The organism is Loigolactobacillus zhaoyuanensis (assembly GCF_003946385.1).
Classification (GTDB): domain Bacteria; phylum Bacillota; class Bacilli; order Lactobacillales; family Lactobacillaceae; genus Loigolactobacillus; species Loigolactobacillus zhaoyuanensis.
Genome location: NZ_RHOE01000002.1, coordinates 1 through 57,671 on the forward strand (window position 1 = coordinate 1; position 57,671 = coordinate 57,671).

Consider the following 57,671-nt stretch of genomic DNA (forward strand, 5'->3'; position numbering starts at 1 on the left):
CAATATTTTCTGGCCAGCTCGGCACCGCCGATATCATGGTCTAGATGTTCACTGATAATTTGCGCTTTTAAAACTGGGCTATATTTAACCATGAAAAAAGTACCTCACAATCATTAGACTCTTTGTCTAACAATTATGAGGCACTTCAACTAGTGGACAGGCTTGTTTTTAAAGTGTAGCTAGGCAGAGCTGTTAGCTTCCATTCCGTCGCCAGTGGACGGAACGAGTGGGCGCGTTGGTGAGCTAATTTTTCCTAGATAACCCCAAAAGCGGACGGAAAAATGGATCTCGCCAGCCACGCATAGTTCTAAATGGCGTAGACCACCATTAAGAACTATCGACACATCTGGTCCACTGGCGACTCCATTTCAGCAGGCAACGGTTGAACGTTCAACTGTTAATTGTTTAGGTGACAAAGTTGGTCGTAATTAGAACGTAAAACGCCGGCAAAACAGTCAGAAAAACTGTTTTGCCGGCGTTTTTATGCGCATGTAATCTGCTTTAAAACTATGAGTATCTAGCAACTGTCGGTTAATCCTAATTGAATTAACTAAGACGACTAACCAAATCAATTAAATAGTGATCTAGTACTGCCAAGGTGAAATGGAGGCGCTGGCGTATCACTGTCGCTCGTTCTTAACAACTAAGTTCGATAAGTATCAGATACTAGCACTTATTTGCTAAACAGGGACCTGCTTCCCGTTGCCGATTGAACTAAGGCGAAAACCGCCAAGTTCAAGTCGCACGCGTTCCATACGCCAGCGCCGGAATGGAACCCAACGAAATCCGCCTAGCTAAACTTTAGAAAGAACCACAAATTAGAAATTTTTTAAATAGGTTTAGTGTTTGCGATTGGCTGCGGCGATAAACCCTTGGGCTGCTAGTTTTTCGCGTAGTTGCAAAACTGCTGTGTAAGTAGCGAGAACATAAACTTGTTGGGTCGGCAAAGTTTTGATTTTTTCAGCAACTTGGTCCAGGTCCTTGATCTGCTGCAATTTATCTGCCGCTACGCCAGCAACTTGCCAACGAAAGGCGATATCGGCGACTCGTTCACCACCAGCAATGAAGCTAGGGATCGGCTGGGCCGCCATTTTTTCAAAATTACCATCCCAGATCCAGCTGGTGTCGATACCATCGGCGTAATTGGCGTTTAGCAAAGTGACTAGCGAAAATGGTTTTTGATTCAATAAGATGAGATCGAAAACTTGATTTAAACCAACTGGATTTTTAACTAAAATTAAAGTGACTGCTTTGTCACCAACTTGGATAACTTCTTGGCGGCCAAATATTTTTTCGTCGGCGTCTAAGGCTTGGGCAATTTCAGTTGGCTCGATCCCGAAGTAACGGCCAACACTGTAGGCAGCTAAAGCGTTATAAATATTGTAGGTACCACCAATATTAAGCTTGATCGGCTGACCATCGATCACAAAATTAGAACTGATCGGCGTTAATTCAGTTAGTTCAGTGACGTGATGCTGTAATTCAGGCCGCGCAAAGCCGCAGTGTGGGCAATAATATTTACCTAAGTTACTATAGACATTGAATTTGTAATGCAGAATATGTTGGCAAACAGGGCACAAAACGCCGTCAGTATTGTATTCAGCTTTTAATTCACCGTCAGCTTGATGATCAAAGCCATAATAGATGAACGGATTAGGTAATTTTCGCGAATGAAAAATTGGTGCATCACCATTGGCAATGATCGTGGCTTCTGGCGCATTGGCCACGCCATCGAGAATTTTTTGGTAGGTGGTGTACAGTTCGCCATAACGATCCATTTGGTCACGGAAAATATTGGTGAAAACAAACGCCGTCGGTTTAATATATTTGGTGACTTCGATCACATTGGCTTCATCAACTTCCAAAACGGCGATCTGCTTACCGGAGCGACCGCGTTTATGGGTCAAAAAGGCGGTGATGATGCCTTGCTTCATATTAGAGCCCGTTGGATTGGTTAAAATATCGCTGTACTTGGCCCGCAAAACTTTAACGGTCAAAGCAGTGGTCAACGTTTTACCGTTAGTGCCCGTAATGACGACGACTTCGTAATCGCGGCCTAAAGTAGCCAAAATATCGGAATCAATGCGGTTAGTGATTTTACCAGGTAGTGAGCTGCCGCCTTTCATGAAGGTGTGCAGGAACCAATAAGCTGAACGACCAGCAGTCGCAGCGAGTGAACTTTTTAATGACATAATCTGCTCCTTTAATTCAAATAAATATAACTAGTTTGAGCTTAACACAACTTGGTGTTTAGCTTCCTAAACGTACTATCTAACTAATTTATCATAGATCCGTCAAAAAAGGGCAACGCTTTTTTGAAGCTGCGACGATTTTGCAGATGAATTTTTCACTAAAATCGATTATACTGAATAAGAATGTTTATGAAAAGGGGTAAGAACAAGGATGGCCCAGTTGTTTTTTCATTATGGCGCAATGAATAGCGGTAAAACGATCGATATTTTAAAAGTTGCCCATAATTATGAGGAGCAAAATAAATCAGTGCTGATCATGACGTCAGGGCTGGACGACCGCGATGAAATCGGGTATGTGTCCAGTCGCATTGGCTTACGCCGCCAAGCACTGCCAATTTTTGCCGAAACCGATATTTGCACGCTAGTCAAGCAGGAAAATCCTAACGCTGCGTGTATTTTAATTGATGAAGCTCAGTTTTTGCAGAAACACCATGTGCTCGAATTAGCTAAAATCGTCGATGACTTAAATATTCCAGTCATGACGTACGGTTTAAAAAATGATTTTCGCAACGAGTTATTTGAAGGCTCCAAGTATTTACTATTATACGCCGATAAAATTGTCGAAATTAAAACAATTTGCTGGTTCTGTAATAAAAAAGCGCTAATGAATATGCGGGTAGCCAACGGGCAGCCGGTGTATGAAGGCGAACAGATCGAGATCGGTGGCAACGAAGCGTACTATCCCGTTTGCCGGAAACACTATTTTCACCCAATTTTAAACCAACTTAAAGAATAAGGTATGGTTAAAAGTAGACTGTATTTTTGTACGTTTTATACTAATAATTTGCGTCGTTGTCATATATTTATGTGGTGAAAATCACTTAAATCTGCAATAAGTTACTGGCTAGCTCGTAGTTTTTCACATAAGAATTGATGAAACTAATGATTGATCGGCGAAATGGAGGTGTTGGCGTATCAGATGTGTCGATGGTTCTTGGCGGCGAGTTTAGCCGCTTAGAACCATGAGCGTTCGGCGAGATCCACTTTTTCTTCTGGGGTTTGATTTAATCAAGAAAAAGTTAGCTCGCCGACGCACCACTCGTTCCATACGCCAACACCGGAATGTAGTGAAACTAAACTAACTACCTAAATTGTGAAATAGAGCCATGTTTCAACTAGGCGAATTTTGCCGTAGTTGAATGGACATCGACTGAAACAACAAAGTTTGTTAGCGATTTTTGCTAACTAACTACCCTGATTGTGAAATAGAGCCATGTTTCAACTAGGCGAATTTTGCCGTAGTTGAATGGACATCGACTGAAACAACAAAGTTTGTTAGCGATTTTTGCTAATTAACTACCCTGATTGTGAAATAGAAAGGAAATCTAGTCATGGACGAAATGTTTGAGCAGTTACAAACCGTGGTTGATCGGCATGAAGAATTGGAAGGTTTGCTTTCCGATCCTGAAGTGATCAGTGACACCCAGCGCTTTATGAAGCTTTCAAAAGAAGAGGGCGAGATCCGCGAAACAACAGAAAAATATAATCATTACAAAGAAGTTCTTGAACAGATCGCCGAAAATGATGCCTTATTGCGTGAAAAACTTGATTCAGAAATGGACGCAATGGTCAAACAAGATCTGGCTGAATTAAATGAAGAAAAAGCAAAATTAGAACAAGAAATGACCTTATTAATGTTACCAACTGACCCGAATGATGATAAAAATATTATCATGGAAATTCGTGGTGCCGCTGGTGGCGATGAGGCCAGCTTGTTTGCTGGTGATCTGCTTGATATGTACATGCGTTACGCCGAAAAACAAGGTTGGACCGTGGAAACAGTCGACGAGACACCAACTGAAGTAGGTGGATTCAAAAACGTGGTGATCATGATTTCCGGCGATAGTGTCTATTCAAAGCTGAAATTTGAAAATGGCGCCCACCGTGTCCAGCGGGTACCACAGACTGAGTCACAAGGCCGTGTGCATACATCAACCGCGACTGTCGCAGTCATGCCAGAATATGATGCCGTCGACCTAGATCTTGAGGCCAAAGATATTCGGACCGACGTTTATCGGTCATCTGGTGCTGGTGGTCAGCATATCAACAAAACATCTTCAGCAGTGCGGATGACCCATTTACCAACTGGGATCGTTGTTGCAATGCAGGATCAGCGGTCACAGCAGCAAAACCGTGAAAAAGCCATGCAGATTTTACGGACGCGGGTATACGACTATTACGAAAGTCAAAATCAAAATGAATATGATGAAAATCGTAAGCAGTCAGTGGGGACCGGTGATCGTTCTGAACGTATCCGGACTTACAATTATCCACAGAATCGTGTAACCGATCATCGCATCGGCTTGACGCTGAATAAGCTTGATCGAATTATGAATGGGGAGTTAGAAGACATTATTGATGCTTTGATCCTCCATGAACAAACGGCTAAATTGGAGCAGCTCCAAAATGGCTGATCCGACGTTTTTTGAGGCCTTGCGTTGGGCCTCTATTTTTTTAGAAAAACAACAGCATGAAGATGCTGGCCGTTTTCTATTATTAGAACGGCAAAATTGGACGACAACGCAATTATTAACGCATTATCGGCAAGTGATGCCAGCGGCGACTTGGCAGCAATTTCAAGCTGATGTCCGTCGCTTTGCTCAAGATGAGCCAGCGCAATATATTGTTGGTCAGGCGCCGTTTTATGGCCATGAATTTAAAGTGACGCCGGCAACGTTGATTCCGCGGGCAGAAACGGAAGAATTGGTGGAGTGGGCATTGGCTGAATTTCCAGCACAACAACCATTGCGCGTCTTAGATCTTGGTACTGGCAGTGGCGCGATCGCAGTGAGTTTAAAATTAGCGCGCCCCAAGTGGCAGGTTTGTGCTAGTGATATTTCAACGGCAGCATTGGCAGTCGCTACGGCTAATGCCCAGCACCTAGGGGCAGCAGTTGAATTTAAACATAGCGATGTTTTCGCGGCAATGGATCAAATGCAATTTGACCTGATCATTAGCAATCCGCCATACATTGCCACTAGTGAACGCGAAGTAATGGATGCCAGTGTTTTAGCCCATGAACCAGCGACGGCTTTATTTGCTGCCGAATCAGGCTTAGCCATTTATCGGCAGATCTTCAGTGGTTTACCACAACATTTGGTAGCCAATGGCCATTTTTTTGGCGAGTTTGGTTATCAACAACGGCCTGCGTTAACGCGGTTAGTGGCAGCGTTGTTACCGGCTAGTCAGGTAACTTTCCGCCGCGATATTGCCGGTCATGAACGAATGCTACACATTATAAATTGAAAGAAGGACGTACGTTGCAAACAAAAGTTTTTAAACCAGATCAACTGGCGGCTGCCGCTGCTGAATTAGCGGCAGGTGAATTGGTGGCTTTTCCGACCGAAACGGTTTACGGCTTAGGCGCCGATGCAACGAATGAAGCTGCAGTTAAAAAAGTTTACCAAGCCAAGGGGCGACCTAGCGACAATCCATTGATCGTTCACGTCGCTGATGTGGCAACGGTTAAACAATATGTCGCTACTTTTCCTACAACTGCTGAAAAATTAGTTCAAGCTTTTTGGCCGGGCTCGTTGACGATTATTTTGCCACTAAAGCCAGGGGCATTTTCAAAAACAGTTACCGGTGGCTTAGCAACAGCAGCTTTCCGCAATCCACGTAATCAGGTCACTTTAGATTTAATTAAGCAATTGGGCCGGCCAATCGTCGGACCATCAGCCAACACTTCCGGTAAACCAAGCCCCACGCTTGCGGCGCACGTTTTACATGATCTAGCTGGAAAAATCGCTGGCGTGGTCGATGATGGTCCCACAGGTGTTGGCTTGGAATCGACGGTGATTGATCTCAGTACGGCAACGCCGACTATTTTGCGGCCAGGGGCAGTGACTCAAGCTGATATTGAGGCGGTGATCGGTTCAATTACAGCTGATCATCATCAGGTTAAAGCCGATGAAGTTCCTAAGGCGCCGGGGATGAAATATAAGCATTACGCGCCTAACGCACAGGTCTATTTAACAGCAGCGGCAGATTTTAAGGCGGCGGCTAGTTGGGCGCGGTCGCAAAGTGTGCCTTTTGGATTAATGGCCACGGATCAAGTTTTAAGTCAATTTTCCGCGTTAGCGCCAGCGTATCGTTTCTCCCTTGGTGATTCGATCACGACGGCCAGTCAGCGCTTATTTGATGGTTTACGGCACTACGATCAATTACCGGAAGTTAAATTGATCTTAGCTGAGGAGTTCCCCGCCCAAGGCTTAGGCGCGGCGTATATGAATCGTTTGGCGAAAGCAGCTGGACAAAAGCGTTTTGAAAAAACGAATGATAATTGATTATACTATGGTATAATCTGCTTATTTGGTAGCTTTAGGTGCTACTGACTGAATTAGGTTTGTGTTAAGCGTGAATATAAGTTTTGGAGGATGAGGTACATGGATTTTAACGTTGGTGATCAGGAAGTTTGGCAAGCCATTCGGCAAGAAGAGCAACGACAAGAACATAATATTGAGCTAATTGCATCGGAGAATATTGTTTCCGACGCGGTTCGGGCGGCTCAGGGTAGTGTTCTGACCAATAAATATGCAGAAGGCTATCCCAAGCATCGTTTCTATGGTGGTTGTGAGTATATCGATGTGATCGAGCAATTAGCGATCGATCGGGCTAAAACTTTATTTGGCGCTGAATATGCTAACGTGCAACCACATTCTGGCTCAGGGGCTAACATGGCTGCGTATTCTGCTTTGCTGGAACCCGGTGATCGGGTGATCGGGATGAGCTTGGCCGAAGGCGGTCATTTGACGCACGGCGCACCGATGAGTTTCAGTGGCCAGACTTACGATTTTAAAAGTTACGGCGTTGATGCAGTGACTGGTCAAATTGATTTTGCTGCTGTGCGCAAGTTGGCCCATGAATTTCAGCCTAAACTAATTGTCGCCGGCGCTTCTGCTTACAGTCGGACCATTGATTTTAAACAATTCCGAGCAATTGCGGACGAAGTCGATGCTTACTTAATGGTCGATATGGCGCATATTGCTGGTTTAGTGGCGGCTGGGCTACATCCAAGTCCTGTTCCGTATGCCGATATTGTAACGACCACCACGCATAAAACTTTACGTGGACCACGTGGCGGGCTTATTTTGGCCAAAGAACAATACGCCAAGGCGATCAACTCAGCCGTTTTCCCTGGTATCCAGGGTGGACCATTGGAGCATGTGATCGCAGGTAAAGCAATTGCATTGAAGGAAGCAATGCAGCCGGCGTTTAAAGTCTACGCCCAACAAATCTTGGACAATGCCCAAGCGATGGCGACTGTTTTCAATGCTGACCCGCGTGTGAAAGTTGTTTCCGGTGGCACAGACAATCATTTAATGTTACTGGATGTGACGCCATTTGGCTTAACTGGCCGTGAGGTGCAAGATTTATTGGACACCGTCAGCATTACCGTCAATAAAAACACGATCCCTAACGAGCAAAATGGCCCATTTCGGACTAGCGGCATTCGCATTGGGACACCTGCCATCACAACACGCGGTATGCAAGTAGCCGAAGCCAAACAAGTGGCGCAGTTGATTTTAAAGGCGATCGAACAACGTGAAGACCCCAACGCTTTAGCTGCAGTCAAGCGTGAAGTCTTTGCTTTAACTGAACAATTTCCAATCAATGCAACAAAATTTGAATTTTAGCTAGCTATAGTGACTATAATCCGCTAGAATATAAGTAATCAAATTGGGAAAACGGGGCACGCTATGTTGATAGTGTGTGCCGTTTTCTGCAGTCTGCAACTATTTCTATTGTGCCAGGTTTTTACTGTGGACGTGCGCGGCAGCCCAAGCGTACAGTCAGTCACAGCAAAGATTTTTGGTACAAAAATTATCCACTATTGTGGAGTAGAGGAGCGTATCATGGGAGAATTACATGTCATTGACCATCCATTAGTCCAGCACAAATTAACGATTATTCGCGACAAGCAGGTAGGTACGCAACAGTTCCGCCAAGTTGTCAATGAAATCGCGACTTTAATGGCCTATGAGGTCACTCGTAATATGGCAACTGAAGACGTTGTCGTTGAAACGCCGATCACCAAAACAACTCAGAAATCATTAACTGGTAAAAAAGTAGCGATCATACCGATTTTGCGTGCTGGATTAGGTATGGTCGATGGTTTCTTGGAATTAATTCCGGCAGCTAAGATTGGTCATATCGGGATGTACCGTGATCATGAAACGTTAAAACCTGTCGAATATTTTGTTAAAATGCCTAGCGATATTGACCAACGCGAATTATTTGTCGTTGATCCAATGTTGGCTACTGGTGGTTCAGCAATCATGGCCATCGATGCTTTAAAGAAGCGCGGGGCTAAACAAATTAAATTTGTTGGTTTAGTCGCAGCACCAGAAGGCGTCAAAGCTTTGCAAGAAGCACATCCAGATGTTGACATTTATGTTGCTGGCTTGGATGATCATTTAAACGAAGATGGCTATATTGTGCCAGGTCTCGGCGATGCCGGTGACCGCCTTTTCGGTACTAAGTAACCCTAATTAAGCTCGACTGAAGTGGTAAGCAACTTACCCTTTCAGTCGAGCTTAGTTTGTTTTTGTGCTGGAAATATCATGGATATCAAACATAAAAAATAAATTCTTTTTTATTTTTAATCGACAAAGTTGTGATTTCATGCGACCTTACGGATTATAAAACGTTTGCGTATAGTCCTGATGAGTTTTGTATTTTTATTCTATTGGTGGTATTATAACTTTTGTATTTTAGACGGGTATTGTGTAGATATTCGGTCTGAAGTCTTTTCTGCAAATGGGCTTTAATGCGGTCTAGTTCTATGCTACACTCAGGTCACGGTGTCTCTGTGTACATATGTTTTAATCGTGCCACACTGTAGAAGCAAATTGGTTGTGAAAAGAGGTGAGATTCTGTGGATGAAGAGAGTTACGTTGTAAAGTTTTTGGGTATTCCCTTCAACATTACTAACGTTGTCTCGGGATTATTAGCAATGGTCCTCGTGTTCTGCTTGGTCTGGTTTTTGTCACGTAATTTAACGTTACGACCAAAAGGTAAGCAAAATGTGCTGGAGTGGTTGATCGATTTTACTAATGGTATCGTCTCGACCAACATTCCCGGCGAGCAGGGGAAACGGTTCAATTTATTAGCTTTTGTACTGTTTCTGTTTATCTTTGTTGCCAACCAAATGGGCTTGTTGATCCAGGTGATCATTGGCGGTAAAACGCTGATCAAGTCACCAACATCTGATCCAATGGTCACGATGGCCTTAGCTCTGATAGTCTTGTTAGTATCACATTATTTTGGTGTTATGATCTTTGGTGTTAAAGGGTATTTGGTCAATTCCTATATGCGCCCTGTAAGTTTTATGTTACCAATTAATATACTAGAAGAGTTTACTAATTTCCTGACACTGGCTTTCCGTCTATACGGGAACATTTTTGCCGGTGAAGTACTGTTAACTCTAATTGGCAGCGTCGCAAAGTCTCACGGTCTCGTGACAACAGTTGTTGCGTTGCCGCTAGAGATGATTTGGCAAGGATTCTCGATTTTCATTGGTAGTATCCAAGCTTATGTATTCGTCACCTTGTCCATGGTTTATATTTCGAAAAAAGTTGAAGTCGAAGAATAGACCCAACAAACCTTAGGGAGGAAAGTTAATTATGAATTTTATTGCAGCAGCTATTACAGCCGCAGGTGCCGCTATTGCCGCAGGTTATGGTAATGGTAAAGTTATTTCTAAAACAATCGAAAGTATGGCTCGCCAACCAGAATTATCCGGTCAATTACGTAGTACTATGTTTATCGGTGTTGGTTTGATCGAAGCCCTTCCGATTATCGCCATCGTCATTTCATTTATGTTGATGTCTCGTTAATCGCTGTAGGCAGCATTAAGTCTGCCTTTTTTGATTGAATAGAAAATTTTGAAACGTTTCACAGGTTAGGCGGTGTCCACGCCGCAGAACACATTCTTACAAAGGAGGTGTCAATAGATGCTTTCACATTTCGTTATTGGTGCAACCAGTGGTTTGTATATCGGCGATCTGCTATTTTACGCGATTTCATTTATTATCTTAATTGCGCTAGTTAAACATTTTGCTTGGGGTCCCGTCACTAAAATGATGGACGAACGAGCTAACAAAATCTCTGGTGATTTAGATTATGCTGAAAAGTCACGTAATGAAGCAACTGATTTGGCGGCAAAACGTCAAGCAGAGCTGAATAAATCGCAAACTGAAGCGACTAATATTGTGACCACTGCTCGCCAAAATGGTGAAAAACAACGGCAGACGATCGTTGATCAAGCACAATCTGACGTAACGACTTTAAAGGCCAACGCCCAAAAAGATATCGTTCAAGAACGTGCTGATGCACTGAAGAGTGCACAAGATGACGTTGCTGCCTTATCTATTGAGATTGCTTCTAAAATCATTCAAAAAGAACTGAATGCCACTGACCAAAAGGCACTGATTGATTCTTATATCGAAGGGTTGGGGAAGCAAAATGGCGCTAGATAAGTATACAATTGGGCAACGTTACGGCACAGCCTTATTTGATCTAGCGACAGAACAAGGAACGATCGATACCGTTTATGCGGATGTCGTTGCGTTACAGCAAGTCTTTGCTGACGCACCAACATTGGCTGACGTATTGACCAACGCAACGTTGACCTTAGAACAGAAGCAGCCAATTTTGGCTAACCTACAACAGGACGCATCGGCTAGCGTTAAAAACCTGATCCAAATGGTTTTTGACTATGGTCGGATGAATGACATGCCGTTCATCTTGGCTGCATTTGTGCAACACTATGACCAAGTCAATGGCATCGTTCACGCTAAAGTAACGTCGGCTGTCCCATTGACGGCGGAACAACAGCAAGCACTAGCAACCAAGTTAACGGCTCGACTTGGTGCTAAACAAGTTGAGATCCAGAATACGGTTGACGCTGCTGTTATTGGCGGTGTGATCGTTGAAGCTAATAATTTAGTGATCGACGGTAGTATTCGTAGAAAAGTCGCACAAGTTCGCCAATTATTACTAGGCTAGACTGTGTTACGAAATTAATTGAGTGAATAAAGGCTTTATTTTAAAAGAGGTGAACCCTATGAGCATCAAGGCTGAGGAAATCAGTTCTTTGATCAAGCAGCAATTAGCCAACTATTCGGCTGATCTAGCTGTTGAAGAAGTTGGTACCGTAACCTACGTCGGTGATGGTATTGCAAGAGCACATGGCCTCGACAATGCAATGGCCAATGAATTGTTGGAATTCCAAAACGGTTCATATGGTATGGCGCAAAATTTGGAAACAAACGATGTCGGGATCATTATTATGGGTTCATATGACGATATTCGTGAAGGCGATACCGTAAAACGTACTGGCCGGATCATGGAAGTGCCTGTTGGCGACAACATGATTGGTCGTGTGATTAATGCATTAGGACAACCAATTGATGGTCAAGGTGAAATCAAGACTGATCAAACACGTCCCATTGAATTTAAAGCACCAGGCGTTATGGATCGTCAATCCGTCAGTGAACCATTACAAACAGGTTTGAAAGCAATCGATTCTTTGGTTCCGATTGGCCGTGGCCAGCGTGAATTAATTATCGGTGACCGTAAGACTGGTAAGACATCAATTGCCATTGATACGATCATTAACCAAAAAGATCAAGATATGATCTGTATCTATGTTGCAATTGGACAAAAGGAATCAACAGTCCGGGCACAGGTTGAAGCTTTACGGCGTTATGGCGCAATGGATTATACGATCGTCGTCACTGCCGGCCCATCCGAACCCGCACCAATGCTTTATTTGTCACCATATGCTGGTGCAGCTATTGGTGAATATTTCATGTATAACGGCAAGCATGTTTTGATCATTTATGATGATTTATCAAAACAGGCAGCGGCTTATCGTGAAATTTCCTTGCTGTTACGGCGTCCGCCAGGTCGTGAAGCTTATCCTGGGGATATTTTCTACACCCATTCACGTTTGCTAGAACGTGCGGCTAAATTGAGTGATAAATTAGGTGGCGGCTCAATGACCGCTTTACCAGTTATTGAAACTCAGGCTGGCGACGTTTCAGCTTATATTCCAACTAACGTTATTTCCATTACTGATGGCCAGATTTTCTTGGATAGTGATCTATTCTATTCTGGGACACGGCCAGCAATCGATGCTGGGACTTCAGTTTCCCGTGTCGGTGGTGATGCGCAAATCAAAGCGATGAAGAAGGTTGCCGGTACATTACGTGTTGACTTGGCTTCATATCGTGAATTGGAAAGTTTCGCCCAATTCGGTTCTGATTTGGATGCGGCAACGCAATCTAAGTTAAATCGTGGTCGGCGGACAGTTGAAATATTGAAACAACCCGTGCATAAACCATTATCTGTTGACAAGCAAGTCTTGATTCTTTATGCACTACGTGAAGGCTATTTGGATAGTGTACCAGTAGATGACTTAGGTCGTTACGAAGCAGAATTATTTAACTTCTTTGCTGGTAGTCACGCTGATGTTTTGGCCGCTATCGTTAAAACTGGTAAGTTGCCCGATAATGATTCATTAGATGCAGGTATCAAAGCTTTTGCAGCTACCTTTAAAACGAGTGTAACTGCACCAGCAGCGAACTAGAAGGAGATGAGATTATGGCTGAATCACTAACTGAGATCAAACGCCGGATCGCATCGACTAAAAGTACCGAAAAGATTACCCAAGCCATGCAAATGGTTTCGGCATCTAAGTTGAATCAGATCGAAAAAAAATCGACCGCTTATCAGCTATATTCTTCTAAAATTCGTGAAATCGTGACGCATATGGCAGCCGCACAATTATTAGCAATTAGTAATTCTAATGATCTACGCGAAAAAAGCGATGCGCCCAAAGCAGCTGCAGATCAACTTAAGGTCAGCAGCATGTTGCAGCAACGCCCAATCAAGAAGACTGGCTATTTAGTCGTTACTTCTGACCGTGGTTTAGTTGGTAGCTACAACAGCGGCGTGATCAAGGCGGTAACTGACATGATCACTAATGATCATAAAACAGCTGATGAGTACGTCTTTATGGCAGTGGGTGGTACTGGTGCTGATTTCTTCAAGAATCGGGGCATGAATATTGCCTACGAATATCGTGGTGTCAGTGATGTACCTACTTTTAACGAAGTTCGTGAAATCGTCACGACTGCCGTTTCAATGTATGATTCAGGTGTGTTTGATGAGTTGTACGTTTGTTACAATCATCATGTCAACACGTTACGCTCTGAATTCCGTGCTGAAAAGATGCTACCAATTACTGACTTAGATGTTGCTGAAGTTGAAGATCAGCATATCGAGTACATTGCGGATCCTTCGCAAGAAGAGGCGTTGGATGCAATTTTGCCGCAATATGCCGCTAGTTTGATTTTCGGCGCACTGATGGACGCTAAAGCAGCAGAACATTCTGCTGGTATGAACGCCATGCGTAGTGCAACTGACAATGCCAATGATTTGATCGATAAGTTGACGCTGACCTATAACCGGGCTCGTCAAGGTGCGATCACACAAGAATTAACAGAAATTACTGCTGGGGCTAGTGCATTAGAATAGTCTTAGTAATTAAAATGACGGGAGGAACAAAGCAATATGAGTGCTGGTAAAATTGTCCAAGTTATGGGCCCAGTTGTCGATGTTTCGTTTCCTTTAGATGGTTCACTCCCTGATATCAATAATGCGCTGCTCGTTCAGAAAAGTAAGGACGAAACAGTGACGTTAGAAGTTGCTTTGGAATTAGGCGATGGCGTTATGCGCACGATCGCTATGGAATCTACTGATGGTCTGCAACGGGGTATGATCGTTGACGATACCGGTAGTTCAATTTCCGTGCCAGTAGGTAAGGCAACATTAGGGCGTGTATTTAATGTTTTAGGTGAAACGATCGATTTTGGTGATAAGTTCCCAGCGGATGCTGAACGTAGTAGTATCCATAAACCATCACCAAATTTTGAAGATTTAAGTACATCTTCAGAAATTCTAGAAACTGGGATCAAAGTTATTGATCTTCTAGAACCCTACCTTCGTGGTGGGAAAATTGGCTTGTTCGGTGGCGCCGGTGTCGGTAAAACCGTCTTGATCCAAGAATTGATCCATAATATTGCCGAAGAACATGGTGGTATTTCTGTCTTTACTGGTGTCGGTGAACGGACACGTGAAGGTAATGACTTGTATTATGAAATGAAAGAAACCGGCGTTATCGACAATACAGCGATGGTGTTTGGTCAGATGAATGAACCACCTGGTGCCCGGATGCGGGTTGCCTTAACTGGGGTTACGTTAGCGGAATACTTCCGTGACGTTGCTGGCCAGGATGTGTTGTTGTTTATTGACAACATTTTCCGGTTCACCCAGGCCGGCTCAGAAGTTTCTGCCTTACTTGGCCGTTTGCCGTCAGCCGTTGGTTATCAGCCAACCTTGGCGACTGAAATGGGTCAGTTGCAGGAACGGATCACGTCGACTAAAAAAGGATCGATCACGTCAATTCAGGCCGTTTATGTGCCTGCCGATGACTATACCGATCCTGCACCGGCAACTGAATTCGCCCATTTGGATGCAACGACTAACTTGGAGCGTTCTTTAACGCAACAAGGGATCTATCCAGCCGTTGATCCATTGGCTTCTTCTTCTAGTGCTTTGGATCCAGAAATTGTTGGTGAAGAACATTACCAAGTTGCAACTGAAGTGCAGCAAATTTTACAACGTTATCGTGAATTGCAAGACATTATTTCGATCTTAGGGATGGATGAATTGTCTGATGAAGAAAAAATCATTGTTGCGCGTGCGCGGCGGATCCAATTCTTCTTATCACAGAACTTTAGCGTTGCCGAGAAATTTACTGGCCAACCAGGTTCTTATGTGCCAGTTGCCGAAACAGTCAAAGGGTTCAAAGGAATCTTAGCTGGTAAATACGATGATCTTCCCGAAGATGCCTTTCGTGGCGTTGGTCCAATCGAAGAAGCTGTCGAAAAAGCTAAAAAGATGGGTTACGGTCAAGATAGTTCAGCTACTGAGCCCAAAAAAGCTGCGGCTAACTAGGAGGTGCACAAATGGCTGACAAACCAGTTTTGACAGTTAACATTGTCACTCCTGATGGGATCATTTATAACCATCACGCAACAATGGTGGTGGTTAAAGCTTTGGATGGTCAATTAGGGATCATGCCTAATCATGAACCGATCATTGCGCCACTGCAGATCGATGAAGTACGTGTTAAGCGTGCGGATGATCCTAAGCGTGAAGATGCGATTGCCGTTAATGGTGGTTTCATGGAAATGTCGAACAATGTTGCATCAATCGTTGCGGATTCCGCAGAACGTGAAAGTAACATTGATGTTTCCCGTGCGCAGTTAGCAGAACAGCGTGCTGAGGAGCGTATCAAAGCAGCCACAGAAAAGCATGATGAGGATGAGTTGGCTCGTGCACAGATTAAGTTGCGGCGGGCTTTAAACCGAATCAATGTGGCAAAACATTAACAAAATTTTAAATAAGTTAGTTGTAAATTCAATTTTACGACTAGCTTATTTTTTTATTTCAATTTAGCAGTGCCGTTGTAAAGGGAATCTAAATTTATATTTTTGATCGATTTTAGCCCATGTATCAACAGACTTATCGGTAAAATCCTGACAATTTGATTGGTCTATGGTAAAATGATGACTAGGAAAGACAGTAGGGTGCAATGTTGTTTTTGGATTGCATCCGTTTTTTAGCGACCAAGTTAATTTGGTTAAGGCTAAATCGAGGGGGATATGACTTGCAAAACATCGGTATTCAAGCAATAATTACATTAGCAGCGTACTTTATTTTTACCGGTGTTGCTTTTTGGGCCTTGCAGGCAGTGCGCTTCGATCATTTATTGCGCCCTGGCCATGTGCCACAAGCGCAGGCCCTATTTATTATTTTAGCGGCTGTTCTAGGCTATCTTTGCACCAGCTTTTTCTTAAACTTTATCGATAATACCCGTAACTTGATCTTTTTGTTACGTTAATCAAGTCAGTTTGACGGAGGGAAATTCCATGGAAAAATTGATCGTACACGGTGGTCAAACATTGAACGGAACGGTTGAAATCGAAGGAGCCAAAAATGCAGTATTACCAATTTTGGCGGCTAGTATTTTAGCTTCTAGTGGTCAGATGACCTTAGATAATGTGCCGATCTTATCTGATGTTTTCACGATGAACGAAGTGCTGAACGTGCTGCATTTGAATCTAGAGTTTGATCAAACGCGCAAAACAATCGTGTTAGATGCTACCGGCGATCTATCCTTTGAAGCTCCGTTAGAGTATGTGTCAAAAATGCGCGCGTCAATTGTTGTTTTAGGGCCACTTTTAGCACGTTTAGGTCACGCACGCGTTGCGATGCCTGGTGGCTGTGCAATCGGCACACGACCAATTGATTTGCATTTGAAGGGCTTTGAAGCACTGGGTGCAACGATCGAGCAGCATGCAGGCTATATTGAAGCCCGCGCAGAAAAATTAGTTGGTAGTAATATTTATTTAGATTTTCCAAGCGTTGGTGCAACGCAAAACATTATGATGGCGGCAACCTTAGCTGAAGGAACCACCGTCATCGAAAACGTTGCCCGCGAACCAGAGATCGTTGATTTAGCAAACGTACTTAATAAAATGGGCGCTAAAGTGGTTGGTGCCGGTACGGATACATTGCGGATCGAAGGAGTGACAGCTTTACATGGCTGCAACCACAGTATTATCCAGGATCGTATTGAAGCCGGCACTTTTATGGTGGCAGCGGCGATGACTGGTGGCAATGTGTTGATCAAAGATGCTATCAAGGAACATAATAAGCCATTGATCTCCAAGCTAGAAGAGATGGGCGTGACGGTAGTTGAAAGCGATGCAGGCGTGCAGATCATTGGCAACCAGCAATTACGGCCAACTAGCGTTAAGACCTTACCCCATCCAGGGTTCCCGACTGATATGCAGGCACAAATGACCGTTCTGCAATTAGCAGCTAACGGAACTAGCTTAATGACTGAAACGGTTTTTGAGAATCGCTTTATGCATTTAGAAGAATTACGGCGGATGAATGCTGATTTTAGAATTGAAGGTAACTCAGTCTTATTGTATGGCCCCACTGAATTCAATGGCGCCGAAGTAGCAGCTTCCGATTTACGGGCTGCGGCTGCGTTAGCGATCGCTGGGCTAGTAGCAAAAGGCTACACGCGGGTCACTAATTTAAAATACTTAGACCGCGGCTATTATCATTTTCAACAAAAATTACGTGCCCTAGGCGCTGAGATCGTGCGGGTCACTGAACCAGCGAATCAAGAGAGCTTCAATGCAACCACGTTCGCTAAGGAATTAGCTTATCAACGAACTCAAGATCAAGCGCAGCGTTTAGCGACGATGGTCAAGTAATTAATGAGCAATTATTCTAACAGCTATTCACCTGTTATTGTGGGAATAGCTGTTTTTTGATAAAAACTTTACTTTTAAACCGAGCATAGCGCACCGGAGATAGTTTTCGTCCCTAGGAAGTTATGCTATAATTCAATATTGATTGGGCCAGTAAACTGGCTCGCAACCAGAGTATATTTTAGATACCTGGTGATGTGAGAGGAGACATATAAATATGGCGAAAGATATCGGCATTGACCTAGGCACCGCTAATGTTTTGATTCACGTCGAAGGCAAGGGAATCGTTTTAAATGAGCCTTCTGTCGTGGCTATCGACACAAAAAGCGGTAAGGTACTTGCCGTGGGCGCAGAAGCATATAAAATGGTGGGGCGGACTCCTGGTAACATTCGGGCGATTCGACCACTTAAAGACGGCGTCATTGCGGATTTTGACATCACAGAAGCAATGCTGTCTTACTTTATTGATAAATTAAATGTTAAAGGTGTACTTTCCAAGCCCAATATTTTAATTTGTTGTCCAACTAATATTACCTCAATTGAACAAAAAGCCATTATTGAAGCGGCAGAGAAATCTGGCGGTCGTAATGTTTATTTAGAAGAAGAACCAAAAGTTGCTGCAATCGGCGCCGGCATGGATATTTTCCAACCACAAGGTAATATGGTGATCGATATCGGCGGCGGGACTAGCGATATTGCCGTTTTATCGATGGGTGATATTGTTACCAGCCAGTCATTACGCTTAGCTGGTGACAAAATGGACGCCGAGATCGCCGCATTTGTCAAAAAAGAACACAGTCTGCTGATCGGTGAACATACAGCAGAAAAAATTAAGATCGAAATTGGCGAAGTTTATGGTCAAGATGCTGGCAAATCTCTGGATGTGCGGGGCCGCGATATGGTGACTGGTTTACCACGTACGGTAACGATCACGTCAAAAGAAGTTGAATCAGCGTTGCATGACACAATGATGGTGATCGTCCAGGCGGCTAAAGATGTTTTAAATCAGACACCGCCAGAATTATCAGCAGATATTATTGATCATGGCATCATGTTAACCGGTGGTGGCGCATTATTACACGGTATCGCGCAGTTATTTACCGATAATTTGAAAGTGCCAGTGATCGTGGCTGAACGACCATTAGATGCGGTTGCTTTGGGTACTGGGGTGTTACTTGGGAACATCAATAAAAAACGGTAGACTGAGGTGTTATCATGAATAATAATCCAAATCGATTTGATGTTTTTGTTAAGCCGGTGTTAATTCGGATTTTATTAGTGGCAATTGCCATGACGATTGCGATCATTATTGGTGCAATGGCGGGTTATGCTATTGGCGGCGGTAATCCGTTTCGTGTATTCTTGCCCAGTACTTGGGGGCATTTGTTAGATTTCGTGCGTTGATCGATCAGAGGCTAAGCAACAGCTTGGCTTCTTTTTGCCGATTTGGCTAAGCCGAAGTATGGCAAGTCGCAGTCACGTGATCAAGGATAGCGTCTGAAAGTGAGGGCTTTTGATGCAAAGTGTGATCATTAAATTAATTACTTGGTATCAGCACTTTTCAAAACAGACGCCAAGTCATTGTCGCTACTACCCAACCTGTTCCCACTATACGCAAACGGCAGTTACACGCTTTGGTGTGGTGCGTGGTGTATTAATGGGGTTAAGTCGGATTCTACGGTGTCAACCCTTTATCAAAGGCGGTATCGACCCAGTTCCGCAAAAATTTACCTTATTTCGAAATAGAAATTCAGCAGAGATAGCGAAAGCGAGTGAAAATTATTATGGCGAAACAGCCCAGCAAAATCGAACTTAGTATTGAAGAGGAAACGCAAGCTGGTGAAACGATCAGTGTCGTTTATGATGGAAAACAGCGAATTGGTAGCATCCAACCAGATGCCGCGCAATTTATGATCGAGTTAGCAAATGGCGAGACTTACCACGCTAAAACCTACGATGAAGGTTTAAATACGTTGATCATGCAATATCATTTACACAAATAGCTTAAGTCAGGATTGAAGTGAACTATTTTGTGAAGTAGCGCCATGTTTCAACTTGGCGGCCCACGCCAAAGTTGAATGGACATCGCCTGGAACATCAGAGTTTATCGACGAACTTAGTCAATAAACAACCATTTGTGAAGTAGAGCCATGTTTCCTGCGGCACGGTTTTTGCCACAAGAATGGACATCGCCCGAAACATCAGAGTTTATTGACGGACTTAGTCAATAAACAACCATTTTGTGAAGTAGAGCCATGTTTCTTGCGGTATGGTTTTTGCCACAAGAATGTCATCGCCCGGAACATCAAAGTTTATTAGTGTATTTACACTAATAAACAACCATTTGTGAAGTAGAGGAAAGGTGAGTTGATGAATCGACAGACAGCACGCGAAGAACGTGATAACTCACGAATTGATTACGGTATTATATTTCCAATTATGATGCTGGCTTTAGTTGGGCTGGCTTCAATTTACGTTGCTGCTAGCAATGATACTAAAAGTGTTAACGTCACTAAAATGGTGGTTACACAATTGATTTGGTATGTGATCGGTATCGGTATTGTCGCGATCATGATGCAATTTGATTCCGAGCAATTGTGGAAAATTGCGCCATATGCCTATGGCTTCGGTATTTTCTTAATGGCGATCATTTTAATTTTCTATAGTCGCGCCTACTATGTGCAAACTGGGGCCAAAAGCTGGTTTGCGCTGGGACCGCTGACGTTTCAGCCATCTGAAGTGATGAAGCCCGCGTTTATATTGATGGCGGCGCGGGCAGTTCGTGGGCATAATAATAAATATGCGCAACATACGGTACAAACTGATGCCTTGCTGCTGGGAAAATTAATTTTGTGGACGTTACCGATCTTGCTATCGCTACACTTCCAAAACGATTTAGGTACGACCTTAGTTTTCTTAGCCATTTTAGGCGGGGTTATTTTAGTTTCTGGGGTGACTTGGAAAATTTTGGTGCCATTGATCTCAGCGGTGACCGTTATTGGTGGAACGGCGCTGACATTTGTGACCACAACTTGGGGTCGTAATATCTTGACCAGTCTAGGCTTTAAAGCTTACCAATTTGCGCGGATCGATACTTGGCTGAACCCATCAAATGATACCAGTAGTTCGAGTTATCAATTGTGGCGCAGTATGAAAGCAATCGGTTCAGGCCAAATTTTTGGTAAAGGCTTTAATCACGTCGAAGTATACGTTCCAGTGCGTGAATCAGATATGATTTTTTCAGTGATTGGCGAGAATTTTGGTTTTATTGGGTCAACATTACTGATTCTATTGTATTTTCTATTGATCTACCAAATGATCCGCGTAACGTTTGATACTAAAAATGAATTCTATGCCTATATTTCAACGGGCGTTATTATGATGATTTTATTTCATACCTTCGAAAATATTGGTATGAACATTGGGCTGTTACCCTTAACTGGGATTCCGCTACCATTTATTTCACAAGGTGGTTCAGCACTGATCGGTAATTTGATTGGTATTGGGATGATCATGTCGATGCGCTTCCATTACCATAGTTACATGTTTAGTGCTGATAGTGAGAAATTCAATTAATTTTGAGTCGTTACCAGAAATAATTATTAAAAATCAGCGATAGCTTGACACTGATTTATAATCTGTTTATAATGGGAAACAATTCAATAAGACACGTTGATAGAAAGATACTGAGATCACATTTAGAAGTGAGCTGTTGGTTAGTGCAAAACAGTAATGTCCTCAGTTGAATGGTTCTGGAGTGTAGCTAGGTGAAATAACCAGTAACTTAGCTCGGTAGTGGCGGCCGTTATCCGTTGAGTCTATGACTCATTAAGGTTGATAGAGTGATCTATCAATAAATTAAGGTGGTAACGCGTAAAGTAAAGCTTTTCGTCCTTTGGCAACAGTTCTTGCCGGGATGAAAAGCTTTTTTCTATTCCAGAATAGTTATCACTGGATGATAGAGTTAAATTATGAAGAGAAAGAGATGATTAACGCGTGATTGAAATCAAAAATGTCAGCAAGTTGTATCGTGGCAAACAAAAAACAATCACTGCCGTAAAGGATGTGAGTTTAACCATTAAGGATGGTGAAATTTACGGTATTGTTGGTTACTCAGGTGCCGGCAAAAGTACGTTGGTCCGAATGTTAAATGGATTAGAAACACCCACAAGTGGTGTGGTTACGATTAATGATACTGTCATGAGTGAGTTGAAGGGCAAACCATTACGGGAAGCTCGACAAAAGATGGGCATGATTTTTCAATATTTTAACCTGCTATGGTCGCGAACGGTTTTGGAAAATATCACGTTCCCATTAGAGCTGATCGGGATGAATAAGGCTGAACGTGAGGCGAAGGCAACTAAGCTGATCGCAACAGTCGGGTTACAAGGTCGAGAAAATGCCTACCCCAGTGAATTATCTGGCGGTCAGCAGCAGCGCGTAGCCATTGCCCGTGCCTTGGCTAATGATCCACAAATCCTGTTATCCGATGAAGCAACTAGTGGGTTAGATCCTAAAACCACCGATGAAGTCTTAGATCTGTTGTTGAAGATCAAACGTGAGTTAAAAATCACGATCGTTGTGATCACCCATGAAATGCACGTTATTCGTAAAATCTGTGATCGAATGGCAGTGATGGATGCAGGGGCTGTAGTCGAGGATGGTGATGTGTTCGATGTTTTCCGGAATCCAAAAATGGAGATCACGCGCCAATTTGTTTCTGAAGAAGAAACGCCGCAGTTAACTGATACTACTGTAGTGATCAATGAATTGTTGGCACAAGTGCCGACAGGTAAAATCGTTAAATTGACTTTCCATGGTGATCAAGCAAAGTTACCGATCATCTCGGAAATGCTACGCCAATTTCCTAATGTTGATTTAAACATTGTCGATGGTAGTATTCACCAAACGCAAGCAGGGTCGATTGGGACGCTTTATCTGCAATTGTTAGGTGACGACGATGAGGTTGCCGGCGCCACTGATTATTTGCATAAAATGCGTGTGGGAACGGAGGTGATTCGTGGTGAGTAGTACAACAGGATTTTCCTCATATTTCCATTTTTCCCAAGTTGATTGGCCTAGCATGTGGTCGGCCACCGGTGAAACGATTTGGATGACAATTTTTTCGTTGGTCGTCGTTGCTATTTTAGGTATTCTATTGGGCTTGCTATTATTTGAAACTGCAGGCAGTTCTAATTTTTGGGCCCGTTTAGTGCATGGTCTAACGGCATTGTTCGTTAACGTTTTTCGTTCAGTCCCATTTATTATCTTGATCGTGTTGTTACTGCCTTTGACAAAAGGGCTGGTGGGAACGATCATCGGGCCCAAAGCTGCCTTGCCATCGTTAATTATTTCCGCCGCACCTTTCTACGCACGGATGGTTGAATTAGCCTTTCACGAAATCGATCATGGGGTGATCGAGGCCGCTGAAGCAATGGGCGCCACTCGCTGGCAAATTGTTTATAAAGTTTTGTTACCCGAAAGTAGTCCAGCGTTGGTCTCTGGGATCACGGTAACTGGGATCTCATTGATCGGTTTCACAGCAATGGCCGGCGTTATTGGTGCTGGTGGCTTAGGTAACTTGGCGTATTTAGACGGTTTCCAAGCCAGTAATAATACGGTCACTTTGGTGGCAACCATTATTATTCTCTTAGTTGTTTTCGTTTGTCAGACTGCGGGCGATATTGTAGTTGGTCGATTAGACAAACGAGTTTCTAATTAGTTCTACCCGCTGCTTAAGCGGTCATTAAATTTTGGTTATTAATTTTAGGTTATTCGAAAAATGGAGGGATTTTTTATGTCAAAGCAACATCGTTTACTTGGTTTTATTACCGCCGCAGCTGTACTGGTATTAGGTGCTAGTGCCGTTGGTTCAACCGTTGACGCCGCAACAACTTTGAAAGTTGGGGCTACTAAAACGCCGCATTCAATTATTTTGAATCACGTTAAGCCACAATTGAAAAAAGAAGGGATCAACTTAAAGGTCACCGTTTTTCAAGATTATTCATTGATCGATAAAGCTTTAGTTGCCAAAGATCTTGACGCAACTTACTTTGCCCACAAACCTTATTTGGAACAAGAAATTGCTAAGAATGGTTATAAGATCGCTGATGTTGGCGCCGTCCATTTGGAACCAATTGGTGCTTACTCGAAATCCGTTAAAAAGTTAGCTAACGTTAAAGATGGCGCGACGGTCTTAGTTTCAAATAACCGACCTGATTATGGTCGTGTTTTGCAAATTCTAAAGGATGCTAACTTAATTACGATCAAAAAAGGGACTAAGTTAACCGATGCTGATTTCAATGACATTGCTTCTAACCCTAAACATTTGAAATTTAAGCACACTTACGATCCAAAATTAATGCCTGAATTGTACAAAAACAATGAAGGTGACGTGATCTTTATCAACGCCAACTTTGCCGTCCAAGGTGGGTTGAACCCAGCTAAAGACGCTATTGCTTTAGAGAAGAAATCTTCACCATACGCGAATATTATTGAAGTTCGTAAAGGTGATCAAAATAAGCCAGCCATCAAGAAATTGGTTAAAGCTTTGCAATCTAAATCAACTCAAAAGTGGATCGGCCAACATTTCAAAGGCGCAGTCTTACCAGCTAAATAGTTAATTGAAAGCTACGAGTGATCGTAGCTTTTTTATTTCCAGTTAAAGAAAACGCTATCTATTATGCTGATCCTAACTGTGTTGCACCGCTGCTTCTTACTAAATTTTAATTTTATCGTAAAGACGATTTATTTTAACCAGAACAACGTACGCCAACCTATTTTACGGAATAAAATCTTTAGTGAAGTCGCTTGGGATTATTGAAAAAGGTTCTCAATTAGGTTAGAATGAGTATTGTTTAATATTGGAAACGATTTTCTCTTAAGCGTCGTTTTCACTGGTTACAACCAGTAATTCCTGATATCGGAGGAGAGCACATGTCAAAGTTAGAAGTAAAGAATCTACACGTTGCCGTAGTTGATGAAGATAAAAGTCTACAAAAAGAGATCCTCAAAGGGGTCGATTTAACCATGAACACTGGCGAGATCCACGCTATCATGGGACCAAATGGTACTGGTAAATCAACTTTATCCCAAGCAATTATGGGTAACCCTGCATATAAAGTCACTGAAGGTGACGTTTTATTAGATGGCAAGAGTTTATTAGAAATGCCAGTAGATGAACGTGCCCGCGCCGGTCTATTTTTAGCAATGCAGTACCCTGCTGAAATTGCTGGGGTAACAAACATTGAATTTATGCGTGCAGCAATTAATGCGCGTCGAGCTGATGATGATCAGATCCCCGTCTTAGAATTCATGAAATTCTTGGATAAGAATCTTGCAACTTTAGATATGAGTGACGATATGGTTGAGCGTTACTTAAATGAAGGCTTTTCCGGTGGTGAAAAGAAACGTAACGAAATTCTACAATTAATGATGATCCAGCCTAAATTTGCCATCCTTGATGAAATTGATTCTGGCCTTGATATTGATGCCTTAAAAGTCGTTTCTAAAGGGGTCAATGCAATGCGTGGACCTGAATTTGGCTCATTGATCATTACCCATTATCAGCGGTTACTGAACTACATCGTTCCAGATACGGTGCACGTGATGATGGACGGTCGAATCGTCGAAAGTGGCGGCCCAGAATTAGCTGAAAAATTGGAAGCTGAAGGCTATGCCGGTGTTCGTGACGATCTAGGATTAGATGTAAAATTAACGGACGAAATCTAAGGAGGCGCAGATAATGGAAACACAAGCAGAAATTGATTTTCAATCCGCAGTTTCAGCTTTTTCTGCGGCTCATAGTGAACCCGATTGGTTGCGGAATTTGCGCCTAGATATGCTGGAAAAATATCCAGCATTAGCATTACCTAAGTTTGAAAAAATCAGATACCAAAGATGGCCCTTAACTGCAGCGCATCAGCCTACAGTTCAAGCATCTGCCGCTGCAGATCTAGCAACGTTAGATTTGGATTATGCGCAGGCTAAGAATGTGCTCGTGACATACGGCGAATCCGTCATTACATCAAAGTTAGACCCAGAACTAGCCGCACAGGGGGTTATTTTTACTGACTTATTTACAGCAGTCCGTGATTACCCTGAGTTAGTTGAGAAATACTTTATGACGACAGCGGTCAAGCCTGACGCTAATCGGTTAACTGCTTTTCATACCGCTTTTCTTAACGGTGGGGCGTTCTTGTACGTGCCTAAAGGCGTGACGATCAAGGAACCGATTCAAGGCTACTATATCCAAGATAGTACACGGCCACAGGATTTTGTTCAGCATGTGCTGGTCGTTGCGGATACTAATAGTCAGGTGACTTATTCGGAAAATTACGCGACTGTCGGTACTGAAGCTAACCTGGCCAACGTGGTGGTTGAAGTTGTTGCTGCTGACGATGCGCAGGTTCGTTTTTCGGCAGTTGATCAATTTAGCGCAGCAACGACCGCTTATATTAGCCGGCAAGGTAACTTGGCGAATGATGCTAAATTAGATTGGGCCGTTGGACTGATGAACGATGGTAACGTGGTGGTTGATTTCAATACTGATTTAGTGGGGCATGGTGCGCACACTGAAGTTAAGGTCGTCGCTGTAACGACGGGCGATCAACTGCAAGGAATTGATACGCGTGTCACTAATCTTGGTCAACACACGATTGGTCACATTTTGCAGCATGGGGTCATTCTGGAGTCCTCAGCCTTGATCTTCAATGGTGTCGGGCATATTGTTAAAGGCGCCCGTGGTTCCGATGCACAGCAGGAAAGCCGTGTATTGATGTTATCAACACATGCGCGCGGTGACGCGAACCCAATCTTGCTGATCGATGAAAACGATGTTACCGCTGGCCATGCTGCCAGTGTTGGTCGCGTCGATGAGGAACAAATGTACTACCTAATGAGTCGTGGGATCGATAAAAAGCGTGCTGAACGTTTGGTTATTCGCGGGTTCTTAGGTAATGTTTTAACCGAAATTCCAGCTAAACGAGTTCGTGATCAGTTAACCGCAACGATCGAGAGGAAGCTTGAAAATGGGCAAAAATCTGAATGATATCCGTGCTGACTTTCCAATTTTGGAGCAGCAAGTTAATGATGAACCATTAGTTTACTTGGACAATGCCGCGACGACCCAGAAGCCTAAAGCAGTGGTCGAAGCTTTGACTCATTATTATTATCATGATAATGCTAATGTGCATCGTGGGGTGCATACGCTGGCTGAACGGGCGACGGAACAGTTTGAAGCTGCACGGGAAAAAGTACGAGCGTTTATTAATGCCCGCTCGACCAAGGAAGTTTTGTTCACTCGCGGGACAACCACAAGCTTGAACTGGATCGCTGCTAGTTATGGTGAAGCTAATGTAAATGCCGGTGATGAAATTGTTATTTCGTATATGGAACATCATAGTAATTTAGTCCCTTGGCAGCAGTTGGCGCTGCGTAAGCAAGCCAAATTGAAGTACATCAAATTAAATGCAGATGGCACCTTAGATATGACTGATGCCGCGCAACAAATTACCGATCAAACTAAAATTGTTGCGATCGCTCAGGTATCTAACGTTTTAGGCGTCGTCAATCCAGTTAAGGATCTGGCTAAATTAGCGCATCAGCATGGTGCCGTTATGGTGGTCGATGGGGCGCAATCATTACCAAATATGCCGGTCGATGTCCAAGCCTTAGACTGTGATTTTCTAGCCTTTTCTGGGCATAAAATGATGGGGCCAACGGGGATCGGCGGCCTTTACGCCAAGGAAGAATTGCTAAACGCAATGGCGCCGGTCGAATTTGGTGGCGAAATGATCGATTTCGTTAATTTATTCGATAGCTCGTGGTCGCAATTACCATGGAAGTTTGAAGCCGGCACGCCAGATATTTCCGGTGCAATTGGTTTAGGCGCCGCAATTGATTATTTAAATCAATTTGGGATGGCTGCGGTTCATGAACATGAACAAAAGTTAGTTGACTATGTCTTGCCACAATTATTGGCGATCGATGGCTTAACGGTTTATGGCCCCCATGATCCGGCTAAACATACTGGCGTCATTGCGTTTAACCTAGACGGCTTACATCCACATGATTTGGCCACTGGACTGGATATGGAAGGCGTTGCGGTACGCGCGGGGCATCATTGTGCGCAACCATTAATGAAATATTTGCAAGTGCCAGCTACAGCGCGCGCTAGCTTTTATATTTATAATACAAAAGCTGACGCTGATCGCTTAGTTGAGTCAATTGTGGCCACAAAGGAGTTCTTCAAAAATGGCACTATCTAAACTAGATAATTTATACCGCCAAGTCATCCTTGATCACTCAGCTCATCCGCACCATCATGGTCATTTGCAAAAAGCGACCAATGAAATTGAATTACGTAATCCAACTTGTGGCGATGTTTTGCAGCTGGAAATTGCGTTGACTGATAATAAAATCAGTGATATTGCCTTTTCTGGTGATGGCTGTACTATTAGCCAAGCATCGGCCAGTATGATGACTGATGCAGTGATCGGGAAAACACCAGCAGAAGCTGAACAAATGGTGCAAGCCTTCTCTACCATGGTGATCGGTGATCGGCCTGACCAAGATCTAAGTATTTTAGGTGATGCTTCGATTTTGAAAGGTGTCGCTCAATTCCCAGCACGGATCAAATGTGCCACTTTGGCTTGGAAGGCGCTAAATAATGCGCTGACTGGCGAGGACGGTAAGGGAATGGCACAACTGTTGACTTCGCATGAGGATTGATTTATAAAATAGCTAAACATGAATAAGGGGGGATAGCTTATGCCAATGCCTGAAACTGAAAACACTAAAAATAACGCCACTATTGCTAGTAGCGTTGATGAATTAGGTTTAGATAAAGATTACGATTTTGGCTTTCATGATGATGTTACGCCAGTGTTCTCAACTGGACATGGTTTGACTGAAGATGTTGTTCGTGCTATTTCTAAGGAAAAGAATGAACCACAATGGATGTTGGACTTCCGGCTGAAATCATATGAATTATATAAAAAGTTACCGATGCCAGTATTTGGTCCAGATCTATCAAAGTTAGATCTAGATAATATGCTGTATTATCAAAAGGCAACTGATAAAAAGTATCGTGACTGGGAAGAAGTCCCTGAAGACATCAAGAATACTTTCGATCGCTTAGGCGTTCCCGAAGCTGAACGTAAGTATTTGGCTGGTTCGTCAGCTCAATATGAGTCTGAAGTGGTTTATCATAACATGCGTGATGAATTCAACAAAGCGGGGATCATCTTTACCGATACTGATACGGCCTTGAAAGAATATCCTGAATTATTCCGCAAATGGTTCGCTAAATTAGTTAAACCGTCAGATAATAAATTTGCGGCACTTAATTCAGCCGTTTGGTCAGGTGGTTCATTTATTTACGTGCCTAAGGGCGTTAAATTAGATGTACCGATTCAATCTTATTTCCGCTTGAATGCTGAAAACTCGGGTCAGTTTGAACGGACCTTGATCATTGTCGATGAAGGCGCCAGTGTTCAATACGTTGAAGGCTGTACCGCACCAAATTATTCTTCGGACAGTTTACATGCGGCCGTCGTTGAAGTATACGCGCAGAAGGATGCTTATATGCGTTATACGACGATCCAGAACTGGTCGAATAATGTGTACAGTTTGGAAACCAAACGGGCGCAAGCAATGGAAAATGCCACAATGGAATGGGTCGATGGTAACTTAGGCTCCAAGATCACCATGAAATATCCAAGTGTTTATTTGGATGGCGAAGGCGCGACTGGGACCATGCTGTCGATTGCTGTTGCTGGTCATAATGTTGATCAGGATGCCGGTGCACGAATGATCCATAACGCCAAGAATACTTCGTCATCGATCGTCTCAAAGTCGATCTCCAAAGATGGTGGTGCAGTTGATTATCGTGGAACAGTGCGTTTTGGTCGCCATTCTGATGGCTCTAAGGCACATATTGAGTGTGATACGATCATTATGGATGAAGAGTCTAGTTCGGATACGATTCCATACAACGAGATCTTAAACGGCAATGTTTCTATGGAACATGAAGCTAAGGTCTCGAAAATTTCTGAGGAGCAACTCTATTATTTGATGAGCCGCGGCGTTTCGGAGGCTAAAGCAACTGAAATGATCATCATGGGCTTCGTCGAACCATTTACCAAAGAGTTACCGATGGAGTATGCCGTTGAATTAAATCGATTGATCGGCTACGAAATGGAAGGAACTGTCGGCTAAAATCAGATAAGCCCCTAATTGCCTTGATATGATAGGCTTTTAGGGGCTTATTTTTTTGTCAATTTATATTATGACGCGACTTTGACGCGACTTTTTTAAAAGTTCATATAATTGGCAAACATTTGCCCAGTTGCTTTAGTTGAATCCTGAGTAACATGCGCATATATATTCATTGTGGTCGCGATATCCTTATGTCCTAGGCGATACATGACATCTTTAAGAATAGACTCACCAGCGACATTCTGTGACCGCGCGGTTATTAATAATAAAACTGAGGTTGTGGATCGAAAAATTTTAGTGGATAACGTTAAGTTTGAAAAGTGGACAAAAAAAGAGCAATCAGTCGGCACCTCTAGTGGATTGATTGCTCACGTTGATTTCAATACTGAATTTTTTCCTAACCTTCATCGCCGAGATGGTGCTTATCGTGAAATAGAACAAGCACCAAACCTGTTACAATTATGCCACCCTCAATAAGTGCAGCCAAGTTATCAGCCTCCTGTAATTGATCACAACTACAGTCTCATTGTAAATCTTCACTAGCCAATTGTTAAGCCCTAAATCTTTTTTTCAAAAAAAGGTTGACGCGTTCACAGACAGTTGTTATACTAATGTCATTCAATTCTAAGGAGTTTTTAATATGACGCAAGCAAAACGAACGTGTTCACTAACATCACAATCGAATAGCTATCTATACTATTGGTTCTTTAAGTAGTGTTTGCACCGGCAAGCTAGGTGCAGACACGAAGTCTGCATCTATGCAAGCCAATAGTATTTTAAGCGTGTATTAAAAACTTGGCCACATAGATGATTTGAACAATCAGCTGTGTGGCTTTTCTTCGGGAACCTTTTTAGGCTATTTCTCTAAAGAAGTCGATGGGTCACACAGCAATAATATGTTGTGTGGCCTTTTACTTTGACTTATGGGGGAATTTATATGTTTGATGAGACAGATCAGTTAAGTGTTAATGCATTACGGGCGTTGAGTATTGATATGATCGAGCGTGCAGGTTCCGGCCACCCAGGGTTACCTTTAGATGCGGCACCAATGGCTTATGTTTTATACAGTCGCCATTTACGCGTTGATCCACAAGATCCAAACTGGACTAATCGTGATCGTTTTGTTTTATCCGCGGGGCATGGTTCGGCGTTGTTATACAGTTTGTTGCATCTTAGTGGGTTTCCAACAAGTATGGCTGATCTGCAACAATTCCGTCAATTGCACAGCATGACGCCTGGACATCCAGAACATGGCCTGGTGGCAGGGGTGGATGCGACTACGGGACCACTAGGACAAGGGTTAGGCATGGCCGTGGGGATGGCGATGGCCGAGACGCACTTAGCCGCACAGTTTAATATGCCACAGCAGCAAGTGATCGATCATTTCACCTACGTGATCTGTGGGGATGGCGACTTGATGGAAGGTATCTCCCATGAAGCGGCAAGCTTAGCTGGCAACCTTAAACTCAATAAATTAATTGTGTTGTATGATTCAAACGATGTATCATTAGATGGCGCAACTGATCGTACTTTTTCGGACGATGCCCAGCAACGTTTTACTAGTTATGGTTGGGATTACCAGAAAGTTAGCGATGGTAATGATTTAGCAGCAATCGATACTGCCATCACAGCGGCTAAAGCAGCGACGGATGCGCCTAGTATAATTGAAATTAAAACAACGATTGGCTTCGGGGCACCAAAGCAGGGAACGCATTTAGTTCATGGTGCCCCATTAGGACAAAGTGATCTAGCAGTGACCAAGCGCAACCTAGGCTGGCAGGCAGAGCCATTTACAGTACCAGCAGCGGTCAAACAACGTTTCCAAAAACAAGTTCAGCAGCGTGGTCAGAGTGCACATCAACAATGGCAAACCTTATTAACGACCTATGCACAAGCACAGCCTGCGTTAGCTGAGCAATTACAGCAGGCGTTAACCCAGAAATTACCAGTAAATTGGCAAGCCGACCTACCACAATATCAAATGGGCACCAGTGAAGCCGGGCGGACTACTAGTCAAAAAATGATCCAAGCATTAGCAGCAAAAGTGCCTAGTCTCTGGGGTGGAGCGGCTGATTTGGCTTCCTCAAATAAAACTGATATTGCGGCTAGTAACTCCTTTAGTGCTACAGCGCGGCAGGAGCGTAACCTGAATTTTGGTGTTCGTGAGTTTGCTGAAGCTGCAGCGATGAATGGCATTGCTTTGCACGGTGGGACCCACGTTTTCGGCGGTACTTTCTTCGTTTTTTCCGACTACATGCGCGGTGCGATTCGTTTAGCCGCGTTGCAGCATTTACCGGTCACTTACATTTTCACTCATGATTCATTGGCTGTCGGCGAAGATGGGCCGACTCATGAACCCGTTGAGCAGTTGATGAGTTTACGGGCGATGCCAGGAATCAGTGTGATTCGGCCGGCTGATCCCAATGAGGCAGTTGCTGCTTGGCGTTTGGCGATGACGACCAATGATCGCCCCACTGTATTAGTTCTAACGCGGCAGGAACTAGCGGTATTGCAAGGCAGTTTACAGCAGCCAAATGGGGTTAGCCGCGGCGGCTACGTGATCTCACCGCAACAACATAGTCAAGCTGAAGGAATTTTAATGGCTTCTGGTTCAGAAGTGGCCTTGGCGATCAAGGCCCAGCAGCAACTACGGAAATTTGGCCACGATGTAGCTGTGGTTTCAATGCCTTGCTTTGACCGCTTCATGCAACAGTCAGCTGCTTACCGCGAGCAAGTTTTGCCCCAGCAGATCCGGCGCCGTGTTTCAATCGAATTAGGGGTCACCTTAGGCTGGGAACGTTTTGTCGGTTTGGATGGCTTGAGTCTTGGCGTTGATACCTTTGGCGCTAGCGGTCCTGCAGCTGAAGTGTTAGCTGAGTATGGTTTCACGACGGCAGCCTTAGTCGCTGCTTACCAGAAGCTATGGCGAGCTGATCACCGTTTACAAACACCAATTCAACGGAGTGTGATTTAATTGATCGATGGTAAAACGCAATTATTTGGCTTTTTTGCTCATCCGGCTCAACACAGTTTGTCGCCGTTAATGTATAATATTACTTTTGCGCAGCAGGGGTTAAATGCGACCTATCTTGCTTTTGATTTTAAAACTGATTTAGCTGCTGCGGTGGCGAGTATTCGCACTTTAAATTTTGGCGGGGTCAATTTGTCGATGCCATTTAAGGCGCAAGTGTTGCCCTTATTGGATGAAGTGGCGCCGGAAGCAAGCTTAATTGGTGCAGTTAATACGATCGTCAATCAAAATGGTCACTTAGTTGGCCATAGCACAGATGGCGCCGGCTTTTTCGCTGGCTTAGCCCAGCAAGACCAACAATTTAAGCAAGCGCATTTAACGATTCTGGGCGCTGGCGGCGCTGGACTTGCGATCATCGCCGCTGCCGCTCATGCCGGTTTCACCACGGTTGATGTGTTTAAACGCCAAAATAGCACGTATGCAACTGTGGCCGCCAAGTTAGCTAAAATCGCGGCGGCTACACAGATCGCGATCAATTTGCACGACTATTCGGCGAACGCTGAGCTTACTGCAGCAATCCAACAAAGCGATTTACTAGTTAATGCCACCAATATTGGTATGGGCACTAGTCAAGAATTACCATTGCCACTAGCGGTACTCAAACAGATCGCCACCAGGACAGTGGTTAGCGACGTGGTTTATTTTCCACAAGAAACGGTATTTTTAAAGGCAGCGCGCCGTTTAGGTTGTCCAACTTATAACGGATTACCGATGCTGATCCAGCAGGGGGCCTTGGCCTTCAAATTATGGACGGACGCTGAAATGCCAATTGATCAAGTGACACAAGCTTTGGAACAGCAACTCTATCAAAAATAAAAATATAAGAGGTAAAGACATGATTATTCAATTAAAAGCAAACGCAGACGAGCAAGTTATCACCGGATTAATTAACCGTTTAAAAGCGACACCAGCCACCGTGATTCGGATCAACAATCATTTGGCAATCCCAGAAGTTAAAACAACTGCACTTTCGGCAACAGAAGCTAGCGTGGTAGCAGAAGTCATCGAAAAGACACCTGCAGCTGTACTGGGTAGTCGCTTATTCCAGCCAGAAGACACGGTGATCACGCTACCGCACTCTGTTATTGGCGGCAAAGGGAATTTCACGATGATGGCTGGTCCTTGTTCTGTTGAATCAGAAGCCCATGTGCGCAAAATGGCTAAGGTGGCTAAAGCGGGCGGCGCTACTTTATTACGTGGCGGGGCCTACAAACCACGGACCTCACCTTACAGTTTCCAAGGTCTAGGCGAAGCTGGTTTAAAATACTTACGCGAAGCCGCTGATGAAAACGGCATGGACGTCATTACTGAAGTCATGGATGAGACCCACGTCGATTTGATTGCTAAATACACTGATGTGTTCCAAATTGGCGCCCGCAACATGCAGAATTTTTCTTTATTGAAGGCAGTTGGTAAAACCAATGTGCCAGTTGCTTTGAAGCGTGGCTTAGCCGGTTCGATCGACGATTTATTAAATGCTTCGGAATACATTGCTGCTGGTGGTAACCATCAAATTATGTTATTGGAACGTGGCATTCGGACCTTTGATAATAAATACACGCGCAACACTTTTGACTTAGCGGCAGTACCTGTTTTGCAGAAGCTGACCCACTACCCCGTTATTGTTGATCCTAGCCATGCAGTTGGTGAATGGGATCTAGTAACACCAATGGCTTATGCTGGTGTTGCGGCAGGTGCTTCCGGGATGATCGTAGAGATCCACGATGACCCTGAACATGCCTTTTCTGATGGCCCGCAAGCATTGAAACCCGATACTTACTTGAAAATGACGGAACAAGTTTTTGCCATGCGTAAGTTAATGGATAGCTGGGAATAATAAGGAAGAGGGCTGTATCGTGCAACAAGTTGAGGTTAAGTTACCGCAAAAAGAATATCCAATTTATATCGAAAATGGCTTACTTGCGCAAACGGGCACTTTAGTCAGAAAACAATGGCCTAAAGTACAACAAGTAGCGTTGATCAGTGATAGCAATGTGACGCCGCTATACGCAGAAAAAGTTCGGCTACAACTCGTACAGGCCGGATTTCAAGTTTATCTTTATACTGTGACTGCTGGCGAAGCGGCTAAATCATTAGGTGTAGTGGCGTCGTTATATGATGAATTGTTAGGCGATGGTTTTACCCGTAGTGCTGGTGTGATCGCGCTAGGTGGCGGCGTGGTTGGTGACCTAGCAGGCTTTGTTGCTTCGACCTTTATGCGTGGCTTAGCGTTTATCCAAATACCGACCTCGTTGTTGGCACAAGTGGATAGTAGTGTTGGTGGCAAAACGGCAGTCGATCTGCCGGCTGGTAAAAATTTAGTTGGTACATTCTATCAACCTGATGCAGTGTTGATCGACCCAGACACCCTAATGACCTTATCGCAGCGTTATTTAGTCGAAGGTTATGCGGAAGTGGTCAAAATGGCCGCCATTGCTAGCGCTGATTTTTGGCAGTTGATCACGCAAATTCAATCAGTAGCAGCGATTTTAACTCACGCTAATGCATTGATTCAAGCGAGTGTGACATTTAAAGCTAAGATCGTTATGGCCGACGAAAAAGAAGCTGGCTTGCGCCAAATTTTGAACTTTGGCCATACTTTCGGTCATGCAGTTGAGGCTGGTGCTAACGGCGCATTGGCACATGGTGAGGCAGTCAGCATTGGGATGGTGACGTTGACCCAATGTTTCGAGCATGCTGGTTTATCACCAGTCGGCATGACCGCAAAGTTACGCCAGCAATTAGTTGCGGTCGGTTTACCAGTGACCAGTGATTTGATCGGTCAAGCAGATTTTTATACACGAATCGCAAAAGACAAGAAAAATCGGGGTGGGCGCGTTAATCTGATTTATTTAAAGGCAATCGGTGAACCAACCGTTTATCCACTAGATCTGATGCAGCTACCTGAATTTGTGACTCAGAATTTATTGGCGGTTAAATAATGGCACCACGGTTAGCAGTATTAGGGCCAGCAGGGACGTTTAGCGATATTGCGGCACAACGCTATTTGCGGCAGCAACAACTAACCTGGCAATCGGTCTACCATAATTCGATCGATCAAGTGGCGGCCAGCATTCAAAATGGAACGGAATATGCTTTATTACCATTGGAGAATACACTGGATGGCTACGTCCAAAATACGTTGGCGATCCTTAGCGATGCAGACTTACAAGTGGTCGGCGAAGTGCTTGTGCCAGTGCGGTTCTCACTAGCAGCTAACGCGACGAATTTAGCGGCGATCAAGCGGATCTACGTTCAATTTAAAACTAAAGGGCAATGTGAACAGATACTGACCCAATTACCGCATGCCGAACGTTTGACGACGGAAAGCAACATGTTATCGTTTGCCAAGTTACAGGATGCCGCCAGTGGTGACGCCGCAATTATTCCGCAAGCGCAATTAGCGGCGTTACCGGATACTTTTTTAAAGTTGGCAGACGTCACTGATACTAAAGAAAATTACACGCGGTTTATTGTGGTAAAAAAAGCGGCCGTACCATTGCAGCAGGTCCAACCGTGGTCAAGCGATTTTCGAGCTTTATGTTATATCACGCCGCAAACCGATCATGCTGGCTTATTAAGCGAGCTGCTGCAGGTTTTTGCGCAACATGATTTGAATTTGATTTCGATCATGTCACGCCCCACACGCCGCGAATTAGGCCATTATCGGTTTTTTATCGAAATTGGTGGTCATGCCGGCCAATCGGCGACCTTGGCGGCAGCATTTGCCCAACTGAGCCCACAGAATCAAGTAAAGTATCTAGGTAGTTTTGGTAAATAAATAAGTCTGAAAATTTATTTTCAATCCTCTTGCATTTTCATGAAAATCCTTGTAGACTATCGACTATTGTCTAAATCGGTTTGGAAAATGAAAGGGGATTTTGTTGTGCGCACTTTAACTGAGGGTCGGCCATTAAAATTAATTCTCTGGTTTACGTTGCCTTTATTGATTGGTAACTTTTTCCAGCAGTTTTATAATATTGCCGACACTTTGATCGTTGGCCAAACACTAGGCGTTAAAGCTTTAGCGGCAGTTGGCGCAACTGGTGGGATTTCGTTTTTGATCATTGGTTTTGCTCAAGGGATGACCACTGGCCTATCTTTATTAACAGCGCGACGGTTTGGTGCGCATGATTTTCTTGGTGTTCGTCGTAGTTTTGGCGTTAGCATTGTGATCAGTTTAGTGGTGGCGATCTTGTTGACCATTGTTAGCTTATTGTTTACGCGGCAATTTTTAGTGATGATGGCGACGCCGACTGCCATTTTGGCGCAAGCGGTCACCTTTATCCGAATTATTTTTGCGGGTATCATCGCTTCAATGGCGTTTAATCTACTATCAAATATGTTGCGTGCGTTAGGCGACAGCCGGACACCGTTAATTTTCTTAGTCATCGCCAGTGTCGTCAATATTGTGCTGGATTTTGTGTTGATCATGGGATTTCATCTAGGTGTGGCTGGTGCTGGTTATGCTACAGTGACTGCGCAAGTGGTCGCTAGTTTATTATGTTTAGTTTACATTTGGCGCCATATTCCTTATTTGCAAGTGACCTGGCGTGATTTAAAATGGGATAAGTCCCTCTACTGGGAACATTTACGGATGGGCTTGCCGCTTGGTTTTCAGTCATCGGTGATTGCGATCGGCGCAATTATTTTGCAAGTTGCTTTAAATGACCTCGGGACTAATGCGGTAGCGGCGTCAACGGCGGCCAGTAAAATTGACCAAATCGCAACCTTACCGATGATGTCGTTGGGCATCACATTAGGCACTTATGCCGCGCAAAACTATGGTGCCCAAGCCTATGGCCGAATTATTAAAGGTGTGCGTCAAAGTTTGATGTTGTCAGTCGGCTTCAGCGTTATTTTAAGTGGTGTCATTATTTTTAGTGGCCGCGCGTTGGTGACCTTATTTATTGGTAATGATACGGCGGTGCTGGATCTGGCGCAAAGCTATTTCTTAGTGGTGGCTAGCGGTTATGTTTTCTTGGATATTTTGTTTGTTATGCGTTATACCTTGCAGGGTTTAGGCTACAGCATGATTTCAATCGTTGCTGGAATTGCGGAGCTGGCGATGCGTGCTTTGGCGGTGTTTGTGCTGGTGAAGCCGTTCGGTTACGCTGGCGCCGCGGCGGCCGAACCGTTGGCCTGGATCGGCTCCTGTATCGTGCTAGTGATCACTTATGTACGGGCGATTCGCCACTTACGCAAGGCTGAACAGTTACAGTTAAAAGTTAAAGGTGAACCGGCGCAGCTAAGCGCAACCCCGAAATTAGAATTAGCGGAAGAATAGTAAAACGCAGATTGGCCAGCAAAGGTCAACCTGCGTTTTTTTACGCGCGACTAGGTAGTTCTAATTGTGCCTGTTCTAAAATATGTCCCTGGCTGGCGTGATAAAATTCATTGAGCCAGTAGCCGTTATCGAGCGGTAACATTTGATCCAGTGCATAGACGGTTAACTGATAAAGATGGGTTTTATCCGGCGGCGTTGGACCAATGTAGCGCTGCTCGGCCAGCAGATCATCAACTTCGACAAAGGGTGAGGCGAGACTGTTTTTGCCTTGTGCGAATTGGTCAGTTAAATCACGACTGGCGTTGGCTGGTAATTTTGTTAATTCCGGCGCTAAATTAGTTGCCAGCCAATGGATCCACGGGAAGCCAGCAATAGGAACAGCATCAAAATCAAGTAAGGTCAACGCCCAAGCTTGTGTTTGCGCTGGGAAGTCTTGTACCTGAACTGGAAACGACTGAATGGGCCCATTAGCATCGCGCCAAGTTTCCGGTGCGTATTTACCATATTGATCGGCTAAATAACCATTAACAGTGGGAACGATAATTTTCATTTAAACACCACTTTCATGAGCATGTGTCAAAGGCAACGACTTGTTAGAACTGATCACCAAAAATAAGCTAAGCCAGTCATTATAAATGGCACACCTTGTTTACCCTGACTTTACGCGGTTTGAATAGTTAATTCAAGTTTTATGACAGTTAACTTTGTTCGCTAAGGGGATTGTGTTAAAATGAGTATAATTTTAATGTTCTGTTAATAATTCAAAAAGGATGATTAGGCGATGGCAGAGATCCGGCAAATTAAAGCGCAACGAATTGTGGTCAAAGTGGGTACCAGTAGTCTTATTTATCCCAACAATCAACTGAATTTACACACGATCACGCGTCTAGCTTTGGTCCTGAGTGATTTAAAGAATCAAGGTAAAGAAGTTGTGTTGGTGTCCTCAGGTGCAGTGGGCGTCGGTATGAACAAGTTGGGCTTGGCGCAACGACCAACTACAGTTCCCGAGCAACAAGCAGTGGCAGCTGTTGGTCAGGGTGAATTAATGGCGATTTATGGGCGGGCGTTTGGTACTTATAATCAGACGGTGGGCCAGATGTTGTTGACCCGTGACGTGATTGCGTATCCCCAAAGTCACAGCAACGCACTGAATACTTTCCAAAATCTACTTAAAATGAACGTGATTCCTGTTGTGAATGAAAATGATAGTGTGGCTGTCGAAGAATTTAATCATTTAACCACCTTTGGCGAAAATGATGTCTTGGCGGCGATCATTACTAATTTGATCGATGCTGATCTATTGATCGTATTATCGGATATCGATGGTTTTTATTCGGCGAATCCACTGAAAGATAAGCATGCGCATTTGTTAGATGAAGTGGGACAAATTAATCAGCAAGTCCTAGCCGCAGCCGGTGGCCATGGCACTAAATATGGTACTGGCGGGATGGTCACTAAGTTAAAAGCAGCGAAGCGGATCATTGACCATCAGCAGCAAATGGTTTTAGCCAACGGTCGTGATCCCCAAATCATTTATCGAATTTTAGCAGGTGAAAAGGTGGGGACGTTGTTTGAAGCCCAACCCACAAACTCGGTCCAGCAGTTAGCGAGTAACGATCAGTAACCTAATTCTTACTAGAAAAATGGCACCATCTATTGATTGTTGTTCTTGGTGAAGTAGAGGAGGAGTAAAATGCAAGCTATCAATGAAATTGGCCAGGCTGCGCAAAACGCCGCATTTACGATCGGCCAACTAGCAACACCAAAGAAAAATCAAGTGCTTACCGCAATGGCTGAAGCATTAGTTGTAGCAACGCCAACCATTTTAGCTGCTAATCAGCAGGATATGGCGGCGGCCGCTAATAATCAGGTACGTCAAGTTATGCGCGATCGGCTCCAGTTGGATGCTGAACGAATTGCTGATATGGCCGCTGGACTACGCCAAGTGGCGACACTGGCTGATCCAATTGGGATGATCGACAAAGGCTGGCAAACTGAAGCTGGTTTACAAATCACCCAGCAGCGCGTACCACTAGGCGTGATCGCCATGATCTATGAAGCACGGCCCAACGTAACGGTGGACGCAGCGGCACTAACGTTTAAATCCGGTAATGCCGTGATTTTACGCGGTGGTAAGGAAGCACTACAGTCCAATATAGCCCTAGCAACCGTATTGCAGCAGGTATTGACTGAATTTGACTTGCCAGCCGCCGCCATTCAATTGATCACTGACACGTCCCATGAAACTGCGCAGGCCTTAATGCGCTTAAATGAGTACGTTGACGTTTTGATTCCGCGCGGTAGCGGCCAGTTTATTCAAACCGTAGTCCAAACGGCGACGGTCCCGGTGATCGAAACTGGTGCCGGCAATTGTCACGTATACGTTGACGCTGATGCTGATTTAGCGATGGCCCGCGATATTGTGGTCAATGCGAAAACCCAGCGGCCAGCAGTCTGCAATGCAATGGAAAAATTAGTGGTCCACCAGCAAGTTGCAGCCGAATTTTTACCACAATTGGCAGCGGCATTGACACCATATCAAGTCGAATTACGTGGTGATGCGGCTGCACAAGCTATTTTACCAGCTATCAAATTGGCAACTGAAGCCGATTGGGGTACTGAATATAATGATTATATTTTGGCAATTAAAATAGTACCTGATATTGGGGCAGCTATTCGCCACATCAATCATTACAACACGCAACATTCAGAAGCAATCATCACCAATAACTATGCGCATAGTCAGCAATTTACGAAACAAATTGATGCTGCAGTCGTTTATGTGAATGCGTCGACACGCTTCACTGATGGTTTTGAATTTGGTTTTGGGGCTGAGATCGGGATCAGTACGCAAAAATTACATGCCCGTGGGCCAATGGGGTTAGCCGCACTGACGTCTACTAAGTATGTCGTGCTCGGTTCGGGTCAAGTTCGTCAATAAGGTAGTATTCAAAAAGCCGCACTATCTGCGGCTTTTTTTTCGTGCTTATACCAGAAAAATTTTGTTGCGCATTACGAATCTTCTTCGGTAATATCGGCAAACTCAGCACCAAGAAATTTAACCAATTTACGTGGATCAAGCCTCACTGAGCGACCAATTTTACCAGAAGAAACTAAAATTTCTGGCTGAATTTTAGCAGTAGTGCTGAAGTAGATCGGATAATTATATTTTTGATGGATACCGATCGGTGTATTAGCGCCGTGTTCGTAGCCGGTGGTGGCAACTAATTCTTTTAGTGGGATCAGGCCTACTTTGCGGTTACCAGTTATTTTGGCAAATTTTTTATAGCTGATTCGTTCATCAACGGGGACGACACCAACGATTGGCCCAGTTTTTTGGCCAGCCATGACTAAAGTTTTATAGATCATGTGATCATCGACGTTAAGTTCACTTAGTTTTAATTGCCGCACGTCGCCATCTTGTTCGGTGGGGAATTCAAATTGGGTGTAAGCAATTTTTGCTTGGTCAAGAATTTTTTCGACTAAAGTTTTACTAAGTTGGTCATTTTTATCATGTTTCTTACTCACGTGTAGGATCCTTTCCAAATGAATTAATAAATTTAATATAGCATTTTAGTGGCCGAGATGCGAGTCGAGGGTAACGTTTAATGTTAAACTAGAAAGAGAACTTAACTGAAAAACAAGTAATGGAGGCAGCCCATGACGGATGCAGTAGCAGAAACAATTCGCCAGCTAGATCAGTTGCGCACAAAACTGAGCCGCGGCGAACTTTATCAGCGCTTACCCCAAGAAGTTGGCGAATTAATTGATCAATTACCACATGAAAAAAGAACACCGATCGTTGTACCAACAGATGATGAAGCAGCATTGGTGCGGATCAAAGCCTTACGTACTAAAATTAAGCAAAAAAAAATAACGGCGATCAGTGATGCTGAAATTGATTTTTTACTAGCACACTTAGCATCGACTGATCCAATGGTGCGCGATAAAGGGGTTTATTTTTTATTTAACGATATCCTGCAGGCGCGCTTGTTCACAGCTGACCAGATCAAGCAGATCTATCAACGTTTGCTTAGTCCAGAAATGCTATATGGCCATATTTTGGAAACAAAAAGTAATGCCGTATTTTTACGTTCATTCAGTGTCATGATCTTATCTGGCGTTTTGTACGTGGATCGTTTGCACTATCATGTTTTGCAACCCGCTGATTTGGAAGATGTTAGTTTGAAAATAGCCGCCTATATTGCCATGGAAGCTGATGGCCGTGGCTACATTGGCAACCGCGGTTGGGCGCATGCGTACAGTCACGTTGGTAATGTATTGGACGAGCTAACCGAAAGCGCAGCGCTGAATCGGGCCAATAAACTATTTTATCTGACGGTATTACTGGCGCGTTATCAGCGATTAGAAACGCCATTGATTTTTGGTGAGGATCATCGCTTAGCTTTGACCATCGCAAATTTAGTCAATAAAAATCAACTTTACGCTGATTATTTTTTACGACTATTACAATATTGGCAACGCGAATTAATGGAGATGCGACCACAGGAAAATGAAGGATTTTGGAATTGCTGGTATAATCGCAATCGTTTATTGCAGGCTTTGATCATTCGTGGCGATCTTCCACAGAAAATTCAAGACTTTTTAGTGCAGATCGTGGATGTATTCTGATTTAGGGGAGTGATTGCGCTGCTGATCGTATTATTATTGCTCAACTTAAGCAGTTACTGGATCTACCATAAAAGCGGCGGTAACGCGAGCATACTACTGCTTTGGTTACTTTTCAGTTTGTTTATTAGCTATGCTTGGGTTGAACGGACGCAGGCCTTAACTTGGTGGCAACTGATTGGCCATAGTTTACGCGGTAGTCTATGGCTACCTTTTTCTGGGTTATTGAGTTTTAGTTTCTGGCGTTATAGTTGGCAGCCACCTAGTTTGCTACTCGATTATTTGATCAACCATCGCTGGCAAATTTTGCCGCTGCTACTGCTTGGCTATCTAGGTTTAGTCGCTTTGACGCTGCAAGGTGCAGTTGTTGGCCGCTTAAAAGTGATCGGTGGCTGGTTACTGTTACTTGTACTTTTAGCCGTTATTTTATTATTACTGCAGTGGGGTTGTGACCAACTTGGTGATCCGATTAAACGTAACAGCGCTCGCTTATTTTGGCTACTCTGGTTAAATGGCAAGTATTTACTTTGGTTGGGATTGTTATCACATTTACGCCAGCAATCGCTGATAGTCGATTATCGCTGGGCTAGCGTCGGGCTCCTAGTCTTAGTTATTTTCGCTTGGCCGTTGAGTGGGGCTTTTATTGCTAAAGGCGCAACTCATCCGCAAATTATTGCTCATCGCGGTGTCGATGGTGGCGGGGTGCCCAATACGCTTAGCGCTTTGAAACTAACAACACCAGCCCAGCCTAGTTTAGTGGAAATTGATCTACGTTTAACGCAAGATCAACAATTTGTTGTCAGCCATGATGCGGATACGCACCATTTAGCAAGGCAAAATCAGATCATCGCTCAAACCACACTCGCGCAACTACAGCAGTTAACGTTGACGGAAAACGGCCGGCAGGGGCACTATGCCAGTTTCAGTGATTATTTACAGACAGCTAAACAAGCGCAGCAGCCTTTATTGATCGAATTAAAAGCAGGTGCACATTTCCGTACACTGACGACTAAATTTGTTCAACAATATCGCGCTAAATTGCCAGCAACAACACAATTTCATAGCACTAATTTAGCAACGGTCAACTCATTGCGCCAGCAGGGATTGGCACCAGTTGGCTATATTTTGCCGTTTACTTTAACTGGATTACCAGCGACAGCGGCTAATTTTTATAGCGTGGATTGGCGGACGCTCAATCCGTTAATCGTAGTCCAGGCGCAGCAGAAAGGCAAACCGCTTTATATATGGACGGTCGATCATAATTGGGTTCTGCAGGCTGTGCGCCATTTAAAGGTTGATGCTGTGATCACTGATCAAACTAGCAAGGTTCAGCGTCAGATGCAGCAAGCACCTGGTTATGTGGGCAATTTAATATTATTATTATTGAATTTTTAAACTGATTTTTGCGTATGTTAACTTTAGTAACCGAATAAATATCACTAATTTTTGTGCGCAAAAATTAGTGATCTAGGAGGAAAATAATGCTAGAGCAACAACGTTGTCCTTGGGCACAACCTAAATTACGTGCTTATCATGATCAAGAATGGGCGGTACCGGTAACGACTGAGACCGACTTATTTCGTTTATTAGCGTTACAAGTTTGGCAATCAGGACTAAGTCAGACTATTCTACTGCGCAAACGGCCTGCCATTTGTGCTTGCTTTCATAATTTAGATCCAAATTGGCTGCGACAAACTGACGAAGCGACGTTATTGCAATATTTGGATAGTCCAGCTTTGATCCGTAATCAGCGCAAATTAATTGCCATCCGTCGTAACGCTTTTGCCTTACAAACTATTCAGCAACAAGGTGATTCTTTACAACATTTATTGTGGCAGCAGACGAAAGTAACTCATTTTACTACCGCCACAGAAATTCCCCGTTATGACGAGACTGCTGTACTAGTTGCAGCGCAATTAAAATCAGCTGGCTTTCAATTTATGGGGCCAACTAATTGTTATGCATTATTAGCAACGGCTGGCGTGATCAATTTACATTTAACCAGCTGTTGGCGCTATCCGTTGATCAATGAGGCACAAAGCGTGGCTAAACGGTCACTCGTTTTCTAGTTGATGTAGAATTTGCTGTAATTCTTGGCGGCGCGCGGCACTGGTTTGCGGGTAGGCCAAAGGCAATTGCTGTAGTTGCTGATTAATGATCTGGGAAACAATTAAGCGTGAAGACCACTTGTCGTCAGCCGGGATAATGTGCCAAGGGTTTTGGTTGGTCGCTGTATGTTGTAAAACATCGGCATACACGCGCTGATACTTTGGCCAATAAGCTGCTTCGCAAATATCAGCTTCAGAGAATTTCCAGTTTTTATCGGGCAATTCGATTCGGCGGGCAAAGCGGTTTTTTTGTTCTGGTTGTGATAAGTGGAGAAAGAATTTTAAAACTTTATAGCCGCAATGAGCAGCATAATTTTCAAAGTGCCGTAGATCCTGATAACGCGTGCTGAAAAAATCGGTTGGAATATCAGCTAGCTGGTCGATACCAGGTAAGTTTTCGCGCAATAAAATCTCAGGATGAACTTGGGTAATCAGCACATCTTCGTAGTAAGAACGATTAAAAACACCAATTTGACCGCGCCGCGGAAAGACTTGATGGACGCGCCATAAAAAATCGTGAGCTAGATCTTGTTGGGAGGGTGCTTTAAAGTTATTGACCACAATACCTTCCGGATTAACGCCACTAAGAATATGCCGAATCATACTGTCTTTACCAGCGGCATCGAGGGCTTGAAAAATAATTAGAACTCCATAGCGGCTTTGGGCGTAAAGTTTATCTTGATAACTTGCGAGCTGTTTAATATTTTTGTCGATGGCAGTTTTGATTTCACTGGTCGCAATTTTAAATGGCGGCAGCGTTGGCCATTTTGCTAGATCTAGCGTCTGGTTACCAGTATACACATACTGCTTTAAATCAATTGGTTGTGCCATGATCATGCCTTCTTTTGTTTAAAAATTATATGGTTGAAGCCAAATAAAAGAGTCAAGAACAGAATTGTTCTTGACTCTTTTAGATTATTCGTTAACTTGAATATTTGCTTTTTTACCGACTTGGTTTAAGGCTGGTTTGTTATCCAGGTCAGTCCGTACAACTAAAACATCGCAGATTGCGGTCCGCGTGACATATTCAGTAACGGAACCGATCAGTAACCGTTCGACGGCATTTAAACCAGTGGCACCGATCATAATTAAATCAATGTCGTGCTCTTTAGGGACTTCTTTAGCGATAATGACTTTTGGTGCGCCATATTCAATGGCGTAGTTAACATTATCCAATCCATTTTTCTTAGCCGTTGCCACATATTGTTCCATGGTCTTCTTAGCCGTATCAGTGACTTGTTCGACCATTGCTGAATCAAAGCTGGAAACATTCTGGAAGGCACGAGTATCAACAACGTGGATCAAGAATAATTCACCATTATTCCGTTTGGCAACTTCAACGGCTTTTCGGAAAGCTAATTCTGCTTCGTATGAGCCATCGATAGCAACTAAAATATGTTTGTATTGTTGTAGCATAATGATCACCCCAATTATTTTTTATCTCACCCTTATTGTACGTTATTTGAGGGTGTACTGTAAATGAAAGCGGCTAAATTATATTTGATTCGCGAAACTGACCGCAAAAACTGCCGCTAAAATACAGCCCATCAGTAAACAAACTAGCCAAAAAGTAACATTACTGGTGAGCATACTGATGCAAGTCAAGCCACCGATAATGGCAAAATAATTGCGGTAGTTGGTTAAAAAGCTTTTAAGCTGCGGTTCTTTTTGCGGTTGATGATTTAAAAAACGCCCATTCAACTGGCGATGTAGATAATAGCTGATCCCGAATAAAACGAGTGCAAAAACCAGCATCATAATACGCATGTTTCTAGTCTCCTATTCCACAGTTAAATTTAGTCATAGCACAAATCACCAAGCTGCGACATGGTTCCCATAAGAAAAATAAAAAAGACGACTCTTACGAATCGTCCCAGATGATCTGGTGGTGCCGTTGCAGTTCCGATTGTATTGAACCCGCGATATAAGCAGGTGGGTTCAGCTGTTGACCCATGCTAGCGTCCTCATGAAAAGGCTGGCTTTGATGAGCGTAAGAAGCTGATCCCGTATTTTAATTACTTGATCGGTCAACACATTGTGGAAGAATACGAACACCTCAGAAAATCTATCTTTATACTAGCATATGGATTATGATTGTGCAATTGATACGCTACCAAGCCAGGTTAATGCCGCTGTGCATTGAGTAAGCGTTGATATTGATCAGCTAAAGCTTTTTCGTATTTACCGTTTTCTTTTGGTTGATAATAGGTGGCTTGTTTTAATCGATCAGGCAAGTATTGTTGTTTGACCCAATCATTGGGATAGTCATGCGGAAACTTATAGCCAACACCGCGCTGCAATTTAGCAGCACCTTTGTAATGAGCATCTCGTAATTGGCTAGGCACTTCACCCGCTTTGCCAGCACGAATGTCAGCTAGTGCGGCATCAATTGCCATCATCCCAGAATTAGATTTGGGTGACAGGGCAAGGTCGATCACTGCATCGGTCAGCGGAATTCGCGCTTCCGGGAAGCCTAATTTTTCTGCAGCAGTGACTGCCGCCACTGTTCGTGCACAAGCTTGAGGATTACCTAAGCCAATATCTTCATAGGCGATCACCATTAAGCGTCGGGCAATGCTAGGCAAGTCACCAGCTTCGATCAGCCGCCCCATATAGTGGAGCGCCGCATTAACGTCGCTACCACGAATTGATTTTTGGAAGGCCGAGATCACATCGTAATGGGCGTCGCCGTTTTTATCGTTGCTAACGGCTTTACGTTGCACACATTCTTCAATGATCGGTAAATCGATCTTGATTTCGCCATCAGTTTTTGGTGTTGATCGTACTGCTAATTCTAATCCGTTCAACGCACTACGCAAATCACCATTAGTGGCTTGGGTCAGAAAAGTCGCAGCAGTTTCAGCCAACACAACTGGCAATTGGCCAAGACCGCGCTCTTGATCACTTAATGCACGGTCAACTGCTATTTTGATGTCCGTTTCGGCTAAAGGCTTGACTTCAAAAATTTGTGTTCGACTGCGGATGGCAGGATTAATGGAAATATACGGATTTTCCGTGGTGGCACCAATTAAAATGATACGACCACTTTCTAAATGGGGTAGCAGAAAGTCCTGTTTAGTTTTATCTAAGCGATGAATTTCATCTAATAATAAAATCACCGTGCCACTCATTTTGGCTTCTTCAGCGACGATTTGTAGATCTTTTTTACTATCGGTGGCGGCATTGAGCATCCGAAAGGCATAGTGCGTTGAACCGGCGATCGCACTGGCAATACTGGTTTTGCCGGTGCCCGGTGGACCGTATAAAATCATCGATGATAGCATTTTGGCGTCAACCATCCGCCGAATGATTTTACCTGGACCAACTAAGTGTTGTTGGCCGACCACTTCGTCAATATTGGTTGGCCGCATCCGGTAAGCAAGTGGTTGCATCAAAAATCCTCCTCCTTTAATATTGGTGTCATTAAGTAACTAAAAAATACTAACAGAATATTATAGCACGCCAAAGAAATTTGGCTCAAATTCCGAGCTGTTAGTTGGCTTGATTTCTTGTATAATAAAAATTGAAGTTGGCGTGGCACTTAAATCACTTTACATCGTTTGAATCAGTAACAGTGGCGCTACGCTTTAAAAGAAAGTGAGCTGGATTTATGTTAAATCAGATCGGTCAACAAATCAAAAAATATCAACATGAAGCTTTTTTATTTGCTGGGCATTACGGTGTTGAAAAAGAAAATCAACGGGTAAACGTGCAGGGGGAATTAAGTCAAACGCCATTACCATTTACGCAGCCACAGCTTTATCTAAAAAATGACTTTGCGCAGGCACAGGCAGAAGTGGCCACCGATTATTTTGGATCTTGCCAGCAAACTTTCCGCCAGTTGCAGGGACTAGATGCAGTCTTGTTGCGGGCGCTGCCAGAAAATGAACTGTTATGGCCATTATCAATGCCACCAGTTCTACCGGCGACAGCGGCGATCAAATTAGCGGCACCAACGGCAGCGGCATTGCATTATCGTCAACAAATTGCGCAAAAATATGGTTATGCGATGCAAATGATGTCAGCGGTACATATTAATTTTTCGTTATCGGAACGCTTAATGCGCTTCTTATTTGAGACGCATTATCATGATCAGTTTGCGGATAATTATATTGCGTTTCATAATGCTGCTTATTTGAAGCTAGCACAAAATTATTTACGCTATCGCTACGTGCTGACTTATTTATTTGGTGCTAGTCCGCTGGCTGAGGCTAACTTCGCACCTGAATTACCTAAAAATTTAGTTCGCAGCCTACACGCTAGTAGCCAATATGGTTACGTCAATCATAGTCAACACCAGGTTTCTTTTCAGTCGGTGGCTGCTTATGCTGCTGATTTGGAACGCTTAGTCACTAATGGCGAATTACAGGAAGCACGGGAATTTTATTCACCAGTTCGATTACAAGGCGCATCCTTGGCTGAATTAGTACCTGCTGGTATTCATTACTTAGAATTACGGACGCTAGATTTAGACCCATACGCAGCGGATGGTCTGAGTAAAACGACTCTAAGCTTTTTACATCTTTTTTTAGCTTATTTATTGGTCGTACCAAGTATTGAAACTGATCAAGTATCAACCGTTTTAGCACAAGCGACTGCTGATAATGACGCGGTTGCTCTAGAGTCACCGTTAACGGTTTCTAGCTTGCAAGATCAGTTACAGGACTTTATGCATAACTTACAGCAATTCGCACAAGATTATCAAGCACCGACTGAGCTGCAACAGGCCTTACAGGAAATGCAGGCGCGCGTTGCTGATTATCGGTTAACACCAAGTTATCGCTTAAGCCAAGAAATTAGCGCGGGTTCACTGCAGCAATTTGCTTTGCACCAAGCCCAGATTTTCAAGCAGCAAGCAACTGCGCAACCTTATCAGTTGCCAGGCTACGAGCACTTAGATGCCGCCAGTCAAATGGTATTAGCGACAGCCTATCGACGGGGGCTATCAACGCAAGTTTTGGATGGATCAGTTGGTTTATTGCAATTAGCCAACCGCGAAGTCATTGGTCGCGGCAGCAATACGCGTTTAAATTCGCAAGCGGCAACGCTGACCAGCCAAAATAAGTTAGTTAGTAAAAAATTGCTGGGCCAGGCCGGAATTGTGGTGCCAGCAGGGGCTGAGTATATGACGGTCGACGCGGCTTTGGCTGATTTTATGGATCTAGCTAAACAAGGGTTAGTTATTAAGCCTAAATACAGCGCACATGGCCGTGGTGTTACCGTGTTTCAAACACCGCCAACAGTTGATTTGTTCGCTGCAGCTATTAAACAGGCGTTAGTTATAGGAAATAGCGTATTGGTGGAAAATTATGTACCAGGAACCGTGTATCGTTTTGTGATCATTGCTGATCAGGTCCGTGCCGTGGCCGAATGTACCCCGGCAAATGTTGTGGGGGATGGCCGGCAGACTTTGGCGGCGTTAGTTGAACGCAAGAACCAGCAAGTTAATCGTGGCAAAAACTTGCCGTTACAACCGATCACTTTAGATGGACAAACAGATGCTGATCTGCAGCAACAAGGCTTAAGCCGTACAACTATTCCTGCTCGGGGCAATCAAGTTTATCTACGATTAGCAGCGAACTTTGCTACAGGGGCTGATTCAATTGATGTGACCGCTGATATAGACGCTAGCTATAAGCAAATCGCTTTAGCAGCTGCGCGTGCCCTGCAGCTACAGGTTGTCGGTGTCGATATCGTCATCGATAATCTTTACCAGCCAGTTGACAGTGAGCATCCTGAGTTGGCAACTGTGTTAGGGCTGACGGCACAGCCTGATCTAGCGGTCCACGCTGCACCTTATTTTGGCGATGCTCAGCCAGTGGTGCCGCTTTTGATCGATCAATTGTTTAAGAGTAAATAATAAAAATAGTGAGTCGACTCTAAATTGAGTTGACTCACTATTTTATTGCCGCTTTTCTTTTAATCGCGCTGAAATAAATCACTGAAAAAAGAGCGCTTTGGTTGCGGTTTAGTCTCTGTTCGATAATATTGGCTAATATCAATGTTCGATTGATCAACCGCTACGGATGCGACCAGTAATAAGGCTACCGCATCGGTTGCAGTACTGGCGGAATCGTCGTTGACCATAGTAAAGGTTAAATTATTTTGCGTTGCGTACTGTAAATAAGGCTTCAGCGTGGCAGTTAGTTTACCATTTAGTAATAATTTAGCATCAGTAAAGTGAGTTGCGGCCTGTTTAAAGGCAGGTAACGTACGTGAATCGTTTAATTGCGCAACACTAACTTTGAGCAAAACACGTTCGCGTAGTGAACCTAGATATTGTCGTCGTTCGTCTGGCTTGATCTGGGGTGTGCCAGTCATGCGACTTTTTAATTGACTTTCGAGATCGTTATTTTCCGTCACGATGGTCATCCCTTTCATGATTATTTGGTACAATAAGGTGAGTATAGCATAACCGATTTATAAACCAAGTTTAGTGCAGTCGTGTCTTGGAGTAGAAAGTAGTGATTATTATCGGATTTACAGTTGATGATTTTAAAGTTTTTAACCAGCAAACAGTCGCTGGCCGGATGGCATTGATTCGTGGACAACTAGATCCTAAATTTGAATTATTAGGTGCAACGATCAGCAAACAACTAGCAACAGAAAATATTCCAGCTTTTATTAACGTGGCTAAACACCTACGCCGCCACACTAATCCAGCGCCAAATACCTGGTTTGCTATTGGTCCGTATAAGCGCGGTTATAAAATGGTGCCACATTTTGAGGTCGGTTTCTGGGATGATCGCTTATTTGTGTGGTTATGCTTGCTGGAGAACATTCAGCAACCAGCACCATATGCGGCTATTTTGCATCAGCAGCAAAATTTGATCAAGCAATTACCCGTTGGACAGTGGCAGCTTTCTGGTAATCATATGGCGAAGCCAATCCAACCATTGAATGCGGCGAATTTAGCAGCGCAAACGCAACGTTTTATCGACGTTAAAAAAGGTGAATGGTTGTTAGGTAAAGTTTGGCTTAAAACGGATCCGATTTTTCAGACTAGCGGGGCAGTTGAGGTAGAAATTAAGCAAAGTATTAAACAATTAACGCCATTATATCGCTATTTATTAGCAGCCATCAGAGAAGACTAAAAAAGCCAGCCACATAATGTGGTTGGCTTTTTCATCGTGAAGATTACAATAATTGGTTGTAGTATTCAACGACAAGTGTCTCATCAATATCTGGTTCTAATTCGTCACGTTCTGGTAAACGAGTTAGAGAACCTTCAAATTTGTCAGCGTCAAAGCTTACGAAAGCAGGACGACCAACAACTGATTCAAGAGCAGCTTGGATGATCACTAAGTTTTTAGATTTTTCACGAATTGAGATTACTTGACCAATTTCAACTTGGTATGAAGGAATATCAACACGTTTGCCATCAACTAAGACATGACCATGGTTAACTAATTGGCGTGCTTGTGGGCGAGTTGTTGCTAAGCCTAAGCGGAAAACCAAGTTATCCAAACGTTGTTCTAGCAAGATCATGAAGTTAACACCTTGCTTACCTTCTTTGATCTTACCTGATTTTTGGAATAAGTTAGAGAATTGGCGTTCGTTTAAGCCATACATGAAACGTAGCTTTTGCTTTTCACGTAATTGAACACCATATTCAGATAACTTACGACGACCACTATTGGGACCATGATCACCAGGTGCGTAAGGGCGCCGAGCTAATTCTTTACCTGTACCAGATAGAGAAATGCCAAGGCGACGAGATTTTTTCCATTGTGGGCCTGTATAACGAGACATAGAAGAATTCCTCCAATAAATTTATTTGGAGTAAAATAACGAATTGTAAGTTCAGTATACGTGCAGTTTGTTCTGCAATTTTCGCCATCTGCAGCCGCAGGTTACTCATTGAACTTTGGTTGCAACAAACTGTTGACGTGATTACCACTTACTGCTGCATTATTTTACACAACGACCAGTGTAGCAAAGCTACTGGTTAATGTCAATTATTGTTTAGATCGACTTGACCAGGACTCCAGCAAAGTCTTCTAATTCGATTTGATCAGCAGCGGTAAACCGATCAAATTTTGTTGAGTCAATATCGAGCACGCCAATTTGCCGAGTGCCATCCGTTAATGGGACTACAATTTCCGCATTTGTCGCGGCGTCACAGGCAATATGGCCGGCAAATTGATGGACATCCGCCACAATTTGCGTTTTTTGTTGGGCAAACGCAGTGCCAACAACGCCTTGGTTGTTAGCAATGTGCATACAGGCTACTTTACCTTGAAATGGGCCTAGATACAGTTCATCCTTTTCCTGGTCATAAAGGTAAAAGCCAACCCAGCTTACGTCAGGTAGACTGTCGTTTAGCAAGGCGGCGGCGTTCGCTAAATTGGAAATTAAATGTGTTTCTTCATATAATAAAGCAGCAACTTGTTGCGCTAAAAGTGAGTGTTTAACCATGTTATTGGACCTCCAAAATAATTTAGGTGCGGTTTTTTCGATTCGTTAGTGATGCGCTCCGGTCACTATGATATAATTTAGAGTAGATTTTAACGACCTTTACAAATAAATGCAAGGTAAAATGTTAAACGTGACGGGGGTTTTATTGATGGAGTTAATTTTGATCGGTATTATTATTTTAGCATTAGTGCTATATGTTGGGGTAATTATTTATCAACGACATAATTCTAAGCAGATTGATGCATTGCAAGAACAAGAACAGAAAATGAGTAAATTACCGTTCAAAAAAACGATGAGTGCTGCACGCCAGCAGGGCTTAGCGGGACAAAGTCAAGAAGAATACGCTAAATGGCAGACGCATTTACAAGAAATTCAGAAAAATGGCTTTGCCGGTTTAGAGCGTAAATTATTATTAGCGGAAACAAGTAATAATCGTTACCGCTTCTTTGCGGCCACTAAATTAGTTAATGAGTTGACTAAACAAATTGCGACAACACAACAAGCATTAGATGAAATTATGGCTGGTTTTAAGCAGATCCAGGCTGACGCCGAAGCTAACCAAACTCAAGCCAAGAGCTTACGCGAGTTGTATCAAAAACTACGTAAGCAATTGTTAACGAAGAGTTTCTCCTATGGTGCCGCGGCCGATGGTTTAGAAGAAAAGTTAAGTTATTTAGAGACTTCATTTGATAAATATAACCGCTTTACTAAATCAGGTGACCACGTTGAGTCCAAATCGATCCTAGCGCAACTAGATAAGGATCTTACTGAACTAAACGACTTAATGAAGCGGATCCCGCCCCGATTCAAAGAGTTAAATAATGAATTTCCTGAGCAACTAGAAGAGCTACGTCAGGGGTATCAACGATTGGCAGATAAGGCTTACCAATTCTATGGTATCGATATTCCAAGCGAGCTGACTGACTTGGATCAACGCATCAATAAAACACGAAAATCATTAAAGGAATTGGATCTAACCGCAATCGAGGCTGCTGATCAGGATATTGCTCGGCGCATTGATCATCTCTATGACGTTATGGAAGCTGAGATCAAGGCACATCAGGAAGTTGAATCACGGCACGATGAATTACAGGCGTTCATTAATCATGCCCAAAAACAAAATCGTGAATTACAAACTGAATTAGATCACTTAGATCAGAGTTACAGTTTGAATAATAACGAAATTGGTCAGGCCCACGACTTAAAACAACAACTTGATGAAGTGCGCTCGACATTTGAGAATGATATGCAAGAAGTTGCGAGTCAGACCGCTGTTTATTCAATGGTAGCAGAAAATTATAGTACAGCATTTGCGGCTTTAACCGAAATTGAAAAGAAGCAAAAAGCGCTTAATGATAGTGTTCAAGGCTTAAGACGCGGTGAAGAAGAAGCCCAACGATCTTTACAGTCGTTTGAATTTGAAATTCGTAATATTAAACGGCAAGTTGAAAAAATCAACTTACCAGGTTTATCCCGTCCTTATTTAGATTTCTTTTTCGTTGTTTCTGATGAGATCACCAAGCTTGATCAGGAATTAAATCAGGTTAAAATCGATTTAGATGTGATCACTAAGGCGTTGATCACGACCCAAGAAGATTTAAATAAGCTGAAGGAAGAAACTAACGATATGATCGATAGTGCGCTATTAACTGAGCAATTATTGCAATATGCGAACCGTTATCGCCATAGCCATGCTGATGTTGCGCAGGCCAGTGATGAAGCGTTGCGGCTATTTAATAGTGAACATGACTATAAGCAAGCTGCCGAGAACATTGCCACTGTTTTAGAGCAAGTAGAGCCAGGCAGTTATAAAAAAGTTGAAGAAAGCTACTACAAAACTAAGGATCAAGAGTTAAAGGTTTAATCTTAGTGGCTTTGACGCTAGCCGTTTTGTTTAAGCGGTTAGCTTTTTTTGTAGATTTATACTTATAAAAAGTTAGTGTTGTCTTTTAATATGAGTTTGTTATAATGGTTTAGAATTTTGTCATTGTTGGCAATTGTTGGTAAGAACTTTAATCAATTAGGATTTTGTGTGTATTTTAGTTAATGAAAAGGAAGAATGTTTGCATGATTTATTTTGATAATAGCGCCACAACAGCGGCTGCACCAGAAGTTTTGACTACCTACCAAACTGTGAGTCAAGCTTTCTTTGGTAATCCGTCTAGTTTGCACGCGTTAGGGAATAAGGCTGATAATTTGTTGCAACAATCGCGCCAACAAATTGCGCAGCTGATCCAAGCACAGCCAGAGGAAATTTATTTCACTAGTGGTGGCACTGAAGGCGATAACTGGGTGGTTAAGGGAACGGCAATTGAGAAGCGCCAATTCGGTAAACATTTGATCACCACTGAAATTGAACATCCAGCGGTCAAAAATTCAATGGCACAGTTAGAGCAATTAGGTTACGAAGTGACTTATTTGCCAGTGGACAAGCATGGTTTTATCGACCCAGCTGACCTAAAAGCTGCCTTACGTTCAGATACGATTTTAGTATCAATTATGGCGGTGAATAATGAAGTTGGTAGCATTCAGCCACTTAAGGAAGTTGCTGATATTTTAGCTGATTATCCACGGGTCCATTTCCATGTCGATGCGGTGCAGTCGATCGGTAAGGGCTTATTGCCCATGCTACGCTTGCCACGAATCGATTTTCTGACTTTTTCGGCACATAAATTTCATGGGCCGCGCGGTACTGGTTTTATTTATGTCAGACACGGCCGGCAATTGGCACCATTGATGACTGGTGGTGGTCAAGAGAATAACTGGCGTAGCGGTACTGAAAACTTACCCGCGATCGCAGGGATGGCCAAAGCGTTACGCTTGTTACTGACCGATGAGCCAGCTAAGGTCCAGCAACAACAAGCAATTAAAACAAAAATTTATCAACATGTCGCCCAAAAAGCAAAAGTCACGATTTTTTCGGAAAATACGGCTAAATTTGCGCCGCATATTTTATGTTTTGGTATTCGCGGTGTGCGTGGGGAAACCATTGTTCATGCCTTTGAAGAACATGATATCTATCTTTCAACGACGAGTGCTTGTTCTTCGAAAAAGGGAACGATTTCTGGTACATTGGCGGCAATGCACGTTCCGGATGATATTGCCACCAGTGCGGTACGAGTTTCTTTAGATGAAAATAATACAATGGCTGAAGCTGAAGCCTTTATGACCGCTTTTGATAAGATCTATGCGCGTTTTGAATTAATTAACTCGTAAATAAGTAGAGTGAGGAAGAATTTAATGGAATATACAGAAATTATGGTGCGCTATGGTGAATTATCGACTAAAGGTAAGAACCGGCGTAGTTTTATCGACCGTTTATTTGGTAATGTGACTAAGGCTTTACATCGCTTTCCAGCGTTAGAAATTCATGCCCGCCGTGATCGTTTACACGTGGTTTTGCATGGTGAAGATAGTGCTGCGGTAATGACACGCTTAGGCCAAGTCTTTGGTATTCAGAACTTTTCGCCATCAATTCGGGTCGAACGGGACATGGACCAAGTACGGCAAACCGCAATTGCAATGATCAAGGAACAATATCAGCCTGGTGATACCTTTAAAGTCAACACACGGCGTTCTGATCATGCCTTTGAGTTAGATACTAACGAAATGAACACCGAACTTGGCGGCGTGATTTTGGATAATATTCCTGGCCTAACTGTGCGGGTGCATAAGCCAGAAATTACGTTGCGCGTAGAAGTGCGTTTGGATGGTATTTATTTGTCTAGTCGGACGATCAAAGGCGCCGGCGGCTTACCAGTCGGTACCGCTGGCCGCGGCATGTTAATGTTGTCTGGTGGTATTGATTCACCAGTGGCTGGCTATCTAGCGATGAAGCGTGGCGTTGCCATTCAAATGGTTCACTTTTTCAGCCCGCCATACACGAGCACCAAAGCTTTAGCCAAGGCCAAAGAATTGACTTCAAAATTAGCGCCATACGCGGGCAGTATTCAATTTATTGAAGTTCCGTTTACCCATATTCAGGAAACAATCAAAAATAAAGTGCCGGAAGCTTATTTAATGACGGTACAACGGCGTTTAATGTTACGTTTAACCGATAAAATTCGCGAAATGCACCATGGTTTAGCTATTTTTAACGGTGAGGCATTAGGTCAAGTGGCCTCACAAACCATGGAAAGTATGGTGGCGATCAATGATGTCACCACAACACCAATTTTACGGCCAGTTGTCTCGATGGATAAAAACGAGATCATTAAAATCGCTGAAGATATTGATACCTTTAATCTATCGATCATGCCCTTTGAAGATTGTTGTACTATTTTTGCACCGCCAGCACCAAAAACGCGGCCTAATTTAGAGAAAACGCGGGTCTACGAGCAATTGATCGATGTCGAAGGCTTAATG

General features: G+C 43.5%; 56 protein-coding genes, 1 other RNA gene, 1 pseudogene and 1 other annotated feature (1 of these 59 running past the window's edge). Of the genes and pseudogenes, 46 read left to right on the plus strand and 12 right to left on the minus strand.

Translation table 11 applies throughout. The annotated features are described in order from the left end of the window. Positions 1 to 839: 839 nt before the first annotated feature. On the minus strand, positions 840 to 2,192 hold the full coding sequence (locus EKM76_RS00515) for a Mur ligase family protein (RefSeq protein ID WP_125548715.1): 1,353 nt from the start codon (positions 2,190 to 2,192) through the stop codon (positions 840 to 842). Positions 2,193 to 2,403: 211 nt separating this feature from the next. Here EKM76_RS00515 and EKM76_RS00520 point away from each other — a divergent pair, with 211 nt between their 5' ends. The 29 genes from EKM76_RS00520 to sufB all read left to right on the plus strand — a co-directional run bounded on the left by EKM76_RS00520 (position 2,404) and on the right by sufB (position 29,833). Beyond that, positions 2,404 to 2,988: a thymidine kinase gene (locus EKM76_RS00520; RefSeq protein ID WP_125548716.1), complete on the plus strand. Its 585-nt coding sequence runs from the start codon at positions 2,404 to 2,406 to the stop codon at positions 2,986 to 2,988. A 595-nt stretch (positions 2,989 to 3,583) separates the two neighbouring features. Beyond that, positions 3,584 to 4,666, plus strand: coding sequence for a peptide chain release factor 1 (prfA, locus tag EKM76_RS00525; RefSeq protein ID WP_125548717.1), 1,083 nt, complete (start codon positions 3,584 to 3,586; stop codon positions 4,664 to 4,666). Continuing rightward, positions 4,659 to 5,498: a peptide chain release factor N(5)-glutamine methyltransferase gene (prmC, locus tag EKM76_RS00530; RefSeq protein ID WP_125548718.1), complete on the plus strand. Its 840-nt coding sequence runs from the start codon at positions 4,659 to 4,661 to the stop codon at positions 5,496 to 5,498. The genes prfA and prmC overlap by 8 nt, the downstream gene beginning before the upstream one ends. 14 nt (positions 5,499 to 5,512) lie before the next feature. Then, the gene (locus EKM76_RS00535; protein ID WP_125548719.1) at positions 5,513 to 6,538 is read left to right on the plus strand and encodes an L-threonylcarbamoyladenylate synthase; all 1,026 of its coding nucleotides are present in this window, start codon (positions 5,513 to 5,515) and stop codon (positions 6,536 to 6,538) included. 99 nt (positions 6,539 to 6,637) lie between these two features. After that, positions 6,638 to 7,888, plus strand: coding sequence for a serine hydroxymethyltransferase (locus tag EKM76_RS00540; RefSeq protein ID WP_125548720.1), 1,251 nt, complete (start codon positions 6,638 to 6,640; stop codon positions 7,886 to 7,888). Between the two features lie 219 nt (positions 7,889 to 8,107). Then, entirely contained in the window at positions 8,108 to 8,737 is a 630-nt protein-coding gene (gene upp / locus EKM76_RS00545; RefSeq protein ID WP_125548721.1) for a uracil phosphoribosyltransferase, read from the plus strand. A gap of 392 nt (positions 8,738 to 9,129) precedes the next feature. Beyond that, positions 9,130 to 9,846, plus strand: a complete 717-nt coding sequence (gene atpB, locus EKM76_RS00550; protein WP_125548722.1) for a F0F1 ATP synthase subunit A — start codon at positions 9,130 to 9,132, stop codon at positions 9,844 to 9,846. 31 nt (positions 9,847 to 9,877) lie between these two features. Next, positions 9,878 to 10,090 (plus strand): F0F1 ATP synthase subunit C, encoded by a 213-nt coding sequence (gene atpE / locus EKM76_RS00555; protein ID WP_010009801.1) that lies wholly within the window; start codon positions 9,878 to 9,880, stop codon positions 10,088 to 10,090. A 117-nt stretch (positions 10,091 to 10,207) separates the two neighbouring features. After that, the gene (gene atpF, locus EKM76_RS00560; protein ID WP_125548723.1) at positions 10,208 to 10,732 is read left to right on the plus strand and encodes a F0F1 ATP synthase subunit B; all 525 of its coding nucleotides are present in this window, start codon (positions 10,208 to 10,210) and stop codon (positions 10,730 to 10,732) included. Continuing rightward, positions 10,719 to 11,261, plus strand: coding sequence for an ATP synthase F1 subunit delta (gene atpH, locus EKM76_RS00565; protein WP_125548724.1), 543 nt, complete (start codon positions 10,719 to 10,721; stop codon positions 11,259 to 11,261). The genes atpF and atpH overlap by 14 nt, the downstream gene beginning before the upstream one ends. Before the next feature lie 58 nt (positions 11,262 to 11,319). Further along, the gene (atpA, locus tag EKM76_RS00570; RefSeq protein ID WP_125548725.1) at positions 11,320 to 12,846 is read left to right on the plus strand and encodes a F0F1 ATP synthase subunit alpha; all 1,527 of its coding nucleotides are present in this window, start codon (positions 11,320 to 11,322) and stop codon (positions 12,844 to 12,846) included. Between the two features lie 14 nt (positions 12,847 to 12,860). Then, a complete protein-coding gene (locus tag EKM76_RS00575) occupies positions 12,861 to 13,796 on the plus strand; it encodes a F0F1 ATP synthase subunit gamma (RefSeq protein ID WP_125548726.1) in 936 nt (311 codons plus the stop codon). 36 nt (positions 13,797 to 13,832) lie between these two features. Continuing rightward, positions 13,833 to 15,278, plus strand: coding sequence for a F0F1 ATP synthase subunit beta (gene atpD / locus EKM76_RS00580; protein ID WP_125548727.1), 1,446 nt, complete (start codon positions 13,833 to 13,835; stop codon positions 15,276 to 15,278). A gap of 11 nt (positions 15,279 to 15,289) precedes the next feature. Continuing rightward, a complete protein-coding gene (locus tag EKM76_RS00585) occupies positions 15,290 to 15,715 on the plus strand; it encodes a F0F1 ATP synthase subunit epsilon (RefSeq protein ID WP_125548728.1) in 426 nt (141 codons plus the stop codon). 278 nt (positions 15,716 to 15,993) lie between these two features. After that, on the plus strand, positions 15,994 to 16,227 hold the full coding sequence (locus tag EKM76_RS00590) for a DUF1146 family protein (protein WP_125548729.1): 234 nt from the start codon (positions 15,994 to 15,996) through the stop codon (positions 16,225 to 16,227). 28 nt (positions 16,228 to 16,255) lie between these two features. Beyond that, a complete protein-coding gene (murA, locus tag EKM76_RS00595) occupies positions 16,256 to 17,617 on the plus strand; it encodes a UDP-N-acetylglucosamine 1-carboxyvinyltransferase (protein WP_125548730.1) in 1,362 nt (453 codons plus the stop codon). A gap of 214 nt (positions 17,618 to 17,831) precedes the next feature. Continuing rightward, the gene (mreB, locus tag EKM76_RS00600) at positions 17,832 to 18,815 is read left to right on the plus strand and encodes a rod shape-determining protein (RefSeq protein WP_125548731.1); all 984 of its coding nucleotides are present in this window, start codon (positions 17,832 to 17,834) and stop codon (positions 18,813 to 18,815) included. A 14-nt stretch (positions 18,816 to 18,829) separates the two neighbouring features. Continuing rightward, positions 18,830 to 19,018: a DNA-directed RNA polymerase subunit beta gene (locus tag EKM76_RS00605; RefSeq protein WP_125548732.1), complete on the plus strand. Its 189-nt coding sequence runs from the start codon at positions 18,830 to 18,832 to the stop codon at positions 19,016 to 19,018. 112 nt (positions 19,019 to 19,130) lie between these two features. Next, a complete protein-coding gene (gene yidD / locus EKM76_RS00610) occupies positions 19,131 to 19,430 on the plus strand; it encodes a membrane protein insertion efficiency factor YidD (RefSeq protein ID WP_125548733.1) in 300 nt (99 codons plus the stop codon). Beyond that, positions 19,399 to 19,617 carry a DUF2969 domain-containing protein gene (locus EKM76_RS00615; protein ID WP_125548734.1) on the plus strand — a complete coding sequence of 73 codons (219 nt, stop codon included), beginning with the start codon at positions 19,399 to 19,401 and terminating at the stop codon, positions 19,615 to 19,617. The genes yidD and EKM76_RS00615 overlap by 32 nt, the downstream gene beginning before the upstream one ends. A 367-nt stretch (positions 19,618 to 19,984) precedes the next feature. Beyond that, on the plus strand, positions 19,985 to 21,190 hold the full coding sequence (locus EKM76_RS00620; RefSeq protein ID WP_125548735.1) for an FtsW/RodA/SpoVE family cell cycle protein: 1,206 nt from the start codon (positions 19,985 to 19,987) through the stop codon (positions 21,188 to 21,190). Positions 21,191 to 21,277: 87 nt separating this feature from the next. Beyond that, positions 21,278 to 21,513: a binding site (T-box leader), on the plus strand. A 97-nt stretch (positions 21,514 to 21,610) separates the two neighbouring features. Next, positions 21,611 to 22,645, plus strand: coding sequence for a methionine ABC transporter ATP-binding protein (locus EKM76_RS00625; RefSeq protein ID WP_125548736.1), 1,035 nt, complete (start codon positions 21,611 to 21,613; stop codon positions 22,643 to 22,645). Then, the gene (locus tag EKM76_RS00630) at positions 22,638 to 23,336 is read left to right on the plus strand and encodes a methionine ABC transporter permease (protein ID WP_164507551.1); all 699 of its coding nucleotides are present in this window, start codon (positions 22,638 to 22,640) and stop codon (positions 23,334 to 23,336) included. Before EKM76_RS00625 ends, EKM76_RS00630 begins: the two co-directional genes overlap by 8 nt. A 75-nt stretch (positions 23,337 to 23,411) precedes the next feature. Beyond that, entirely contained in the window at positions 23,412 to 24,233 is an 822-nt protein-coding gene (locus EKM76_RS00635; RefSeq protein ID WP_125548737.1) for a MetQ/NlpA family ABC transporter substrate-binding protein, read from the plus strand. 317 nt (positions 24,234 to 24,550) lie between these two features. Continuing rightward, complete coding sequence (sufC, locus tag EKM76_RS00640; RefSeq protein ID WP_125548738.1) at positions 24,551 to 25,345, plus strand: Fe-S cluster assembly ATPase SufC; 795 nt, start codon at positions 24,551 to 24,553, stop codon at positions 25,343 to 25,345. Positions 25,346 to 25,358: 13 nt separating this feature from the next. Then, positions 25,359 to 26,663, plus strand: coding sequence for a Fe-S cluster assembly protein SufD (gene sufD, locus EKM76_RS00645; protein ID WP_125548739.1), 1,305 nt, complete (start codon positions 25,359 to 25,361; stop codon positions 26,661 to 26,663). Further along, on the plus strand, positions 26,644 to 27,882 hold the full coding sequence (locus tag EKM76_RS00650; RefSeq protein ID WP_125548740.1) for a cysteine desulfurase: 1,239 nt from the start codon (positions 26,644 to 26,646) through the stop codon (positions 27,880 to 27,882). The genes sufD and EKM76_RS00650 overlap by 20 nt, the downstream gene beginning before the upstream one ends. Further along, positions 27,869 to 28,345 carry a Fe-S cluster assembly sulfur transfer protein SufU gene (gene sufU / locus EKM76_RS00655; protein WP_125548741.1) on the plus strand — a complete coding sequence of 159 codons (477 nt, stop codon included), beginning with the start codon at positions 27,869 to 27,871 and terminating at the stop codon, positions 28,343 to 28,345. Before EKM76_RS00650 ends, sufU begins: the two co-directional genes overlap by 14 nt. A 45-nt stretch (positions 28,346 to 28,390) precedes the next feature. After that, positions 28,391 to 29,833, plus strand: coding sequence for a Fe-S cluster assembly protein SufB (gene sufB / locus EKM76_RS00660; RefSeq protein WP_125548799.1), 1,443 nt, complete (start codon positions 28,391 to 28,393; stop codon positions 29,831 to 29,833). 95 nt (positions 29,834 to 29,928) lie between these two features. Here sufB and EKM76_RS13575 read toward each other — a convergent pair. Further along, a pseudogene (locus tag EKM76_RS13575) lies at positions 29,929 to 30,054 on the minus strand (site-specific integrase); the annotation flags it as partial. Positions 30,055 to 30,112: 58 nt separating this feature from the next. Between EKM76_RS13575 and EKM76_RS13375 the strand changes: the two are divergent. From EKM76_RS13375 to EKM76_RS00695, 7 genes are all read left to right on the plus strand, one after another. Further along, positions 30,113 to 30,310: a hypothetical protein gene (locus EKM76_RS13375; protein ID WP_164507552.1), complete on the plus strand. Its 198-nt coding sequence runs from the start codon at positions 30,113 to 30,115 to the stop codon at positions 30,308 to 30,310. A gap of 460 nt (positions 30,311 to 30,770) precedes the next feature. Continuing rightward, positions 30,771 to 32,807, plus strand: coding sequence for a transketolase (gene tkt / locus EKM76_RS00670; protein WP_125548742.1), 2,037 nt, complete (start codon positions 30,771 to 30,773; stop codon positions 32,805 to 32,807). Next, positions 32,808 to 33,680, plus strand: a complete 873-nt coding sequence (gene aroE, locus EKM76_RS00675) for a shikimate dehydrogenase (RefSeq protein WP_125548743.1) — start codon at positions 32,808 to 32,810, stop codon at positions 33,678 to 33,680. Between the two features lie 19 nt (positions 33,681 to 33,699). Further along, on the plus strand, positions 33,700 to 34,701 hold the full coding sequence (aroF, locus tag EKM76_RS00680) for a 3-deoxy-7-phosphoheptulonate synthase (protein WP_125548744.1): 1,002 nt from the start codon (positions 33,700 to 33,702) through the stop codon (positions 34,699 to 34,701). Between the two features lie 16 nt (positions 34,702 to 34,717). Further along, the gene (aroB, locus tag EKM76_RS00685; RefSeq protein WP_125548745.1) at positions 34,718 to 35,806 is read left to right on the plus strand and encodes a 3-dehydroquinate synthase; all 1,089 of its coding nucleotides are present in this window, start codon (positions 34,718 to 34,720) and stop codon (positions 35,804 to 35,806) included. Beyond that, a complete protein-coding gene (locus EKM76_RS00690; protein ID WP_125548746.1) occupies positions 35,806 to 36,645 on the plus strand; it encodes a prephenate dehydratase in 840 nt (279 codons plus the stop codon). Before aroB ends, EKM76_RS00690 begins: the two co-directional genes overlap by 1 nt. 87 nt (positions 36,646 to 36,732) lie before the next feature. Next, the gene (locus EKM76_RS00695) at positions 36,733 to 38,151 is read left to right on the plus strand and encodes an MATE family efflux transporter (RefSeq protein WP_125548747.1); all 1,419 of its coding nucleotides are present in this window, start codon (positions 36,733 to 36,735) and stop codon (positions 38,149 to 38,151) included. A 40-nt stretch (positions 38,152 to 38,191) separates the two neighbouring features. Here EKM76_RS00695 and EKM76_RS00700 read toward each other — a convergent pair whose 3' ends face one another. Then, positions 38,192 to 38,701 carry a YbhB/YbcL family Raf kinase inhibitor-like protein gene (locus EKM76_RS00700; protein ID WP_125548748.1) on the minus strand — a complete coding sequence of 170 codons (510 nt, stop codon included), beginning with the start codon at positions 38,699 to 38,701 and terminating at the stop codon, positions 38,192 to 38,194. Positions 38,702 to 38,932: 231 nt separating this feature from the next. Here EKM76_RS00700 and proB point away from each other — a divergent pair, with 231 nt between their 5' ends. Beyond that, positions 38,933 to 39,775: a glutamate 5-kinase gene (gene proB / locus EKM76_RS00705; RefSeq protein ID WP_125548749.1), complete on the plus strand. Its 843-nt coding sequence runs from the start codon at positions 38,933 to 38,935 to the stop codon at positions 39,773 to 39,775. 69 nt (positions 39,776 to 39,844) lie between these two features. Further along, the gene (locus EKM76_RS00710) at positions 39,845 to 41,092 is read left to right on the plus strand and encodes a glutamate-5-semialdehyde dehydrogenase (RefSeq protein ID WP_125548750.1); all 1,248 of its coding nucleotides are present in this window, start codon (positions 39,845 to 39,847) and stop codon (positions 41,090 to 41,092) included. A 71-nt stretch (positions 41,093 to 41,163) separates the two neighbouring features. Here the strand turns inward: EKM76_RS00710 and EKM76_RS00715 are convergent, their stop codons facing one another. Then, complete coding sequence (locus EKM76_RS00715) at positions 41,164 to 41,679, minus strand: aminoacyl-tRNA deacylase (RefSeq protein WP_125548751.1); 516 nt, start codon at positions 41,677 to 41,679, stop codon at positions 41,164 to 41,166. Between the two features lie 132 nt (positions 41,680 to 41,811). Here EKM76_RS00715 and EKM76_RS00720 point away from each other — a divergent pair, with 132 nt between their 5' ends. The 3 genes from EKM76_RS00720 (at position 41,812) to EKM76_RS00730 (ending at position 44,849) form a co-directional block, all read left to right on the plus strand. Further along, on the plus strand, positions 41,812 to 42,783 hold the full coding sequence (locus tag EKM76_RS00720) for a DUF2785 domain-containing protein (protein WP_125548752.1): 972 nt from the start codon (positions 41,812 to 41,814) through the stop codon (positions 42,781 to 42,783). A gap of 36 nt (positions 42,784 to 42,819) precedes the next feature. Beyond that, the gene (locus EKM76_RS00725) at positions 42,820 to 44,175 is read left to right on the plus strand and encodes a glycerophosphodiester phosphodiesterase family protein (protein ID WP_164507553.1); all 1,356 of its coding nucleotides are present in this window, start codon (positions 42,820 to 42,822) and stop codon (positions 44,173 to 44,175) included. An 86-nt stretch (positions 44,176 to 44,261) separates the two neighbouring features. After that, positions 44,262 to 44,849, plus strand: a complete 588-nt coding sequence (locus tag EKM76_RS00730; RefSeq protein WP_125548754.1) for a DNA-3-methyladenine glycosylase I — start codon at positions 44,262 to 44,264, stop codon at positions 44,847 to 44,849. Here EKM76_RS00730 and EKM76_RS00735 read toward each other — a convergent pair. The 5 genes from EKM76_RS00735 to EKM76_RS00755 form a co-directional block, all read right to left on the minus strand. Continuing rightward, positions 44,835 to 45,707, minus strand: coding sequence for a PPK2 family polyphosphate kinase (locus EKM76_RS00735; RefSeq protein WP_386794896.1), 873 nt, complete (start codon positions 45,705 to 45,707; stop codon positions 44,835 to 44,837). The genes EKM76_RS00730 and EKM76_RS00735 overlap by 15 nt on opposite strands. Positions 45,708 to 45,803: 96 nt before the next feature. Beyond that, a complete protein-coding gene (locus EKM76_RS00740) occupies positions 45,804 to 46,304 on the minus strand; it encodes a universal stress protein (protein WP_125548756.1) in 501 nt (166 codons plus the stop codon). A gap of 78 nt (positions 46,305 to 46,382) precedes the next feature. Beyond that, on the minus strand, positions 46,383 to 46,655 hold the full coding sequence (locus EKM76_RS00745; protein WP_125548757.1) for a hypothetical protein: 273 nt from the start codon (positions 46,653 to 46,655) through the stop codon (positions 46,383 to 46,385). Positions 46,656 to 46,763: 108 nt separating this feature from the next. Further along, a non-coding RNA gene (gene ssrS, locus EKM76_RS00750) (6S RNA) lies at positions 46,764 to 46,954 on the minus strand. A gap of 57 nt (positions 46,955 to 47,011) precedes the next feature. Then, positions 47,012 to 48,283, minus strand: coding sequence for a replication-associated recombination protein A (locus tag EKM76_RS00755; protein WP_125548758.1), 1,272 nt, complete (start codon positions 48,281 to 48,283; stop codon positions 47,012 to 47,014). Positions 48,284 to 48,498: 215 nt separating this feature from the next. Between EKM76_RS00755 and gshAB the strand changes: the two genes are divergently transcribed. Then, positions 48,499 to 50,748, plus strand: a complete 2,250-nt coding sequence (gene gshAB, locus EKM76_RS00760; RefSeq protein WP_125548759.1) for a bifunctional glutamate--cysteine ligase GshA/glutathione synthetase GshB — start codon at positions 48,499 to 48,501, stop codon at positions 50,746 to 50,748. Positions 50,749 to 50,807: 59 nt separating this feature from the next. Here gshAB and EKM76_RS00765 read toward each other — a convergent pair whose 3' ends face one another. Then, the gene (locus EKM76_RS00765) at positions 50,808 to 51,260 is read right to left on the minus strand and encodes a YueI family protein (protein ID WP_225417844.1); all 453 of its coding nucleotides are present in this window, start codon (positions 51,258 to 51,260) and stop codon (positions 50,808 to 50,810) included. Between the two features lie 92 nt (positions 51,261 to 51,352). Here EKM76_RS00765 and EKM76_RS00770 point away from each other — a divergent pair, with 92 nt between their 5' ends. Next, positions 51,353 to 51,982 carry a DUF1054 family protein gene (locus tag EKM76_RS00770; RefSeq protein ID WP_225417845.1) on the plus strand — a complete coding sequence of 210 codons (630 nt, stop codon included), beginning with the start codon at positions 51,353 to 51,355 and terminating at the stop codon, positions 51,980 to 51,982. Between the two features lie 43 nt (positions 51,983 to 52,025). On the opposite strand, the gene rpsD is transcribed toward EKM76_RS00770, so the two are convergent. Both rpsD and EKM76_RS00780 read right to left on the minus strand, forming a co-directional pair. After that, entirely contained in the window at positions 52,026 to 52,640 is a 615-nt protein-coding gene (rpsD, locus tag EKM76_RS00775; RefSeq protein WP_125548760.1) for a 30S ribosomal protein S4, read from the minus strand. Positions 52,641 to 52,853: 213 nt separating this feature from the next. Next, a complete protein-coding gene (locus tag EKM76_RS00780; protein WP_125548761.1) occupies positions 52,854 to 53,306 on the minus strand; it encodes a GAF domain-containing protein in 453 nt (150 codons plus the stop codon). Between the two features lie 148 nt (positions 53,307 to 53,454). Between EKM76_RS00780 and ezrA the strand changes: the two genes are divergently transcribed. From ezrA to thiI, 3 genes are all read left to right on the plus strand, one after another. Then, a complete protein-coding gene (gene ezrA / locus EKM76_RS00785; protein WP_125548762.1) occupies positions 53,455 to 55,170 on the plus strand; it encodes a septation ring formation regulator EzrA in 1,716 nt (571 codons plus the stop codon). Positions 55,171 to 55,373: 203 nt separating this feature from the next. Next, on the plus strand, positions 55,374 to 56,522 hold the full coding sequence (locus tag EKM76_RS00790; protein WP_125548763.1) for a cysteine desulfurase family protein: 1,149 nt from the start codon (positions 55,374 to 55,376) through the stop codon (positions 56,520 to 56,522). A gap of 24 nt (positions 56,523 to 56,546) precedes the next feature. Next, positions 56,547 to 57,671: the 5' portion of a tRNA uracil 4-sulfurtransferase ThiI gene (gene thiI / locus EKM76_RS00795; RefSeq protein ID WP_125548764.1), read on the plus strand. It continues 93 nt past the right edge of the window; only the first 1,125 of its 1,218 coding nucleotides appear in the window; it begins with the start codon at positions 56,547 to 56,549; its stop codon lies beyond the right edge, outside the window.

Excerpts from the sequence above, each read along its gene's own strand:
- EKM76_RS00515 (WP_125548715.1), bottom strand. The coding sequence starts at position 2,192 with ATGTCATTAAAAAGTTCACTCGCTGCGACTGCTGGTCGTTCAGCTTAT.
- EKM76_RS00520 (WP_125548716.1), top strand. The coding sequence starts at position 2,404 with ATGGCCCAGTTGTTTTTTCATTATGGCGCAATGAATAGCGGTAAAACG.
- prfA (WP_125548717.1), top strand. The coding sequence starts at position 3,584 with ATGGACGAAATGTTTGAGCAGTTACAAACCGTGGTTGATCGGCATGAA.
- prmC (WP_125548718.1), top strand. The coding sequence starts at position 4,659 with ATGGCTGATCCGACGTTTTTTGAGGCCTTGCGTTGGGCCTCTATTTTT.
- EKM76_RS00540 (WP_125548720.1), top strand. The coding sequence starts at position 6,638 with ATGGATTTTAACGTTGGTGATCAGGAAGTTTGGCAAGCCATTCGGCAA.
- upp (WP_125548721.1), top strand. The coding sequence starts at position 8,108 with ATGGGAGAATTACATGTCATTGACCATCCATTAGTCCAGCACAAATTA.
- atpE (WP_010009801.1), top strand. The coding sequence starts at position 9,878 with ATGAATTTTATTGCAGCAGCTATTACAGCCGCAGGTGCCGCTATTGCC.
- atpF (WP_125548723.1), top strand. The coding sequence starts at position 10,208 with ATGCTTTCACATTTCGTTATTGGTGCAACCAGTGGTTTGTATATCGGC.
- atpH (WP_125548724.1), top strand. The coding sequence starts at position 10,719 with ATGGCGCTAGATAAGTATACAATTGGGCAACGTTACGGCACAGCCTTA.
- atpA (WP_125548725.1), top strand. The coding sequence starts at position 11,320 with ATGAGCATCAAGGCTGAGGAAATCAGTTCTTTGATCAAGCAGCAATTA.
- EKM76_RS00575 (WP_125548726.1), top strand. The coding sequence starts at position 12,861 with ATGGCTGAATCACTAACTGAGATCAAACGCCGGATCGCATCGACTAAA.
- atpD (WP_125548727.1), top strand. The coding sequence starts at position 13,833 with ATGAGTGCTGGTAAAATTGTCCAAGTTATGGGCCCAGTTGTCGATGTT.
- EKM76_RS00585 (WP_125548728.1), top strand. The coding sequence starts at position 15,290 with ATGGCTGACAAACCAGTTTTGACAGTTAACATTGTCACTCCTGATGGG.
- murA (WP_125548730.1), top strand. The coding sequence starts at position 16,256 with ATGGAAAAATTGATCGTACACGGTGGTCAAACATTGAACGGAACGGTT.
- mreB (WP_125548731.1), top strand. The coding sequence starts at position 17,832 with ATGGCGAAAGATATCGGCATTGACCTAGGCACCGCTAATGTTTTGATT.
- EKM76_RS00605 (WP_125548732.1), top strand. The coding sequence starts at position 18,830 with ATGAATAATAATCCAAATCGATTTGATGTTTTTGTTAAGCCGGTGTTA.
- yidD (WP_125548733.1), top strand. The coding sequence starts at position 19,131 with ATGCAAAGTGTGATCATTAAATTAATTACTTGGTATCAGCACTTTTCA.
- EKM76_RS00615 (WP_125548734.1), top strand. The coding sequence starts at position 19,399 with ATGGCGAAACAGCCCAGCAAAATCGAACTTAGTATTGAAGAGGAAACG.
- EKM76_RS00620 (WP_125548735.1), top strand. The coding sequence starts at position 19,985 with ATGAATCGACAGACAGCACGCGAAGAACGTGATAACTCACGAATTGAT.
- EKM76_RS00635 (WP_125548737.1), top strand. The coding sequence starts at position 23,412 with ATGTCAAAGCAACATCGTTTACTTGGTTTTATTACCGCCGCAGCTGTA.
- sufC (WP_125548738.1), top strand. The coding sequence starts at position 24,551 with ATGTCAAAGTTAGAAGTAAAGAATCTACACGTTGCCGTAGTTGATGAA.
- sufD (WP_125548739.1), top strand. The coding sequence starts at position 25,359 with ATGGAAACACAAGCAGAAATTGATTTTCAATCCGCAGTTTCAGCTTTT.
- EKM76_RS00650 (WP_125548740.1), top strand. The coding sequence starts at position 26,644 with ATGGGCAAAAATCTGAATGATATCCGTGCTGACTTTCCAATTTTGGAG.
- sufU (WP_125548741.1), top strand. The coding sequence starts at position 27,869 with ATGGCACTATCTAAACTAGATAATTTATACCGCCAAGTCATCCTTGAT.
- sufB (WP_125548799.1), top strand. The coding sequence starts at position 28,391 with ATGCCTGAAACTGAAAACACTAAAAATAACGCCACTATTGCTAGTAGC.
- tkt (WP_125548742.1), top strand. The coding sequence starts at position 30,771 with ATGTTTGATGAGACAGATCAGTTAAGTGTTAATGCATTACGGGCGTTG.
- aroF (WP_125548744.1), top strand. The coding sequence starts at position 33,700 with ATGATTATTCAATTAAAAGCAAACGCAGACGAGCAAGTTATCACCGGA.
- EKM76_RS00690 (WP_125548746.1), top strand. The coding sequence starts at position 35,806 with ATGGCACCACGGTTAGCAGTATTAGGGCCAGCAGGGACGTTTAGCGAT.
- EKM76_RS00695 (WP_125548747.1), top strand. The coding sequence starts at position 36,733 with ATGAAAGGGGATTTTGTTGTGCGCACTTTAACTGAGGGTCGGCCATTA.
- EKM76_RS00700 (WP_125548748.1), bottom strand. The coding sequence starts at position 38,701 with ATGAAAATTATCGTTCCCACTGTTAATGGTTATTTAGCCGATCAATAT.
- proB (WP_125548749.1), top strand. The coding sequence starts at position 38,933 with ATGGCAGAGATCCGGCAAATTAAAGCGCAACGAATTGTGGTCAAAGTG.
- EKM76_RS00710 (WP_125548750.1), top strand. The coding sequence starts at position 39,845 with ATGCAAGCTATCAATGAAATTGGCCAGGCTGCGCAAAACGCCGCATTT.
- EKM76_RS00720 (WP_125548752.1), top strand. The coding sequence starts at position 41,812 with ATGACGGATGCAGTAGCAGAAACAATTCGCCAGCTAGATCAGTTGCGC.
- EKM76_RS00730 (WP_125548754.1), top strand. The coding sequence starts at position 44,262 with ATGCTAGAGCAACAACGTTGTCCTTGGGCACAACCTAAATTACGTGCT.
- EKM76_RS00740 (WP_125548756.1), bottom strand. The coding sequence starts at position 46,304 with ATGCTACAACAATACAAACATATTTTAGTTGCTATCGATGGCTCATAC.
- EKM76_RS00745 (WP_125548757.1), bottom strand. The coding sequence starts at position 46,655 with ATGCGTATTATGATGCTGGTTTTTGCACTCGTTTTATTCGGGATCAGC.
- gshAB (WP_125548759.1), top strand. The coding sequence starts at position 48,499 with ATGTTAAATCAGATCGGTCAACAAATCAAAAAATATCAACATGAAGCT.
- EKM76_RS00765 (WP_225417844.1), bottom strand. The coding sequence starts at position 51,260 with ATGACCATCGTGACGGAAAATAACGATCTCGAAAGTCAATTAAAAAGT.
- rpsD (WP_125548760.1), bottom strand. The coding sequence starts at position 52,640 with ATGTCTCGTTATACAGGCCCACAATGGAAAAAATCTCGTCGCCTTGGC.
- EKM76_RS00780 (WP_125548761.1), bottom strand. The coding sequence starts at position 53,306 with ATGGTTAAACACTCACTTTTAGCGCAACAAGTTGCTGCTTTATTATAT.
- ezrA (WP_125548762.1), top strand. The coding sequence starts at position 53,455 with ATGGAGTTAATTTTGATCGGTATTATTATTTTAGCATTAGTGCTATAT.
- EKM76_RS00790 (WP_125548763.1), top strand. The coding sequence starts at position 55,374 with ATGATTTATTTTGATAATAGCGCCACAACAGCGGCTGCACCAGAAGTT.